At 68.8% G+C, this 55,870-nt stretch carries 58 protein-coding genes and 1 tRNA gene (1 of these 59 cut by a window edge); 16 read left to right on the top strand and 43 right to left on the bottom strand.

The genetic code is table 11. The annotated features are described in order from the left end of the window. The 13 genes from AB0M43_RS14630 to AB0M43_RS14570 all read right to left on the bottom strand — a co-directional run. Window positions 1-1,096, bottom strand: partial view of an HAD domain-containing protein gene (locus AB0M43_RS14630; RefSeq protein WP_363724697.1) — the 5' portion only. It extends 8 nt beyond the left edge of the window; the window shows 1,096 of its 1,104 coding nt (coding positions 1-1,096); it begins with the start codon at window positions 1,094-1,096; its stop codon lies off the left edge, out of view. Between the two features lie 82 nt (window positions 1,097-1,178). After that, a complete protein-coding gene (locus AB0M43_RS14625) occupies window positions 1,179-1,598 on the bottom strand; it encodes a hypothetical protein (RefSeq protein ID WP_363724695.1) in 420 nt (139 codons plus the stop codon). 95 nt (window positions 1,599-1,693) lie between these two features. Next, window positions 1,694-2,245, bottom strand: a complete 552-nt coding sequence (locus tag AB0M43_RS14620; protein ID WP_363724694.1) for a hypothetical protein — start codon at window positions 2,243-2,245, stop codon at window positions 1,694-1,696. 94 nt (window positions 2,246-2,339) lie between these two features. Beyond that, complete coding sequence (locus AB0M43_RS14615; protein WP_363724692.1) at window positions 2,340-4,991, bottom strand: Helicase associated domain protein; 2,652 nt, start codon at window positions 4,989-4,991, stop codon at window positions 2,340-2,342. Window positions 4,992-5,138: 147 nt separating this feature from the next. Beyond that, window positions 5,139-5,747 carry a hypothetical protein gene (locus AB0M43_RS14610; RefSeq protein WP_363724691.1) on the bottom strand — a complete coding sequence of 203 codons (609 nt, stop codon included), beginning with the start codon at window positions 5,745-5,747 and terminating at the stop codon, window positions 5,139-5,141. Between the two features lie 165 nt (window positions 5,748-5,912). After that, on the bottom strand, window positions 5,913-6,290 hold the full coding sequence (locus AB0M43_RS14605) for a hypothetical protein (protein ID WP_363724689.1): 378 nt from the start codon (window positions 6,288-6,290) through the stop codon (window positions 5,913-5,915). Window positions 6,291-6,455: 165 nt separating this feature from the next. Next, on the bottom strand, window positions 6,456-6,944 hold the full coding sequence (locus tag AB0M43_RS14600) for a hypothetical protein (RefSeq protein ID WP_363724687.1): 489 nt from the start codon (window positions 6,942-6,944) through the stop codon (window positions 6,456-6,458). Next, on the bottom strand, window positions 6,944-8,644 hold the full coding sequence (locus AB0M43_RS14595) for a vWA domain-containing protein (RefSeq protein ID WP_363724686.1): 1,701 nt from the start codon (window positions 8,642-8,644) through the stop codon (window positions 6,944-6,946). The genes AB0M43_RS14600 and AB0M43_RS14595 overlap by 1 nt, the downstream gene beginning before the upstream one ends. An 81-nt stretch (window positions 8,645-8,725) precedes the next feature. Continuing rightward, complete coding sequence (locus AB0M43_RS14590) at window positions 8,726-9,304, bottom strand: hypothetical protein (protein WP_363724684.1); 579 nt, start codon at window positions 9,302-9,304, stop codon at window positions 8,726-8,728. A 71-nt stretch (window positions 9,305-9,375) separates the two neighbouring features. Then, on the bottom strand, window positions 9,376-10,473 hold the full coding sequence (locus AB0M43_RS14585; protein WP_363724682.1) for an AAA family ATPase: 1,098 nt from the start codon (window positions 10,471-10,473) through the stop codon (window positions 9,376-9,378). Between the two features lie 259 nt (window positions 10,474-10,732). Beyond that, window positions 10,733-11,956, bottom strand: a complete 1,224-nt coding sequence (locus tag AB0M43_RS14580; protein ID WP_363724680.1) for a hypothetical protein — start codon at window positions 11,954-11,956, stop codon at window positions 10,733-10,735. A 97-nt stretch (window positions 11,957-12,053) separates the two neighbouring features. Continuing rightward, window positions 12,054-12,491 (bottom strand): hypothetical protein, encoded by a 438-nt coding sequence (locus tag AB0M43_RS14575; protein WP_363724678.1) that lies wholly within the window; start codon window positions 12,489-12,491, stop codon window positions 12,054-12,056. Further along, window positions 12,491-12,946 (bottom strand): hypothetical protein, encoded by a 456-nt coding sequence (locus AB0M43_RS14570; RefSeq protein ID WP_363724676.1) that lies wholly within the window; start codon window positions 12,944-12,946, stop codon window positions 12,491-12,493. The genes AB0M43_RS14575 and AB0M43_RS14570 overlap by 1 nt, the downstream gene beginning before the upstream one ends. 336 nt (window positions 12,947-13,282) lie before the next feature. On the opposite strand from AB0M43_RS14570, the gene AB0M43_RS14565 reads away from it, so the two are divergent. Both AB0M43_RS14565 and AB0M43_RS14560 read left to right on the top strand, forming a co-directional pair. Beyond that, window positions 13,283-14,239 (top strand): phospholipase D family protein, encoded by a 957-nt coding sequence (locus AB0M43_RS14565; protein WP_363724675.1) that lies wholly within the window; start codon window positions 13,283-13,285, stop codon window positions 14,237-14,239. Between the two features lie 30 nt (window positions 14,240-14,269). Beyond that, a complete protein-coding gene (locus AB0M43_RS14560) occupies window positions 14,270-14,815 on the top strand; it encodes a hypothetical protein (protein ID WP_363724673.1) in 546 nt (181 codons plus the stop codon). Window positions 14,816-14,880: 65 nt separating this feature from the next. Here AB0M43_RS14560 and AB0M43_RS14555 read toward each other — a convergent pair whose 3' ends face one another. Continuing rightward, the gene (locus AB0M43_RS14555; RefSeq protein ID WP_363724671.1) at window positions 14,881-15,060 is read right to left on the bottom strand and encodes a peptidoglycan DD-metalloendopeptidase family protein; all 180 of its coding nucleotides are present in this window, start codon (window positions 15,058-15,060) and stop codon (window positions 14,881-14,883) included. Window positions 15,061-15,654: 594 nt separating this feature from the next. On the opposite strand from AB0M43_RS14555, the gene AB0M43_RS14550 reads away from it, so the two are divergent. Next, window positions 15,655-15,828, top strand: a complete 174-nt coding sequence (locus AB0M43_RS14550; RefSeq protein ID WP_363724669.1) for a hypothetical protein — start codon at window positions 15,655-15,657, stop codon at window positions 15,826-15,828. Between the two features lie 291 nt (window positions 15,829-16,119). Here the strand turns inward: AB0M43_RS14550 and AB0M43_RS14545 are convergent, their stop codons facing one another. The 17 genes from AB0M43_RS14545 to AB0M43_RS14465 form a co-directional block, all read right to left on the bottom strand. Further along, window positions 16,120-16,818 carry a hypothetical protein gene (locus tag AB0M43_RS14545; RefSeq protein ID WP_363724667.1) on the bottom strand — a complete coding sequence of 233 codons (699 nt, stop codon included), beginning with the start codon at window positions 16,816-16,818 and terminating at the stop codon, window positions 16,120-16,122. 175 nt (window positions 16,819-16,993) lie between these two features. Beyond that, entirely contained in the window at window positions 16,994-17,386 is a 393-nt protein-coding gene (locus AB0M43_RS14540) for a hypothetical protein (RefSeq protein WP_363724665.1), read from the bottom strand. A 58-nt stretch (window positions 17,387-17,444) separates the two neighbouring features. Then, a complete protein-coding gene (locus tag AB0M43_RS14535) occupies window positions 17,445-17,882 on the bottom strand; it encodes a hypothetical protein (protein ID WP_363724663.1) in 438 nt (145 codons plus the stop codon). Between the two features lie 78 nt (window positions 17,883-17,960). After that, entirely contained in the window at window positions 17,961-18,491 is a 531-nt protein-coding gene (locus AB0M43_RS14530) for a hypothetical protein (RefSeq protein ID WP_363724661.1), read from the bottom strand. A gap of 61 nt (window positions 18,492-18,552) precedes the next feature. Continuing rightward, window positions 18,553-19,266 carry a GGDEF domain-containing protein gene (locus AB0M43_RS14525; protein ID WP_363724660.1) on the bottom strand — a complete coding sequence of 238 codons (714 nt, stop codon included), beginning with the start codon at window positions 19,264-19,266 and terminating at the stop codon, window positions 18,553-18,555. 89 nt (window positions 19,267-19,355) lie between these two features. Beyond that, window positions 19,356-20,138 (bottom strand): hypothetical protein, encoded by a 783-nt coding sequence (locus AB0M43_RS14520; RefSeq protein ID WP_363724658.1) that lies wholly within the window; start codon window positions 20,136-20,138, stop codon window positions 19,356-19,358. Between the two features lie 178 nt (window positions 20,139-20,316). Continuing rightward, window positions 20,317-20,736, bottom strand: a complete 420-nt coding sequence (locus AB0M43_RS14515; protein ID WP_363724656.1) for a hypothetical protein — start codon at window positions 20,734-20,736, stop codon at window positions 20,317-20,319. A 438-nt stretch (window positions 20,737-21,174) separates the two neighbouring features. Further along, window positions 21,175-21,573, bottom strand: a complete 399-nt coding sequence (locus AB0M43_RS14510; RefSeq protein ID WP_363724654.1) for a hypothetical protein — start codon at window positions 21,571-21,573, stop codon at window positions 21,175-21,177. Window positions 21,574-21,644: 71 nt separating this feature from the next. Beyond that, entirely contained in the window at window positions 21,645-22,088 is a 444-nt protein-coding gene (locus AB0M43_RS14505; RefSeq protein WP_363724652.1) for a hypothetical protein, read from the bottom strand. A 58-nt stretch (window positions 22,089-22,146) separates the two neighbouring features. After that, entirely contained in the window at window positions 22,147-22,905 is a 759-nt protein-coding gene (locus tag AB0M43_RS14500) for a hypothetical protein (RefSeq protein WP_363724650.1), read from the bottom strand. A 111-nt stretch (window positions 22,906-23,016) separates the two neighbouring features. Then, complete coding sequence (locus AB0M43_RS14495) at window positions 23,017-23,472, bottom strand: hypothetical protein (protein ID WP_363724648.1); 456 nt, start codon at window positions 23,470-23,472, stop codon at window positions 23,017-23,019. Window positions 23,473-23,579: 107 nt separating this feature from the next. Beyond that, window positions 23,580-23,996, bottom strand: coding sequence for a hypothetical protein (locus AB0M43_RS14490; RefSeq protein WP_363724646.1), 417 nt, complete (start codon window positions 23,994-23,996; stop codon window positions 23,580-23,582). Between the two features lie 131 nt (window positions 23,997-24,127). Continuing rightward, on the bottom strand, window positions 24,128-24,781 hold the full coding sequence (locus tag AB0M43_RS14485) for a hypothetical protein (RefSeq protein ID WP_363724644.1): 654 nt from the start codon (window positions 24,779-24,781) through the stop codon (window positions 24,128-24,130). Window positions 24,782-25,307: 526 nt separating this feature from the next. Next, window positions 25,308-25,646 (bottom strand): hypothetical protein, encoded by a 339-nt coding sequence (locus AB0M43_RS14480; protein ID WP_363724642.1) that lies wholly within the window; start codon window positions 25,644-25,646, stop codon window positions 25,308-25,310. 396 nt (window positions 25,647-26,042) lie between these two features. Beyond that, the gene (locus AB0M43_RS14475) at window positions 26,043-26,711 is read right to left on the bottom strand and encodes a hypothetical protein (RefSeq protein ID WP_363724640.1); all 669 of its coding nucleotides are present in this window, start codon (window positions 26,709-26,711) and stop codon (window positions 26,043-26,045) included. Window positions 26,712-27,225: 514 nt separating this feature from the next. Then, complete coding sequence (locus AB0M43_RS14470; protein ID WP_363724638.1) at window positions 27,226-28,095, bottom strand: replication-relaxation family protein; 870 nt, start codon at window positions 28,093-28,095, stop codon at window positions 27,226-27,228. Window positions 28,096-28,153: 58 nt separating this feature from the next. Beyond that, a complete protein-coding gene (locus AB0M43_RS14465) occupies window positions 28,154-29,035 on the bottom strand; it encodes a replication-relaxation family protein (RefSeq protein WP_363724636.1) in 882 nt (293 codons plus the stop codon). 367 nt (window positions 29,036-29,402) lie between these two features. Between AB0M43_RS14465 and AB0M43_RS14460 the strand changes: the two genes are divergently transcribed. Continuing rightward, on the top strand, window positions 29,403-29,834 hold the full coding sequence (locus AB0M43_RS14460; protein ID WP_363724634.1) for a hypothetical protein: 432 nt from the start codon (window positions 29,403-29,405) through the stop codon (window positions 29,832-29,834). A gap of 162 nt (window positions 29,835-29,996) precedes the next feature. On the opposite strand, the gene AB0M43_RS14455 is transcribed toward AB0M43_RS14460, so the two are convergent. From AB0M43_RS14455 to AB0M43_RS14440, 4 genes are read right to left on the bottom strand one after another with little or no spacing between them, the layout of a single operon-like run. After that, a complete protein-coding gene (locus AB0M43_RS14455; protein ID WP_363724632.1) occupies window positions 29,997-32,477 on the bottom strand; it encodes a type IV secretion system DNA-binding domain-containing protein in 2,481 nt (826 codons plus the stop codon). Further along, window positions 32,474-34,264 carry a DUF87 domain-containing protein gene (locus AB0M43_RS14450; protein WP_363725743.1) on the bottom strand — a complete coding sequence of 597 codons (1,791 nt, stop codon included), beginning with the start codon at window positions 34,262-34,264 and terminating at the stop codon, window positions 32,474-32,476. Before AB0M43_RS14450 ends, AB0M43_RS14455 begins: the two co-directional genes overlap by 4 nt. 17 nt (window positions 34,265-34,281) lie before the next feature. Next, on the bottom strand, window positions 34,282-34,506 hold the full coding sequence (locus AB0M43_RS14445) for a hypothetical protein (protein WP_363724630.1): 225 nt from the start codon (window positions 34,504-34,506) through the stop codon (window positions 34,282-34,284). Continuing rightward, entirely contained in the window at window positions 34,503-35,459 is a 957-nt protein-coding gene (locus tag AB0M43_RS14440) for a PrgI family protein (RefSeq protein ID WP_363724628.1), read from the bottom strand. Before AB0M43_RS14440 ends, AB0M43_RS14445 begins: the two co-directional genes overlap by 4 nt. On the opposite strand from AB0M43_RS14440, the gene AB0M43_RS14435 reads away from it, so the two are divergent. Both AB0M43_RS14435 and AB0M43_RS14430 read left to right on the top strand, forming a co-directional pair. Next, window positions 35,417-35,818 carry a DUF5372 family protein gene (locus AB0M43_RS14435; protein WP_363724626.1) on the top strand — a complete coding sequence of 134 codons (402 nt, stop codon included), beginning with the start codon at window positions 35,417-35,419 and terminating at the stop codon, window positions 35,816-35,818. The two genes, AB0M43_RS14440 and AB0M43_RS14435, sit on opposite strands and share 43 nt — an antisense overlap. Further along, on the top strand, window positions 35,815-37,863 hold the full coding sequence (locus AB0M43_RS14430) for a recombinase family protein (RefSeq protein WP_363724624.1): 2,049 nt from the start codon (window positions 35,815-35,817) through the stop codon (window positions 37,861-37,863). The genes AB0M43_RS14435 and AB0M43_RS14430 overlap by 4 nt, the downstream gene beginning before the upstream one ends. A gap of 44 nt (window positions 37,864-37,907) precedes the next feature. On the opposite strand, the gene AB0M43_RS14425 is transcribed toward AB0M43_RS14430, so the two are convergent. The 3 genes from AB0M43_RS14425 to AB0M43_RS14415 all read right to left on the bottom strand — a co-directional run bounded on the left by AB0M43_RS14425 (window position 37,908) and on the right by AB0M43_RS14415 (window position 40,674). Next, complete coding sequence (locus AB0M43_RS14425) at window positions 37,908-38,819, bottom strand: conjugal transfer protein TrbL family protein (RefSeq protein ID WP_363724622.1); 912 nt, start codon at window positions 38,817-38,819, stop codon at window positions 37,908-37,910. Between the two features lie 5 nt (window positions 38,820-38,824). Then, window positions 38,825-39,187, bottom strand: coding sequence for a pilin (locus tag AB0M43_RS14420; protein WP_363724620.1), 363 nt, complete (start codon window positions 39,185-39,187; stop codon window positions 38,825-38,827). A gap of 536 nt (window positions 39,188-39,723) precedes the next feature. Continuing rightward, window positions 39,724-40,674 (bottom strand): hypothetical protein, encoded by a 951-nt coding sequence (locus AB0M43_RS14415; protein WP_363724618.1) that lies wholly within the window; start codon window positions 40,672-40,674, stop codon window positions 39,724-39,726. Between the two features lie 492 nt (window positions 40,675-41,166). Here AB0M43_RS14415 and AB0M43_RS14410 point away from each other — a divergent pair, with 492 nt between their 5' ends. The 9 genes from AB0M43_RS14410 (at window position 41,167) to AB0M43_RS14370 (ending at window position 48,534) form a co-directional block, all read left to right on the top strand. Beyond that, window positions 41,167-41,910, top strand: coding sequence for a hypothetical protein (locus AB0M43_RS14410; protein ID WP_363724616.1), 744 nt, complete (start codon window positions 41,167-41,169; stop codon window positions 41,908-41,910). Beyond that, complete coding sequence (locus AB0M43_RS14405; RefSeq protein WP_363724614.1) at window positions 41,903-42,805, top strand: DNA methyltransferase; 903 nt, start codon at window positions 41,903-41,905, stop codon at window positions 42,803-42,805. Before AB0M43_RS14410 ends, AB0M43_RS14405 begins: the two co-directional genes overlap by 8 nt. After that, complete coding sequence (locus AB0M43_RS14400) at window positions 42,802-43,257, top strand: hypothetical protein (protein ID WP_363724612.1); 456 nt, start codon at window positions 42,802-42,804, stop codon at window positions 43,255-43,257. Before AB0M43_RS14405 ends, AB0M43_RS14400 begins: the two co-directional genes overlap by 4 nt. Before the next feature lie 70 nt (window positions 43,258-43,327). Beyond that, a complete protein-coding gene (locus tag AB0M43_RS14395) occupies window positions 43,328-43,885 on the top strand; it encodes a DNA cytosine methyltransferase (protein WP_363724610.1) in 558 nt (185 codons plus the stop codon). A gap of 31 nt (window positions 43,886-43,916) precedes the next feature. Next, on the top strand, window positions 43,917-44,636 hold the full coding sequence (locus AB0M43_RS14390; protein ID WP_363724608.1) for a hypothetical protein: 720 nt from the start codon (window positions 43,917-43,919) through the stop codon (window positions 44,634-44,636). A gap of 38 nt (window positions 44,637-44,674) precedes the next feature. Then, window positions 44,675-44,884 (top strand): DNA methyltransferase, encoded by a 210-nt coding sequence (locus AB0M43_RS14385; RefSeq protein ID WP_363725741.1) that lies wholly within the window; start codon window positions 44,675-44,677, stop codon window positions 44,882-44,884. Between the two features lie 214 nt (window positions 44,885-45,098). After that, window positions 45,099-45,596: a VUT family protein gene (locus tag AB0M43_RS14380; protein WP_363724606.1), complete on the top strand. Its 498-nt coding sequence runs from the start codon at window positions 45,099-45,101 to the stop codon at window positions 45,594-45,596. A 13-nt stretch (window positions 45,597-45,609) separates the two neighbouring features. Beyond that, complete coding sequence (locus AB0M43_RS14375) at window positions 45,610-46,620, top strand: hypothetical protein (protein WP_363724604.1); 1,011 nt, start codon at window positions 45,610-45,612, stop codon at window positions 46,618-46,620. Window positions 46,621-47,067: 447 nt separating this feature from the next. Beyond that, the gene (locus AB0M43_RS14370; RefSeq protein WP_363724603.1) at window positions 47,068-48,534 is read left to right on the top strand and encodes a tyrosine-type recombinase/integrase; all 1,467 of its coding nucleotides are present in this window, start codon (window positions 47,068-47,070) and stop codon (window positions 48,532-48,534) included. A gap of 167 nt (window positions 48,535-48,701) precedes the next feature. Here AB0M43_RS14370 and AB0M43_RS14365 read toward each other — a convergent pair whose 3' ends face one another. Next, complete coding sequence (locus AB0M43_RS14365; protein WP_363724601.1) at window positions 48,702-51,341, bottom strand: PHP domain-containing protein; 2,640 nt, start codon at window positions 51,339-51,341, stop codon at window positions 48,702-48,704. 739 nt (window positions 51,342-52,080) lie between these two features. On the opposite strand from AB0M43_RS14365, the gene AB0M43_RS14360 reads away from it, so the two are divergent. Beyond that, a complete protein-coding gene (locus AB0M43_RS14360) occupies window positions 52,081-52,518 on the top strand; it encodes a hypothetical protein (RefSeq protein ID WP_363724600.1) in 438 nt (145 codons plus the stop codon). A 79-nt stretch (window positions 52,519-52,597) separates the two neighbouring features. On the opposite strand, the gene AB0M43_RS14355 is transcribed toward AB0M43_RS14360, so the two are convergent. The 4 genes from AB0M43_RS14355 to AB0M43_RS14340 all read right to left on the bottom strand — a co-directional run. Beyond that, window positions 52,598-53,167 (bottom strand): hypothetical protein, encoded by a 570-nt coding sequence (locus tag AB0M43_RS14355; protein WP_363724599.1) that lies wholly within the window; start codon window positions 53,165-53,167, stop codon window positions 52,598-52,600. Window positions 53,168-53,933: 766 nt separating this feature from the next. After that, window positions 53,934-54,005: transfer RNA gene (locus AB0M43_RS14350), tRNA-Lys, on the bottom strand. Window positions 54,006-54,565: 560 nt separating this feature from the next. Further along, on the bottom strand, window positions 54,566-54,889 hold the full coding sequence (locus tag AB0M43_RS14345; RefSeq protein ID WP_363724597.1) for a hypothetical protein: 324 nt from the start codon (window positions 54,887-54,889) through the stop codon (window positions 54,566-54,568). A gap of 561 nt (window positions 54,890-55,450) precedes the next feature. Beyond that, window positions 55,451-55,870 (bottom strand): PPC domain-containing protein (locus AB0M43_RS14340; RefSeq protein ID WP_363724595.1); only part of this gene is annotated, 420 nt, incomplete at its 5' end.

The following is a 55,870-nucleotide window of genomic DNA, read 5'->3' as shown; positions in this document are numbered from 1 at the left end:
CGTCGGCGGTGGTTGTCTGGGCGTGGAGCCAGGCGGTCAGGGCGTCGAGCTGAGCTGTCGTGAGTCCCCGGTGTGCGGTGGTGCGGATCAACAAGGTCGGGCTCGTGGCCGACCGCACGAGTGCCCAGTCGTCCTCCTTTCCGCCGAACTCGTCATCCAGCCAAACCAACGGTCGGTCGGCGGCGTAGGCGCGGATCGGCCCGATTTTCGGCGACCAGCCGAACCGGGGGCTGTTGTCGGAGCCGATGTCGAGGACCGGCATGTCCGGAAGGCCCAGCAGGGGCGCGAGGTACTCGGCCGCCCTGCGGCCCCAGGAGGTGGCCCAGACCAACTCAACCCCGCTGTCGGCGAGCGCGGCCAGCCGTGCCCCGTGCTCGGGGTTGATCCACACCCAGCCGGTGCGGGCGTCCCCGCCGATGTCCGGCATGGTCAGCTCGACCCGCTGGTAGCCAGCCTCCAGCAGCGTCACGTCCTCGCCGGCTGTCGGGCACAGCATCCCGTCGACGTCTATGGCGACCACCACATGGGAGTGGCCCGGCGCAGGGCCAAGTACACGCCGAGGCACGGGCTCGATGTCTGGATCGGGATCGGGGCCAATTGTCCGGCCCGGCACCGGTGCGCCGCCAGTGGACGTGGGGTTCGACGTCGCCCAGGACCCGGGGTCCACGAGCAGGTAGCCGAACAGGCGGCCGATGATGCGCAGCGAGTTGGTGGAGAACCGTTCGAAGAACCCCTGGCAGACCGCCGGCTGGATAGCGCGCGACGCGCGACCTTCGGGGGTGGTCTCGTGGCAGATGACGTAACTTTCGGCCGCCCGTGCCTCGTCGGTGATGTCCTTCAGGCGTCCCTGCGACAGGTGCATCCGGTTGCCGGGATGGTAGATGCACGTGTCGCATTTGCGGGCCAGCAGCCGCGTCTTGCGAGTGACGGGGTCCCCGACGCTGTAGTCGCTGGCGTCGGGTTGGTCTGCCTCGGGGAGCACGGCCTCCATCTTGCCGGTTGGTGCGGCCGGTTGTGCCCAACCTGTCACGGGTTGTTCGGACGGGGCATTGGGTGATGTGAGGCGAGGTTCGGGCTTCGCCGGTGACTGGGACATGAGGTTCTCCTTCTGTGGGGCTGGACCGGCATGGCGAAGGAGGGGCACCCGGTCGGGTGCCCCTCCTTCGCCGTCGTGTGGGCTATGAGGGCGTGGCTGTGCCTTCGCTCCAGGGCTTGACCTGGTAGGTGCAGGCTATGGACTCCACGGCCCCACCCGGGTCGGGGTTCAGCGCTCCGTACAGGGTCACGATCTGGGTGACCGCCGGGACTCGGGCGTTGAACGTAATGCGGGGCCCGCACGACTCGTGGGCCCCGCCAGGGATGATGGTCGCCGTTGCCATGCAGGAGCGCCGGTCGAAGACGACGTCGAAGGTGGTGGTTTCGCCTTCGCTGGCCGGGATCTCATCGCACCGGAATATGGCGATCCCGTCCTCGGTCGGGACGATCGGTTCGAAGCCCAGGTCGAGCAGCTCGCGTTCCAGGCGCCTGAAGGCTCCCTCGTCGATGATGAGCGAGCTGGTTGGCGCGGCCGGTTCGGTGCCGCAGGGGGTGATGGTCACTGTGGTCCCTTCAGTTGCGGGCGGACGTGTACCGACCTGGCCGGTGCCCGCCGGTGTCTGTGCGACGGCATGGCACCTCCACTCCTCAGCGGTGATCAAGTCGTCGGCGGGCCGACGTCGTTCGGGCCGGTGGCGGGGTCGACGTGGTTGCGGATCAAGGCCCCGAGCAGGTCGGCTTCGGCCGTTGTGAGGTCCCACGGCAGGTCCATCCGGATGTCCAGGCCGCGGCGGAGCGGCGTTACCACGGTCCGAATCCGGTCGTCGGGCATGGCCAACGGACGTCGGACTGCTGCGGTCCTGCCGCCGATCGACAGCAGATACCAGTGGGGGTCGCCGCTCATCCACGCGCCGTGGGCGCGCATCGCCAGCCGGATGCGGGTGGCGTAGGTACTGCCGGAGCGAAACGTCTTGCCCTGCCCGCGTACGGCGGCCGTGAAACTGGCGATGAGCGCGTCGACGTCGAGGTCAGCGACAAGGGTGGCGATGGGGATCGGTACGACGGTGTGGACACGCCGCCAGGCGCCGGCGATCTGGTTGACAGTCTCGACGCTCAGGCCGCAGGTGCGGCCAGAGTCACGCATGTGGTCCAGGATCGGTGTCAAAGAGGCGATGGTGGCATCGCGGGCAGGTTCGGGAAGGTTGGTCATGGTGGGTTGGCTCCTGAACGGTCGTGGATCGTGAGGGTGCGGGTTGCTCGGCCGCGAGCTGATGGGTAGTTCAGTTGCGTGGCTCGGTCTTGGTTCAGTTGTGCTGGGTGGCGGCGGGGTCTGGAACGGCGAGGGACCCTGGCCGGTGGCGTACGGCTCTGAGGGTCCAGTCGATGCCGAGTGCATCGAGGGCTGCAACGTGTTCCTGGCTGAGCTGTCCTTGGGCGTAGGCGCGGCGTTGCCTGTACAGCCAGGTGAACAGGGTGATGCCGTCGACGCGTTCGTCGCTGGATGGTCGTAGGTGCCCGTGGATGGTGTGGAACTGGCCTGCGGCGGCGAGCCCACGAGCCCACAGGATTCTGCGGGTGTTGGCGGCAGCGTCGCCAGCACGGTTGATCTCTGTGGTCAGAATTTCGACCGTGAGGGCCTGGCCGGGGAGTTTGCGCCGCCACCATTTGATCCACTGCCCCAGCGGGCAGTCGTCGGCCGCCAGGTGGTTTCCTCGTACGTCGAGGTTGCCGTGCTCGCGGTAGTAGTCGGCGGCGTGTTCGAGCATGTGTACGGCCCTGTCGTGCCTCGGTTTCCAGCTGATTCCGAGCTGTTCTAGGTCCGCGATCTGCTGATCGCTGAGCCTGCCAGCTTCACGCAGGGTTCGTTGGGCGGTGATGAAGGCGCCGAGCCGGAATCCGTCTGCTGTCTCGTGCTTCTGGGGGATGCGCAGGTGTCCGTGTTCGGCAAGGAACGCGGCGCATTCGGCGAGCCCGCGTTCCCAGTTGGCCTCATAGGGCCACCACTCGACTCCCAGTTCCGTCAAGCGGGCCGCGCGGTCCGGGTCCAATCGGCCGAGCCGGTGCTTTCGCCGCTGGCTGTGAAGCCACGAACCGGCGGGGAAGCCGTCGTGGGTGCTTCGGTACTCGACCGGGATACGGACGTGCCCGTTCTGGTCGTGGAACGTCCGCGCGTGGGCGAAGCCTTCCTCCCAGCGCAGGTCCCTCACCCGCCAGCACATCCCGAGGTTTTCCAAGAGCTTCACGCGCTGGGGGTGCACGAGGTTCTTGTTGTAGCGGGTGCGCTGCCCGGCCAGCCACTTGCCGAGCGCGAACCCGGACGCGTTGATGTGAGTGACGGGGACGAGCAAGTCGCCGTGGGCACCGTGGTGGGCAGCGGCGTGCCCGTACCCCTCCCACCAGTCGTGGGTGGTGGCGGTGATGAGCAGCGGACGGATGTGGTCGAGGTAGGCGTCCCTGTCGTAGGAGTCGGGGAGCCGGAACTGGATCTGCTCGGGTATCTCGACAACGCCGCCGGTGGCCAAGCGCGAGCGGGCGCTGTCGAGCATCGCGCCGAACAGATCATCGTGGCTGCGCAGCCCACGCACAACGTTCCACACGGTCGCCCAGCCGGCGTCCTGCGCCGAGGAATCTGCTGCGGCGGGATCATCTGCGACGAGGACCGGCACGAGGACCGTGGCGGTCGATGGCCCTGCCGGGCCGCGTCGTAGTGCCCGGCCGATGGCCTGCACCGTGTCGGTCGCCGACGACTTGGGTGCGGTGAACAGCACGGTGTCGATGGCGGGAATGTCGATGCCCTCCGATAGGCACCTCGCGTTGGACAGCACCGCCCAGCCGCCGCCGGGCGGCTCGGCGAGGCGACGCAGGAGGAAGTCGCGGCGCGCGGCGCTGTCCGCGCCCTCGACGTGGGCGACGAAGAGGGGGAGGTCGGGTCGGTGGGTGTCGAGCAGGGCGAGGGTCGGCTCCAGGGTGGCGGCGAACTGCCGGGACAGCGCGCGGCGGGGGTGGTAGGCGATGATGCGGCGCAGGTCGTACTCGGCGGCGGCCCGCCCCAGCGCTGCGGCGATGACCGCCTGGTGCAGGCTCAAACCAGCGTCGCCGGACGCGGCGATCGCGCTCTTCAACAGCGTGAGCGCTTCGGTGCGGGTGACCGCTACGACGAGGAGACGGTAGTCGTCGATCCAGCCGTCGGCGATGCCTTCGGCGAAGGAGTACCGGTAGGCGACCGGGCCAAACATCGCCTCGTCGTGCATGGAAAGCCGGTGCTCGCCTGTGATGAAGTACTGCGGAGTCGCGGTCAGGTAGAGCCGGCGTTCGGCGGGGAGGCCTCGGTCGTCGTGGACGCGCGCGAGGTGCTTTCCCGGGTCGCCTGCGGCGTGGTGGGCCTCGTCGATGATGAGGAGATCCGCGCGGACGTCGGCGGCCGTGAGGGCTTGTCCGACGACGAGGGCGGAGGCGTGGGTGGTGCCGATCAATCGCAGCCCGCGAGAATGGTCGCCCAACCACTTCGCGATCTGCGTGGGGTCGGTGGTGACGGTGTAGGGCAGTTCCGCAGCGCGGGCCGCCGCGTCGGTGACCGTGTCGTCGCTACACGCGGCCAGGACCGCGCCGGGGCTGGTCGAGGCCCATGCCCGCAGGGTTTGGGCCAGCAGGCCCAGCGATGGGCAGGCGACGACAACGACCGCGTCCTGCGGGCAGGAACGCAGCGCCGCGGCGAGTGCGACCTGGGTCTTTCCGGTGCCGCAGGCCGCGTGGACCTGGGCCCGTCCGCCGGAGCCGATCAGATCGGTGATAGCCCCGATGGCCGGGATCTGCCAACCGCGCGGCTCCAGCGGCTGGTTGAGCGGCGACCCCGCGCCGCCGGACGGAGTGGGCGTGGTTTCGTGTCGGGTGTGGCGGCTATCGGCGGGTCCGGGCGGACCTTTTCGGGACGAGCGGCTGTGCGGTTGTATCGTCATGGGCTTCTCCTGTGAAGGAAGACGGCGAAGCCGCTCCGGCGCTAAGCGCTGAAGCGACTTCGCCGCAGGGGTGGGTGGCTTGAGCTGCCACGTACTGGTTGATTGGTCAGCGCATGAGGGCGCTAGATGGGGAAACCCGAGGCCAGGTCAGGCGCGGTGCACCCAGACGGCCGTGGCCGCCTCGGCGGCGATGATGGCCAGTGCCCCGGCGGCGGCGTCCACGCCGCTGACGGCCGGGGTCAGGTAACGGCGCGTCAACAGCGGGGTCCGCACGGTCCGTCCGGTGGCGGTGACGACGGTGCACATCGCCTGCCAGTCGGTCAGCGGCAGCAGGTCGATGCGTTGGGCACCGTCAGGCAGCAGGGGTGGCGCGTCGGATACGGGTTGCTGGGCTGCGTTCAGGAGTTGGCCGAGGCTTTCCCAGAAGGCGGGGTCAGTGCGGTGGAACTCGGTCACCGAGACGTCCGGAGCCGCCTCCTGAGCGGCTTCGGTGAGAAGCCAGTCGTGCCAGTCCGGGAGCTCGGTGGCGTCCCCGGCCGACTCGTCGGGCGCGGCGAGCGGTTCTCCGGGCTGGTGGGTCGGGTCGGTCCACCACTGGCGCAACTCGGTGACGGCGCCGGTGAGGATCTCGTGGATCGCTTCCAGATCGCCAGAGGCGACGGCGTGCGCTCCGATGCGCAGCGTGAACGTGTCGCCGCCGGTGGGGATGATGCTGACGGGTGGGGCCGTGTTACTGGTGTGGGCGTGGTCTGTCATGTGAGTGGATCGCCTTCTGCTTGGGGAAGCGGGCGCCGTCAAACGGCGCCCGGCTGGGCACTGCAGGACGGGCTTAGGTGCTCGGCTGGGTGTGGCGGGCGGTGGCGATGTCGTCGGGCCGCCACCGGCCGGTGAACACGACCGCCTGCCCGACTTCAGAGCGGATCACTGAGGGGTGTTGTCGAACGCGGCGTCAGCGGCGATGACGCCGTCGAGGGCCTGGTTGAGTCCGGTGGCGATCAGCGCCATCGCCTGCCGCAGCAGCCGGACCGTTCGCGGGTCGGCGTCGGACAGGAGGACCTGGTCGGCGAGTGACCGCTCCAGGTCGGTGTAGGTGTTGTGCCAGGTGGTCAAATGGGCGATCTCGTAGGCGAGGAGTCGTTTCAGCGACTGCTCATCCGGCAGAGTCGCCGCCGGCTGGTGTTGCAGGTGCGCGCGCAGTTGTGCGGTGGCGGCGGTGACGTCGCAGGCCAGGTCGTCCAGCGGCCGGCGCAGGAGCTGGCCGGCTGCCCCGGTGGGCCGCGGCAGAGTGGGTTGGGACATGTCGTGTTCCTCCAGATGGTGGTACGCATGGATCGGGATGCATGAACGCTCGACTTCGGCCGGTGTGGCAAGGCGCGGCCGGTGCGTGCAACGGCGGTCTCCGCGTGGAAGCCGGCCGAGGTCTTCGCCCCGGCCGGTGGCGTACACGGGGCTCGCCGGGGTTCGCTAGTTCTGCTCGTATCCGGAGGCGAGGCTGCGCAGGACCTCGAGTCGGATCCGCAGGTCGCGCAGGGTGTGGCCGTCGGCGGTGCGCCACGCGGCCCAGCCGTCGGTCGGGCCGACGGAGCGGGTGACGTGCCTTGCCGCCGCGCCCGGTGTCGAGCAGGCGGCGCCGTTGACGAAGATGCGCCCGTCGGAGCGCACGATGGCGGTGTGCGTCTCAGCACGCCTGCGCCGGTGCCAGGTCAGCTCCTGCCCTGGGCTGAGCATGCCGGCGTCTAATAGCGGTTTGAGGGAGGTGCCTTCCCTCCAGCGGATGCGCTGGCCGACGGGCATGGCCTCATCCGGCGAGGCCGGCGGGAGGCCCAGTAGCTCGCGCAGGGTCGCATCGACCGTGATTCCGGCGGTGGTGCGTCGCTGTTCGAGGTTGTCGTAGACCGCCTGGGTCACCGTGACCGTCTGCACGGCGAAGCCGAGCCGGCGGGCGGCGCTCATCAGCGGTTGGCCAGTGCGGCGACGGCGGCGCGGGTGATGACCTCGCCGGCTTGGCTGGCGTCAGCCAGTAGGGCGACCTGGGTGCCTGTCATCGGGGTGGAGTTCTCCGGTCCGATCCACAGCAGGCCGCAGCCTGCTTGGGCGAGCAGGTCCAGTTCGCGCTGCCCCTCGATGTCCTCGCGTTGGTAGAACTCCCCGTCGGTGATCATCACGAGGAGACGTGCGGCGTTGCCGGCTTCGGTCAGGCCGAGTGCGTGGTCGAGTGCGCGGACTGTGAGGGTGAAGTCCCGGGTGCTGCTCTCGCCGACCAGCTCACGGACCTCGGTTCCTCGGTTGTGGCCCGGGCGGGTGAGTGCTCGTGCCTGGGAGCCGAAGGTGGTGGAGGCGGACTGGCCGCCAGGGAGGCGGCCGACGGCCTGGCCGATGACCCAGGCGATGGACGCGGCTGGTCCGAAGAACGGGTCCATGCTGGGCGAGACGTCGATGGTGATCCCGACGAGCAGCGGAGGCTGCGGATCGACCTGTCGGGAGGTGGACTTCCACGGCTCGGCGGTGGGCATCTGTCCGAGGCTGCGCTGCACGTACTCGGCCATCGCCGCCCGCGGCACCAGACGACCCGGCGGCAGCGCCGAGGTCTTGTGGTTGACGGTCGGTTCGCGGTGCGCTGCCTTGCGTAGCGCTCGGGTTAGGCGGTTGGCGTCGATGAGTTCCTGCTCCGTCGGCGGGCGTGCCGGTCCACGCTGCCCCGGAGGCAGTTTCGCGCCATGTTTACCGAACACCTTGTCCGCGGCGGCCTTCCTGCCCTGCTTTTGCGAGAGCTGCTCGGCGCGTTCGTCGGCGCGTCTCTGCGCCTCGGCCAGTGCCGCCCGCGCGTCGGCGATCATGGCCGCCACCTCGGCGCTGATCACGGCGAGTACACCGGCCACGGCGTCGGCGAGCACGGCCGCGCCGTCGGCTGGGATCGGGAAGGGAATCTCGGTGTGCAGGCCCAGTACGCGGCACCAGCGCCGTCCCCATTCGCGCATCGCCCGGTCGTCGCCATCCGCGGTACGCAGGGCTCGTCGCCAGATCTGTTCGAGCCTGCCGAGTTGGCGCCGACCGATCACCTTCGTGATCGCGGCACGGACCGGGGCGACCTCGTGGGCGGTGAGGATCCCGACGTCGGAGCGGGCCAGCAGCAGCGCGGCGGCGGTGGCAGCTCCAACGCGGCTATCGGGCGCCCTGAGGTCCGCGAGGTCCAGTTGCAAGGATGACGCGCGCAGCCATTTGCGGTCAGAGGGCGTGGTCGCGATCCGGCGTCCTTCGATGCGGGCTTCGTCCAGCAGGGTCGACATTTCGGCGGCGACCTGCTCGAGCGGGTTGGGTGTCCAGCGGGTGTGTTCGGCGTGGGCGATCTCGTGCACGAGCAGGCCCCAGCCGACCGGGTACAGGTCGCGGCTGGCCACGTCGGTGGGGTCGACGCGGGTCGGGTCGACGCTGACGAAGTCGGCGTCGACTTCGATGACCCCGTCGTCGAGGGTGATGCAGGCGGGCGCGCCACCGCCGACGCCGGGGGTGACCAGGACGGTGAGGTCGTCGCGGCCGGTGATGGCCTGGACCTGGGTGGTCCAGGCGGCCGATATCGCCGCCCAGGCGGGCGCGACCGGCGGGTGGTTCCTCGCGGGCCCAGCGGGGCTGATCGTGGTGGTGTGTTGATTCACGGTCTGCTTCTCCAAGACGGAAAGTGCCCCGCCGGCGGACCGGCGGGGCGAGATCGAAATGGGGGGAGGTTCGGGGCCGGGCTATTGGGGGGCGCAGGCGGCCAGCAGGTTGCGGAGTGCTGCGACGATGAGGCTGTCGAGGGCCTGCTGTGGTGGTTCGGCGTTGACCGTGCTGACGGGTTCGGTGCCGCGTGCGCGGGTGACGTCGTGGATGCGGCCGTCAACGTCGAGGGCGGTGACGATCCGTAGCTCGTGGGACGCGAGAGCGGGCATGGCGCGCAGGTCGCCGTAGGCGTAGCCCTCGATACGGCCACTGGCCCAGAACTCGCCCATGAATGCCACCGCGATCACCCTGTGCCCTGCTGGGCGGGCCCACTCTGCGAACCATTCCGGCGCCGTCGCCCCAGCCAGGTGCTGGGCGATGCCACCGAGGACGACCGAGGAGGGAAGGTTCTGTCCCGGGCGCAGCGGGTCCGGCGTGCTCCAGTGCCCGCTGGGGATGGGCAGCGTCTGGACGAGGATGCGCCGGTCGTTGGCGTCGGACGGGGTCAGCAGGCCGAGGATGGTGGGGTCGATGTCCCATCCGGCCTTGTGTTCGGTGAGGGCTTCCACCTCGCCGAGGATCTCGGTGACGGCGGCGACGGATTCGGGGTGCAGCACGTGGGGTCTCCTTGGTGGGGATGGACGCCGCGGATGGGCGACGCGGTACGTGGTGTGGCGGTGGCCGCCGGTCACAGTTGTTTGCCGAGCGTCAGCGGGGTCGGATCGATGTTCGGGAGGTGCTTCTTGAATGCCTTGGTGACCTCGTCGCGGTCTTCCTCGGGTGCCGCGCCGATCAGGTTCGCCACCGCGATGTCCAGGCCGAGGGCCTTCTCGACGGCCTTGGCGCCGAGGAGCTCGCGGAGCTGGGGCGCCCAGCCGATCTCCCCGGCGACGACCTTGGCCCACAACTCCCGGGAGGCGGCGACCAACCCGCGGTGGACCTGGAGTTGGCGGGCGGCCAGGTCGTAGTCGGTGGTGACCTCCAGCTGCACCGTGAACCTCGAGGCCAGGGCTTCGGACAAGACGGCTCCGTGAACGCCGGGGTTGTGCCCGCCGACGCAGAAGAACCCCGGCTCGGCGCGCACGATGCGTCCGCCGTTGCCCTTGATCGCGATCTGGCGGCGGCCGTCCATCGCCGGGTACACCGCCGCCAACACCTTCGGGCTGACGAGGGTGGCGTCGTCGAGGAAGAACACTCCGCCGGTCTCCATCGCCTGGGTGAGCGGGCCGTCGATGAAGTCGTAGGCGCCAGCCGCCCCGCCCGGCACGTAGTCACCCACGAGGTCACCGACGGTGGTGTCGCTATCGCCTGCGATCGTGTACAGGTCGTTGCCGTAGGCGGCCTCGATCAGGCTGGTCTTACCGGTACCGGGCGGCCCGTACAGCAACACGGGGATGACGGCCTGGCGCAGCTGACGCAGCACGTCGACGTCACGGCGTCCGGCCAGGTCACGCGGGTAGTACGCCGTGCCGTTGGGTCGAAGCACCGGCCCGGAGGAGGACACGACCTGGTACGGATTGGGCGTCGGTGCCTGAGCTGGGGTCCCGGTGGGGTTGAACTGGTATTTGCCGGCGACGGTGGTGGCGCGGCCTAGGCGGACCAGCCGGTTGAGGGCGTTGCGGATGGCGGCCTGTGAGCGGCCCTTGAGCTCGGCGAAGATCTCAAACGGTGACCACTGCTTGTCCGGCTGGGAAGCGATGACGTTCTCGATCTGGGCACGTAGCTGTCCGGCCCCGAGCTTGGGCAAGCCGGTGGCCGTGTAGGCGGGATTGGCGGGGCTCGTCATCGCCGACCACCGATCGAGGTGGCCACCGGTACGGCGAGTGGAATTCGGGGGCGCGGTGTGCGCATGAGATGTGCCTCCTGGGCGCGAAAGCGCCCCGGCCGGTGACGGTCCGGGGCGGAGAAGGGCGCCTCGCGGACACGGTCCGGCCCGCCTCACGCGGGCCGGATGGCTGCCCGCGAGGCGGTTGTCAGTGCTGGTGGTTCAAGGTCGTACCGATCAGGTGGCTTCTACCGGTCGCTGTTCGGGATCGGGGTCTCGGCTATGCGGGACCGATGACGAGGCGACATTGGGTGGCCACCGCGTCGTGGAAACGGCTTTCGAAGCCAACGACGAGTGCGTCGAGCAGCCGGTCGCGTTGAAACGCGCTCAACTCGTCCCAAGGGCGCGGATACACCAGGCCGAACTGGACCCGCTCCTCGTAGATCTCGACGAGGGTGCCGTTACTCCGGGTGGTGTCGTCGGTGTCGATCGGGATCGGTGGAAGCGCGTCGAGCACAGCCGGATCGCCATCGTCGATGCCGGTCAGGATCCTGCGCGCAGCGGCGACGCAGTCGCCGCTGGCCCGGCTGCCGATAGTGTCTTGCGCCCACCATTCGGCGACGTTGTCGGCCGCGTCGTGCCCAACCTGAGCCATGACCTGCAGTCCGGCGTGAAAGGCCATCAGATCCTCGAGCAGTTCCTTCAGGCCCTGGCAGGCGTCGGCTACCTGGAACGCGGACACCAGAACGGCCGGCGGCGCCGCTAGGTTGGGTCCGCTGAGCGGCCGAGGCAGGATCGCGGTGCCCGAGCCGTGGTCGACGGAGGCCAGGACACGGATCAGGTGTCCGCCACCGGGCAGCCAGACGGTGCCGCTCTCGCGGGTCTCGGCGTGGATGACCGCGGTGCGGCCCTCGCCGAGGACCGCCAGAGCGAGATGGAGCAGGTGGGGCGGAAATCCTGCGAGTGCGGGGATGTGCCGGACTATTTGGTCCTCTGCCGCCCATTGACGGAGCGGTCCGCAGGTTTGCATGGAAGGGAGGTTGGCTTGTGCCGCCGGAGTTGCGAGGTCGGCGAGTGGGATGCAGGCGTAGCCCTGCCATTCGAAGTGCCAGACGGCCTCATAGGCACTCACCTCTCCTCTTCTGGTGTCCAGCAGGTACAGCCAGGTGCCGTGGGCGACTTCGTGACCGGCAAGCTTCTTCCATCCGTCGCCCAGGTTCTGTTGCACCGGCGCGGAAAGTTGGTCGTCGGTGACCCCGACGCCTCCAACCGCGTGCTCAGCGGTGGTGGTGGTGTCCGGGTCGAGGTTGTTCCAGTTGTCGGCGAGCAGCCGTGCGGTCAGCGCCTCGGTGTCGCGGGCGAAGGTCTGCTCCCAGATGACTGCCAAATGAGCCAGAACGCTGTCGGGGTGACCGCTGTGGCGCAACCATGAGGCGCTAAAGGCCTCGCCGTCTGAGCCGAGTCTTCCGATCAGTGCGAGCCGGCCGATGGGGCCTGTCTGCATGTGTTTCCTCTCCAGGGCAAGCGAAAGCGCCCGGCCGGAAGGCGCGGGCGCGAAGCGTGTGGTTGGCGGTCGGCGTTGGTGCGCGCCGGGGCGGGCGCTACAGGCCGTCGGGCAGCGGGGCCGTGGCCGCGGTGATCGTCGAGCCGGTCATGGTGACGCACAGGGCGTCGTGACCGTGGCGGACCGCCGTGGCAAGTTGTGCGATCACCGAGCGTCCGGTCGAGCCGTCGTTGACAACCAGGTCGCCGTAGACCTCGTATCCGGGCAGCAGGTAGCGGCTCATGTCGGCGCGCTCAGCTGGGGGCAGGAGCGCTTCGGCGTGTGAGACGCCGTGGGGGTTGGCCTGGGCGTCGTCAGGGGCGGTGGTGATCAGGTACACCGCGCCGCCCTGACGGATCAGGTGCAGCACACACAGGCGCGCCTCGCCGGAGCGGTCGGCTTCGGCGAGGGACTGCCTGGCCAGCGGCAGCACCTTGGACAGCGGGAACCAGAAGGTCCCCGACGGTGTCGGGGCGGTCTCTTCGTGTGGCTGCATCACTTCTCCTTGACGACCATGAAAGTGTTCCGTGGCGGTGGTGGTCCGGGCCAGGTTCCCGGGTTCTGGCTGACGAACGCGACGGCGGGTTCGGGGCCGGAGGTGTCGATGGTCATCTCGTGGCAGTCGCGGTTGAGCGCGATGTACACCTGCGCGCTCAGCGGGATCGAATCCGCGCTGCTGATCCCGTTGATCACCATCGGGAACTCGGCGTTGAGCGGCAGGAGCAGGTCGGGCAGGTCCCCGGCCGTTTCGATGTCGTCGAGGGGCCTGGCGATACACGGCTGCCAGTGCCGGTTGTCGCGACCGCTCGACAGCAGCACGCCGGGGGCTGTGCGGCGCAGGATGAACGCCGGCCCGTCGACCGGCCCGTGGCGGTCGAAGTGGCGGGGGGACGTCATCGCGTGGTCGCAGACGTCCATCACGGGGCCGAGCCCGAATCCGTAGACGCTCACTGCCAGAACCAGGTCTCGACGGCGCCTTGACCGGTAGGCCGAGGTTGACATTTCATACAACACTCCTTTTTTCAAGTTTACGGATTCTTTCGGAAGGTTATGAGTCTTTGTGGCTGATATGGGCTTCGGCGCGACGGGCGGCTTCGACCAGTTCGAATTCAGGGAGCAGTCCCGGCTCCGTGCGGTGGAGCGCCACAGTTCGGCTGCCGCAGCCGCGCGCTGAGGCGCCGGCTTGTCTGCGAGTCCATCCCGCCGATGTCGCTTCTTGACGACTTCATGGAACGGGCAGAACGGGGCACGGCGACGAGCCCCGTTCGTCGATGTCAGACTCTGTTCATGAGTCGACTCATCGCCGACAACGTGTGGGACGGTCTTGACGAGTACCTGCGGTCGGGCCGGCCAGTGCGAGCGGCGATTGCCTATGTTGGCGGTGCCGCGTACGACCTGCTTTCACTGAATGCCGGCGACTTGATCATCGTTGACGGTTCGGATCGGGTTGTCTCTTCCGGCAGCGTGGATCCCGTGGTCATCGCGAAGTGGCTTGATTCAGGTGTCGAGGTGCGGTCCCTGGAAGGGCTGCACGCGAAGGTGCTTCTCATCGAGTCTGAGCCCCCGGTTGTCGCAGTTGGCTCAGCAAACGCGTCGCAGAACTCCCGTGACCACCTGCTCGAGGCCGTGGTGGTGACGGAGGACCAAGGCCTGTGCGAGCAGGTTCGCGAACAGTTGGACGTATGGTGGACGCGAAGCGATCTGATTGACGCCGAGTGGCTGTCGCACGCGCGAAAGATCTACAGGCCTCCGGCTCCAGGCCCGGTCAAGCGCCGGCCCTCTGCCAGCCCCAAGGAGGCTCGGCCGCTGTGGCTCGGAATGAGCCTTCCCGCCGACGTCGCCTTGAGCCCGTCGGGGAGAGTCGCTCGAGAACACCTGGTAGCCCGGCACGGCGACGGTTCAGTTCACCCCTGGCAGATGATGGAAGGAGACGACCGCATCGTGCTGAAGGGCCATGAGGTGGTCCTGTTCGACATCAAGGCCGACCAGAACCAACCGCACGGCAACAGGGAAGCTTGGCCTCCAGCGACGGTCGCACGCGTTGTCGAAGGTTCGGAAGGCGCAGGGCCGGTCGCCTTGCTCGTCTCTATGGATGACGGCCAAGAGCGGCTCAAAGTGACGTTTCGAACTCTGTGTCGGGCACTCGACGAAATCGGCGTGGCAGTGAACTGGGAAGAGCCATATCTGCCAGAGTCGGCTGCCGCGGCCACGATACGAGCTCTATGGTCGACGGCGAGCAAGTGAAACCCACTGAACTGTGCAATGCTCGCCTGCGTGATCGACACCCCGGACGACGGCTGGTCGTTCGCAACAGCGCGGGAACCGGCCCGGTTCGGCGCCTGTGGCGTCAATGGCGTTCCCGGCGTCGACCACGGGACAGACGTGCGGGGAACGCTGTGCGGCATACCGGAACGGCACACCACCGCCTTCCTCCATCAGTTCGACCCCGAAGCCCTGCACTCGTGTCGGCGGTGCCGGCAGAAGGCTGAGGACGCACCTTCGCAACCGTGCACCCAGGAGCGCCTTCACGACCGCCTGCTGCATGCAACCCAGAGCGTGGTGCGCGACGAGCTACTCACCGCCCTCCGCCAGGGCGCGACGGTTCACCTGTGGATCCACGGCCCTTCGGCAAACCTGGCGAAGTTCTACGCGAAACTCGAAACACTGACCGATGGCGCAGGGCCAGCTGCGGAAGTCTTCGCCTCCACCGCGACAGTCGCCTTGGCCAACGTCGAAGACAACCTCTGGCGGTTCCTCGTCGTCTTACCGGAAGACGGCGCTGCTCCAGTAGTCGCACGTGGACCACGCGACCCTCACTGATCGAAACGACACCAAACTGACCCAATCGCGCAGAGCCGACGGACCTAGTGGGAACTGCAGACGAGTCATGGCCTCAACGGGGCTCCGTGGGCCGCCATCCAGGCGCTGGGCTCGGTCGGGTGGCCGGCGACGTGCACCTCGTAGTGCAGGTGGGGTCCGGAGCTGTTGCCACTGCTGCCGGTGACGCCGATGATCTGACCGGCGGTGACCCGGTGGCCGACGGAGACGGCCGGGCGGGTGAGCATGTGGCAGTACCGGGTCGCGATGCCCGCGCGCCGTGGTCGATGTCGACGTAGTAGCCGCACCCGGAGACCCAGACGCCGCCGTCGGTGTCGCAGCTGTACGGCCGCCCGTCAACGTGGGCGTTGCATTCGGCGACCACGACCATGCCGGCCGCCGCGGCCCGGATCGGGGTGCCCTTCGGCGAGCCCAGGTCGACGCCGTCGTGGGTGGGCCGCTCAGCGGTGTGGAACCCGGAGGTGATCTCGTCGTTGACCGGTGCGACCCAACCCTGCGGTCCGACGGCGCCCCCGCACGCGCCGAGTGCGCCGCTGAGACCGGTCAGGGCGGTGACCAGCTCGGCCGCCGCCGCCTCGTGCTGGGCGTACGCCTCCGGGAACGCGCTGATCTGGACCTTCTGCGCCGCGACCGTCAGCGGCAGGCTCTGCCAGTCGGGAACCTTGAGAAGCCTCTCGTAGAACTTGGTGCTCGCGTAGACCGGGTCCAAGATCTGCGCCGGGGTACCCCAGCCTGACGATGGCCGCTGTTGGAACAGGCCGAGGGAATCGTGATCGTTGGCGTCGCCGAGGTGACCGAGGTTGCGGAGCCGGGACTCCTGCATGCTCGTCGCCAGGGCGATCACCCAACCCCGGGTCGGCACCTGCACGCGGATGCCGACGGAGATGATGGTCGCGGCGTTGGTCACCTGCTCGCTGCTCCACGGCTCGATCGCCGGCAACGCTCCGGAGGGCCCCGCAGTCGGGGTCGCGCCAGCCGTCGGGGTCGCCGTCTGAGACGGGCTGCTGTTGGGGCTGTTCGGGCCAGGCGCGCAGAGCCCGGCGCCCATGCCGCCGGTGAGCGCGCCAGCCAGCCCGGCGCAGACCACGATCAGGGCGAGGACGCAGGTGGCAATGGCCGCCAGCAATTTGCCGGTCATGACGTCCACCGGCTCGAGTCGGTGCGGGAGAGGGCAGGGACAGGAACGGGGGCGGCGGGGGGCTGTGTGCGCATGGGGTGCTCCGGGTCGTTGAACGCGCGAGCGCCCGCGATCCGAGGTGTTCGGGTCGCGGGGGCTCGTCGCGGGGTCAGTGCTTCAGGCGTTGGCGTGTCGTGTCGTGTACTAGGCGGTGCGCGTTGTCGAGCAGCCTCTGCAGCTGTGCGAGGAGGACTCGGGCGGGGCCTAGTTGGTGGGAGGTAGTACGCAGCGCGTCGGAGATCGCCTGCTGGTCGGGGTCGAGACTGAGGTGGCTGCGCAGCGCGAGGGCGGCGCGCAGGCTCCCGAGGATGCGGTTGTGGTGGTGGGCGGACACGGTGAGCACCGCCAGCAGGCTGGCGATCTCAACGGGGTGGGCCTGGTCGATGTCGAGGCGGGCCAGGAGCACGAGCTGGTCGCGCAGCGCCGATCCGGCAGGAATGATGTGCGAGCCGTCCACCGGCTCCGGGGCCGGTGGTGGCGGGTCGATGACGCTGTCGACCAGCAGCGTGCAGGCATCGGCCAGCTCCTCGGCGGGCCAGACCATCACCGGCGGACCGTCGGGTTCGAGCTGGACCAGCGACAGCTGGTCGTTGTAGCGGGTGTGGGGGCGCAGCAGGGTCGGCCGCTGTTCGAGGCGCCATACCAGGTTGCCGTCGGCGATGACCGGCATCGTCGGCAGGCCGAATTTCAGGGCCAGGGTGCGCAGCACGACGCGAAGTACTGGAAGCGGCCAGGCGGCCAGGGCCGGGTTGCGGCGTGCGAACTCGGGCTCGTCGACGATCTCGTGGATGTCGAGCGGGGACGTCATTTGTTCTCCAGGAGGTTGTGCGTTAGGGATGTGGGTATGGCGAAGGCCGCGCCGTCACGGGCGCGGTCGTCACGTTCGGGAATCCGCCGAGCGCTGCGGGCTGCGTGCCGGGCGCGGGCGGTGAAAGTGCTGGCCCTCACCGTGGCGGTCGGGTCCCCACGGTGAAGGTTCGGGGTTAGGGGTTTTCGGTGTCGACGCCGCCAGGCTCGGCGTCTTCGGGATGCCGCTCGTTCCAGCGCACGTCGAGTTCGTGCACGTCGGCTGCGTTGCGCAGCGCGTTCTCGATGAGGGAGGAGGCCACTTCGTCTGCGGACTCCGCGTCCTCGGCCCGCACCTCTAGGGTGATCGGTACGGTGACCACCACCTTCCACAGGTGGTTGAGGGGTTGCATGTCGAAGCACTCGAGCATCCCGTTGGCCAGGTCCAGCTCCAACGCCTCGGCGTCGACGGCACGGGCGAACTGCTGGCGGATCTCCTTCCTGAGCTGGGCGAGAGTGTGCTGGGCGGCGCAGGTCTGGGCGTGATCACCGGCGCAGGCAACTGGGCCCTGTGACTGGTGTTGGTTCACGAACTGTCCTCTCGGTGTGCGGGGGCGCGGCACGGCCGCGCGCCCGGGGTCGGGGTGTTTAGGCGCGGTCGTTGACGAGGTGGTCGGTGGCGTCGGCGCGGCTGATGACGGGCAGGGCGCGGCGGGGGTAGCCGCGGCGGGCGGTCCCTCCGCCGAACAGGGCGATCGCGTACAGGCCCGCGGGGGTCATGTCGGTGACGATCCACAGCTTGTGTGTGGGTTCGCCGCCGGTGCCGGCTGGGAAGTAGACGATGGCGCCGCGAGGCAGCGGGCTGTTGTCCGGGAACGTCGCGGCGATCCGGTCGTAGTCGTCGCCGTCGTACTTCTCGAGGACGTCGTCGCTGACCTTGTAGAAGGTGCCGGCGGTGTCGTAGATACCGACCGGCTTCCTGCCCTTGGTGATGACCTCGACCCGGTACACGGTGGGCGTGGTGGTCCTGCCGACCTGGGCTTTGTCGATGACGAGGTCGTCGTACTGGGCGATGTAGTCCGACATGGTGTTTCTCCGCACGTGATAGAGGAGCGGGGCCGGGCGGTCGCCGGCCCCGCGAGACATGTGAATCGGGTGGGGTCTCTACGGCCAGAGCGGGCCGAGGTCGAACAACTCCGCGAGCTGCTCGTGACCGACGAAGTGGTCGTAGCCGGGCTCGGGGCGTTCGGTGATGACGAGTTCGCCGTGCCGCAGGGCACGTTCGGCGGTGCGGATTTGGTAGACCTTGCCGTCGATGTCGACGGCGTCGGCGCTGAAGAACCCCAGATGCCTGCCGCTTCCTTCGGTGTCGACGGCGATGTCGGTGTTCAGCAGCGACGAGGCGATCACCGTCGCGTTCTTCGGGATTCCGGGCGGCGGACCCGCCGCCCGAAGTTCGCGGCGGGCCTCGGTGAGCACGCCGGCGACGCGCTGGGGGTGGTTTGCCCACCGCTTGCTGGCGATGGGGACCTGGCGGCCCCGGATCTCCTTGCGCCAGTCGCCTTCCGGCGTGTTCGGCAGGTCCCACTGGAGTAGGAGGTGCAGGGACGGCGGCTGCTGGATGCCGAAGTCGATCGCCTTGCGGTGCAGTTGGATCAGCGTGTTGCCGATCGCCGTTGTGGTCATCTCGTGCACGGGTTCTCCTTCACGGAATTTGGTGCTGAGGGCGGGTTCGCGGCGGATGCCGCACCCGAGGTCAGGGCTCATGGCGGGCGTCGCGGTCGCGCAGGGCGGGACGTTCCAGAACCGGCTCGGTAGTCGGCGGGGCCAGGTGTACGGTCGCGCCGGAGTTCTTGGCGGCGATCATCGCCAGATCCGCGCGCCGCATCAGGTGCCGCAGTGTGTCGCCTGGGCGGGCCACGGCCACGCCGAATGACGCGGAGATGGGGACCTGGTCGCCGGCGAGGTCGAAGCGCCGCCCGGCCAGGGCGTTCCAGGCGGCTCGCGCGGCGGTGAGCGCGACGCCGTCGGCGTCGTCGGTACGGATCCACACCGGGCCGGTCTGGGTGTCGATCAGAGACATTCGTTTGATGTGGGCGTTGACGAGCAGCGCGAACTCGTCGCCGCCGAGGCGGGCGACGGTCATGATCGGCGGCCCCACGGCAGCTAGCCGTTGGGCGACCTGGACGAGAAGTGCGTCTCCGGTGTCGTGGCCGAGCTCCTTGTTGATGAGCCCGAACCCGTCGAGGTCGCAAACGATCACCGAAGCCGTCTGGCCGTCGACCTGGGACTGCGCGAACGCCTCGGCCAGGCCACGCCGGTTGGGCACGCCCGTGAGCGGGTCATGGGTGGCGTCGTGTCGGACGGCGCGCAGCCGGCTCCGGAGGCGGTAGAGGTAGGGGGTGGTCAGGGCGAAGGTGGTGGTGGCGCCGAGGGCGGCGCTACCGAGGGCGGTGAGTAGCTGAGACACTGAGTTGCTCCATGTTGGTTGGGAGTGCCGCAGCGGGCGCGGAGGCCGGGAAAACTTCTCGCGCCCGCTGCGGGTTGACGGCCTGCTGTTCAGGCGGCCTTGTAGGTGGCGGGCTTGTCGACGGTGCGCAGGGCTTCGCCGCTGCCGCAGAACTTGTTCAGGGCGTTGACCACCGCCCCGCTGCTGACGTGCCCGTGGTCACCGGCAGCCGCGAACTCCTTCGCGATGAGCCGGGCGACCTCGATGACCTTGAGTTCGCTTTCGGGGTTGGCGCGCAGGACCCGCAGCGCCGCGTCGCGCACCGCGCCCGGTGGGCGGCGGAGCGCCTTGTCTGCGGTGTTCCGCTTCGGCTCGACCGCCTGGTCGGGCACCTCACCGTTGTCGCTCTCGGGCTTTGGCTCCGGCTCGATGGGCACGGTGAGTGCGTCGGGGTCCTCCGGGGCTGTCGGCTCGGCAGGCCCATCGGGCTTGTCCTTCGGTGACGCGGCTTCGGCGGGTTCGACCTGGTCGGTGTCCGGTTCGGTCGCGTCCGCGTCGGGTGCGATGTCGGAGCCTGGTTGTGCGGCTTCGGCGGGGTCGGCGTCGCCCGCGTTGGTGTCCTGCTCTTGTTCGGGCGCGACGTCAGGTTCGGCGCGCTGGCGCCCGTCGAGCTCTGGGCTAGTGGTGTCGAGGAGCGCGAAGGTGTTGGGTGCCTTGCCGACGCCCTTGATCCGGACGATCTCGCCGTTGTCAGCCCACTTGCGCAGCTTGGCGGAGGTGGTGGAATACGGGACCCCCGCCAGATCCGACAGCGTCACGGCGTCGATCGGGCCGCGCTCGCCGAGGAGCTGGATCAGCTTGGCGTGGACGGGGTTGGGTGGCGCTTCGGTCATGGGTGATACCTCCTGGTTGTGGGTGGTGGTGAGTGACGCTTCGCTTCGCCCGCCAAAGCAAGTCGGCGAGCAGCGCGAGCCCCGCAGCCGGGCGGCTGCGAGGCGTGGCGCTCACGGTCGGGGAACGCGAGACAGCCCGCCGGCCGAGTGGCCGGCGGGCTGCGGGCTCGCGGTGGGGTCAGGTGATGATCTGCTGGCAGTCGGTCGCATCGACGATTCGCCAGGGCCAGCCCAGGTCAATGCAGTACGTGCCGTCGGGGGCAGGTTCGATACGCCGGGCAGGCAGGTCACCGCCGGCGTCGCGGACCAGGACCTTCCCGTCGAGCCACAGCCGCTGGCATTCGTCGTCGACCGCCTGCTCCAGGTCCGCCCCGGCCAGTCCGCGGGCGGCGTGGAAGGCCCGGTTCGCGTCGCGTTGGCGGTCCTGTTCGGCGCACATCTCCCGCACTACCGTGAGGGAGGTGTCGAAGTCCGGCCATTTCCAGCCGCCGACGAGCACCCCGGTGTAGCCCACCCGGTAGCGGCACGGGCCGCTGTCGGCCTCGAGCCACTCCCCGGAGAAGACCGCCGTGGCGCCGAGCTCCAGAGGGCCGGTCATCTCGTCGCGCCGATCGCGAAGAGTCGGTCAGCGTCAGCGCATTCTGTACGTGGTGTCATGGAAGTCCTTTCAGGACGCGCAGGTACTCACAGACCTGTTGGCGCCGGGGTCGAGGAGCCGGTGTCGAGGCTGGCGATCAGCCAGCAGGTGTGCCTGTCGGTTCACGACCAGAAGCCCGAGCAGCTGAAGTGGCAGTCCTCGCCCGGCGCGGCGCCGCAGTCCTCGCAACTCCGGGCGAGCGCGACCGGGCAGTCGAAGGTGTGTGGCTCACCAGCCGGTGAGGAGCAGCACGGCGGCGGGCAGCTCGTGCCCGCTGTCGTGATCGGCCCGAGCGCGGCCCAGACTGCGGCGGCGATGAAGCGGCGACGGCTTATCACCGCGACCAGCCCGGCGGACAGGCTTCAGCGTTCGCGTGGAGCACAGCGTTCCCGGCGGCTCTCACCGGGCAACCGCGCCGGTCGACGCCGGATTCGCGGGCTCACTGATCAGGATCGCGTCGCTGTACCGGTACAACGTGTCGCAGGCCTTGGTGAACGTCGCGGTCCGGTCTTCGGCGAGTTTCTCGGCGGCGCCGAGGGCTGTGGTGGCCTCGTAGAGCATGGTGGCCTCGCTGGTGATTTCGCCGATTCCCATGCCCCTGATCAGGTCGTGGGTGGCGGCGACGGCTTCGCGTGCCCACTCGGCGCGTTGCTGGGCTGCGGCGAGGGCGTAGGCGGCGTCGAGGAAGGCCATCACCTGTTTGGCGTCGCAGGCGGTGGCGACGGCGCGTTGTTCGAGGTCGAGTTCGTAGCCGGCGTCGCGGCACAACCGAGCCAGCAGGGTGTTGTGCAAGGTCACGGGTGTCTCCCGGGAACGGGGACGGGCCCGCCCGCGAAGGGACGGGCCCGTCGCGGTGAATTGGTGTGGTGTTAGGGAGTCGGGCGGGTCTGGCGTGCTGCGGCCTCGGCGAGCTGGTGCCAGTCCTGTCGGGCCACGTAGTTGACGGCCGGGATGATCAGCTCGTCGGGGCAGCCGGGTCCGAAGCTGACCCGCCAGCGGCAGATCTCCGACGGCACGCCCGTGTCCGGGTGGGTCGGGTACAGGCACACGTCGAGGTCGTCGTCTTCGTCGGCGAGCCGGATCCACACCCCGGCACGGGTGGAGTACCGCTCGTTGTAGTCGTTGATGTGCTCGACGAAGCCGGCCCGTTGCAGGGCCATGCGAAGCCGGCCGCGGATGCCGTTGACGCCGATCAGCGGATCGAGCGGCTCGACCTCGCTGGGATAGTCGGGGCTGATCTTCATGGGTATGTCGATCTCCTTGGCTGTGAACAACAGGAGCTCGTCGACCGGGCGGTCGACGGGCGAAAGCATGGGCCTAGGTGCAGCGGCGGGTAGGGCTGCTGCACCTAGGCGTCGTGGTGTCGGTGGTTCACTCGTCCAGCGCGGGGTACCAGCGCCACTGGTAGGTGCCGAGGGAGTAGAGGCCGTCGGCGTCGCGGTGGACCCGGTCGATGGTGCGAGTGACGGTGCCGTGCGCGCCCGGGTAGTCGTAGTCGATGCTCGCCGCCCCGCTGGTCAGGCGAACGCTGAAGCGGGTTTCCCCGGCCCGGTGGACGGCCGCGATGTCTGCGGCGATGCGGGCCACGGTGTCCTGGGCGAACCGGGCCAGGACGCTGCCGTTCCAGGTGTAGCCATCGGCAATCAGCGCCGGATACGCCACGCGAGTCTCGTCCGCCGTGACCATGGCGGGGATCCACAGGGCATGTGGTGGGGCGATGTCGTCGCGGTGCGGGTGCGCGGAGATGCTGATCCACGGCCTGGCCTCCAAGGCCGTGACTGCCAGCCAGTGGCGGGAGCCGATGCTGTCGCGGATCTGCAGGATGAACTTGCGCCGCTTGTCGAAGTGCTTGTTCAGCGCCAACGCCCCGTCGCGGGGAATCGTGTCGGCGCCGCCACGTTCGCCGGTGGGCGTGTGGGTCCACATGCGGGCCGTGGCGTGATGCGCCCGGCCGTCGGGCAGGTGCCAGCCGGGCAGGCCGCTGGAGGTGAGGATGTGCCCACCGGATGTGTGTTCCCACAACAGCGCGGGTTCGGTCTGTTCTCGGATGAGCCTGTGCTCGGGGGCGTTCATGGCGTGTTCGGCGAGCGCGGCGACGTCTCGCAGACGCCACCAGGTGGTCGTGGGCAACGGTTCTCCTTCATGACGGTGCCCGCTGTCGTGCGGGCACGACGAACGGCCGCGCCGGGAATCCGGCGCGGCTCGACAGCAGAGAAGGTTCAAAGGGGCTGCTTGCCCTACTCAGGCGGCGGCGGACCTCAGCGGGCGCCCGGCAGCGGGCGACAGCCGGAGGCGAGCGAAGAGCCGGAGCGGCCGGTGCCTGCCGAAATAGCGGTCGCTCCAGCCCCACCGGGAGGACTCGTCCTCTGGCATGTGAGGTGCCCAGAAGCCCGACTCGACCACTGGAGGTGCGGGAGGGACGGAAGCGCGTCCGACCGCCACGACGGGCACGATGACCGTCACTGGCTCGGTAGCGGGGGCTGCTGCGGCGGGCTCGGCGGCGAGGTGCTGGGCGCGCCGTGCGGCGCGCGCCGCGCCGCACGGGTAGTACTCGTGGCGGCACAGCGGGCTGACGCACCGGTCCGGGTGGTGCAGGTCGGGCTGGTGCGTGGCCAGAACGGGTGCGGCCAGGCGGGCCAGCAGGGCCCGGTCCGCGCTGTCTGGTGCGTGCGGGCCGGGCGTCGTGGTCGGTGGCATGGCGTGTCCTTCGGTGAGGTGAACGCGTGGCCCGTCTGCCCTGGTGGCGTGTCCGCTGGTCGGCGGGGTGGCGGGCTGGTCGATCAGCGCTCCACTTCGCCGGAATCTCAAGTCGTCACCTCCCCGGTCGGTCCGTGCGACGTGGAGCGCACGGCGCGTGCGACGGCGTAGGCGAGCACGGCGACGGGGTGGTGCGCGCTGGCCACAGCGGCGAAGGCCGGCTGGTCATCGACGGTGGCGGCGAAGGCGGGCAGCCGGCGCGGGATGTCGTCGACAGCGGTGATCACGACGTCGTGGCTGCGGACGTGGAACCCGAAGTACGCGGTGGGGTAGTCCACGAGGCTGGGGTGGGCGAAGTACTGCCAGAACAGGCCCGACGGGGTGCTGGCCGTCAGGATGGCGACGAGTGCGGCGATGTCGCGGCACCAGATGGCTTCACGGCGCTCGCCCGCCTGCGGGGTGTCGGCGACCTCATGGGCCGGGTGTCCGGTGGGGCGTGGGGGAGGTTTGGTCAGCTGACGCACGGCTGCTCCTCGGGGAGAAGACGGCGGCTGACCCGCTCGGAGCCAGCCGCCGTGACGGAAGGCCTACCTGCGGAGAAGGGAGGGGGATGTGCCGGAGAACCTGTCGGGCGAGGCTGTGGGGCCCGGTGTGTTCAGGCGCGGGTGGGCGGGGGGACGTCGCTGGCGACGCTGTCGCAGGCCTCCGGGTGCACCGGCATCCAGTTCCAGCCGAGGAGGGTCAGGTCGTAGAGGCCGTCAGGGTCGGGCCTGATGTGGGCACGGCTCGTCGGGTCGCCGCTTCCGGCGCGGTCGTCCCAGACGAGGACGTCGCCGTGCAGGTCCAGGCGGCAGAAGTGCAAGTCGACGGCGGCTTCGACCTTGTGGGAGCAGGTCGCCTTGCGGGTGAGGTGGTCCCGCAGCGCTCCTCGCCTCCCGGCGTGGTGGGAGACGACCGCCTCGAGGACGAGTCGCGTGGTGCGAAACGCCGGCCACCCGTCGATCAGGCTGGTGATCTGGCCGAGGTACCCGACGCGGACCCGGTCCAGGGAGTGGCGGTCCTGGTAGAGCTGCCAGTCACCGGCGAAGACGAGCCACATTCCGATGTCGGCCTGCTGGCCGTAGGAAGCTACTTCCTCGGTGTAGCCGACGTTTCCGTCGGTGTCGCGGTGGTAGATGCCGGGCTGCGTCGCGACAGAGTCCTGTTCCTGAGGAACAGTCGGGTCTTGCGCCGTCGTCTGGGGCTCAGTGGTCGGTGGACGTTGCCGGGAGGTCAACGTCCAGAAGTCGATGCCGTGTCGTCGTGCCATGCTTGGGGCTTCCTCTCTCGAAATCGCCTAAATGGCCAGGCGGCGGATGAAAGACCGCACCACTGCCTGCGGTGAGGCCAGTCCGGTCCCGGATGGCGCGGTGGTGCAGGTCCGGGCTGCGGTGGACGCGGGCAGGTCGCGTCCGGCCGATCAAGGTGAGGTCTGTTGTTCCGTGCGGCTCTGCGCCGCTAGGACGGTTCGGGCGGTGCGGTCTTGTGCTCGAGGTGCTCAGAGGCCTTACCGAGGTCCGGAGCCCAGTGGGGTGTGGTCGCCCCTGTGGCCGGGGGCGTGTAGGCAGCCGGGCTCGGAGCAGGTAACGGCCAGGGTGTGACCGCAGCTTTTCCTGGTGTCGTATTCGATCGACGCCCCGAGTACGTCGATACCCTCTGCGGCCAGCGCCGCCAGCGCGATTCTCAGGGCCTTCGCGGTGCGCGTGGGGTCAAGCGGGCCGACGAATAGGAGTGCGGCGGTGTAGGAACGTCCGATGTCGCGTTGCAACTGTTCTTCCTTTCGACGTGGCCGGGTATCAGTTACGCGAGCGCCGGGTGGAGTTGGCGCCCGAAGGGGCGACGCCGAGGATGGTGGCGGCGCGCTGCAGGAGTTGCGCGGCGATGTCATCGAGTAGGGCGTCGGAAAGGTTGGAGGACACGTGTGACGGCAGCGAGTCGTGCCAGCGGGACGGTTCGCTGCTGGCCAGGTCCGTCCACGTCAACTCCGGGGTCAGGACCTCGACGATCGCGTGGGACTGGGCCGGGTAGAAGTCTCGGTAGACGCGGGTGCGCACGGTGTGCTCGGCGAGCTTGTCGACGCGGGTGAGTTTGTAGCCCTGGGTGGTCGTCTCGAACTGCCGGTCGAGCAGAGTCATCGTGGGAAACTCCTTTTGCGGAACGGGAAAAACCCGCAGGCCGGTCGGCCGCGGGCGGGTACGGGACGTTGTCTGGCGGCGAGTGATCGACGAGGCATGATGCGCCGCAAGACGAAGAGGGAAAGAGAGGCCCGTGCGTGGGCTAGTCGTGATGGTTGCCCCTGCTCGGGGCGGCAGGCGACGCAGCGCGGACTGCCGGTTCGAATGGGCTATGGAAGTCAGCGCCGGCTGGCTGCGGTGTGCAGCCGACGGAAAGCACGTTCACCTTGTATCGATGCATATGAGAACTGTGTGGAGTTCTTTTGAAGACAGGGCATCCAACCGAGTGGTTCCCTCTTTGGCTTCCTCCGCATGCTGTCCAGCCGGGCTTTGTGGGCCTGACCGGACAGCGATGCGCTAGGTGGTGATCGCGACGATCCGCTGGCGGCGGTCGAGGCTCTCGAGGTGGGCGTGGGCTTCTCCGAGATAGGCGATGTGCTTTGCCATCTCGGGTCCGTCCGCGGCGAGCCGGGTGCCGTCGGCAGTGATCAGCGCCTCACCGCACACCGCGCGCAGGGCGCAGTAGGTGGCGTAGGCGTGACTGCCGGCCTGGAAGGCTTCCAGGTCCGCGGTCGCGAACACCGGGCCGAAGCCCGCGTTGTGCGCGGCCATGGCCAGGACCCGGGGCTGGGCCTGGTACTCGGCCTTGACCCGCTTCAGCGGGTTCTTGGCCGGATCGGCAGTGTGTTTGCCGAGCCACACATGCCACGGGGTGGCGTGCTTGGTGCCCTTGGTGACCTCCAGCCACTGGTGGTGGCGGATGCTGGCCGACATCGCGACAGCGTGACGCATGCCGGCGAGGTCGAGGTATCGCAGCTGGCCGCCGGCCGCGACCTTCTGCTTGCCGCAGCGACGCGGGTCAACCAGATGGTGGCGTTGCCAGGGGCTCGCCTTCGTCCAGAACTGCGGCACGAAAGTGCCGGAGATGCCGAGGTATCGCGAGAGCGTGGTGGCCGAGGCCAGGACAGCGGCGGGTACCTCGTCGGGGACGACCACGACCAAGGTCGCGGGATTGCTGGTGGTCATAGTTCTCCTTCGGTTGGGTCTGCGACGCAGACATGGGAGTCCCACCGGGAACGTGGGGCGCCCGGAATTAGGGATGGGGATTCGCGGCAAGGGCCGCGGGAGGGTGGTCCACCGAGAACATGGACCGGGTGTTGCAGGTTGGTGGGTGCGACCTTCGGGAGGTCACCGCGCGGCGCGGGCCGACCGGCCTTTCGGCGGGTGGGCTGACGTGCAGCTGGTGCGGTGAGTCCGTGGGTGGGACCTACCAGGGGTAGTACGGGTGGAAACTCTTGAGGTCCCTTGACGCTAGGGGATGCCTCTCACAGTGCCGCTGCCCGCGAACCGGACCTCAAAGGGCCTGTGACCTGCGCTGTTAGAGCAGCGGGCGGTCGCGGAGCGATCCAGCCGTGAGAGGAGAAACGGTCCGGCGGTGCTCTCACAGCGCGCGTTCTGACTGTGAGAGCACCGAGGTGCTAGAGCGCCTCCCGCTCACGTCAACGCTGCCGACATGGGCGCTGACCTGCACTGTGAGAGATCACCAGCCGTGCGTGGCGCGGCAGCTGGGCGTCCCACGGCTGCGCCGGCCGGGATGGCTGGGCAGCTCGTGCAGCGCGTAGGGCCCGCTGCGCTCGGAGGCCAACCGCCAGACGCTGCCGGCCGGACCTTCCCCCTGTACGCCGACGGCCACGGGGATGTCCTCGCCGTAGCCGATGGCGGCGAGCAGCAGGCGGGCGCGTCGCTGATCGGGAACCCACAGCAGGACCGAGTAGCGTGGCCCGGCGCAGGCCAGCCTCCGGTAGGCGTCCAGCCGGTCGAGGACCTCGCGGGGGCTGGCCTCGCCGGTGTCGTACTGCAGGAAGAACCCGACAGTGCGTGCCCCGACCCGCCAGAGGCCGTGTCCGTCGGGACGCACGTCGGTGTCGTTGAAGAACGCGGCGGTGCGCCGCGGCGACCACCACCGCAACAGCTCGGCGTCGGGCATCGCGTGCGAGGCTTTGGTCAGCGCGGCGAAGAACCCGTTGGCGGCCAGCACGCCCGGCAGGCGCGGGCTGGCCGCCAGGCGGGCCACACGCTCGACGCGACGGGCGGGTGCGGGCGTCGGGGGGTCGTCGAGGCTCATGACGGCCTGTGGCCGCAGCTGCTCCCCGACCGGGCCCAGGGAGCAGATCAGCTCGGTGCGGGATCCGTTGGCACGGGCGGTCGCGTATCGGGTGAGCAGGTCGAGCTGTTCGAGGGTCCGCAGGCGGCGGCGCGCAGCGCCGAGGCTTCCGAACAGCAGGTCGGCGACCTGGCTGGTGGTCAGAACCTGGTGGTCGTCGAGCAGGTTGAGGAGTGCCCGGTCGCGGGGCGTGAGCCGCCGCAGGGTGCTCAGCAGTTTGGGCAGGGTCGTGGTGTCGTGGGTCATTGAGGAACTCCGGAATGAGGAAGCCGACAGCGCCCTGGGTGAGGGTGCCGGCGAGGGGTCAGGCGTTGGGGTCGAAGCGGTTGGGGTTGGTGGCGCCGATCGGACCGTGGTCGGAGGGCAGTTCGTGCAGCGCGAGCGGCGCTCGGCCCGAGCCGGGTAGGTGCCAGATCGGGTCCGCGGGGTTCGGGTGGTGCGCGGCGACGGCGATCGGAATCCGCGTGTAGTCGGCGAGCTTGACCAGCAGTCGGTCACGGCGGCCGATACTGGGCACCCACAGCAGGACCGGGTAGACCGGCCCGGTGCGGGCGGCGGCCTCATAGCCCGGCAGCTTGTCGAGGAGCTGCTGGTGTTTCTCCGAGCCAGTGTCGTGCTCGAGCCAGAACCCGACCGAGCGTCCGTGGGCCCGCCACACGCCGTGCCCGTCCGGGCGGATCCGGGCGCCGGACGCTCCGTAGGCGTCGGTGGCGTGCTGCTCGGACCACCAGCGGGCCAACGACCGGCTGCCGGCGGAGGCGCGTGCGTCGGCGAGGAGGCGGGTGAAGAAGTCGTTGGCTCCGAGAGTGTGTTCCCGTCGCTGGCTGCGAAGAAGGTTGTTGACGCGCTCGCGATGGCTGCGGGCAGTGTCGTGCCGGCGACTGTCGGGGCCGAAGACGGACGGGCGTCGCACTGCTGCGCCGTTGAGGCCCAGGAAGTAGATGTACTCCTCGGGCCCCGCAGCCCTGAGGTTGAACCGGAACCGGTCCAGGATCTCCAGCCGGGTCAGGATCGTCAGCCGCCTGCGAGCGATCCTCGGGTGGTCGAAGAACGCCCGAGTGATCTGGGACGTGGTCAGGATCTGATGCTCGGCGAGCCGGCTGAGAATGGCGATGTCTCGGTGGGTGAGGTGCTCGGTGAAGGAGTGAGGGCGGGGCCCAGGTTGGCGGGGAAATCGACGGGACATGTGGATGACTCCATGCGGAAGGGTCCCTCCCTTGGAGGGAGTCGGAGTGGATACGTCACCGGACGGCACGATTCGGCGCCTCTGTCACCGGGCACGTGCTGCGGATTGTCCGATCGGACCGCACGCAGAGGGTCCTTCGGCCAGTAGTCGGCCGCGGACCCCCCTACGGACCACCTCACGGACCCCCCTAGGGACCGGCCGTCCTGAGTGGCTGTCTGCGAACCTCAGGTGCGGCTGGTGGTTGATCCGAGGCCCAGATCAGTGCCCACGGGCGCAACTCGCATGCGGATGCCGGCGTTGGCGACATGGGTGTTGTGCGGCTCGAAGCCCGATGGCGAGCTGCGGCACAGCTTCCTATCATCAGCGCATGACCGATACGGGGGCTGTCGATGTCGAGCCGAGTCCCGAGCAGCGCCGCGGACGAGCACGGCCACGAATAGTCGTACTGATCGCGATCCTCGCGATATTGCTCGTCCTCGCGACTCTCGGGATCGAGCGGCTGATAAATGCGCCCATCGATGACCGAGCATTCCAAGCGGCCAGGGAGCAGTGCCGAGCCAGCATCACGCGTACGCTTGCGCGACACAAGATCGAGATCGGCCCGGAGGCGTACAGCGACCGGGTGATCGTTGGCACGGACGAGGATGGGCGGGACTCGGCGTACGTCTCGGGCCAAGTGACCGTCGGACCAGAGGGCCAGGCAGGAAACTGGCGCAACTACACCTGCGAGTTGGACAAGTATTACGACTCGCAGAATGAATGGGGCCAAATGGGCGCGACGGTTCACGGCCTGAAGTGAGCCTGCGTCACCTCAGTGGACTGCCTCTGGCCCCTGTCTGTGGGTCGTTCAGCTCCTGGGCTGATGGGGCAGGCGGTTACCGCCGGTTCTGCGGCCTGGGTCTGTGATGCCTTGACCAGCCGAAGCGAAGGTAAGGGGCGGGTTTTGAGGGCGCAACCTGGCCTAGTTCACCGTTTCGGCGTCGTCGGCCTCCGACCTGCCCTTGGCCGCCTCGGCGAGCAAACGGTCGGCCTCGCGGGTGGCGGCTGCGGCGACCTGGCGGATGTGGGCGGTCGCGCCGACAGGTTCCTTCGGTGGGAGCGTTTTGATCGTGAACGCCGGCTCTTGGCGGCCGTCGACCACCAGCCGGGCCACGGCGGTGTAGGCGTCGAGGTGCGCCAGGTCGTGGTTGTCGAGTTCCGGCTCGACGTGCTGCGCGAGGGTCTTGGCGTCCTCCGGGGCCACCGTGAAGTAGATCTTGTTGCGGGCGTTGGCGGAGACCGCCGACAGCAGCTCGGACGGGAACTGTGCGAGGTCCTGGTGCGCCAGCACCAGCGACAGCCGGTACTTGCGGGCCTCGGCGAGCATGTCGCCGATGCCTCCGGCGAGGGTGAGGAAGTTCTGGGCCTCGTCGAGATAGACGCTGCAGTCACGGCGCTGATCCGGCGGGACGTCAGCGCGCGCCGTGGCAGCCTGCCACACCTTCGCCAGGATCAGTGACCCCAGCAGCCGGGATGTGTCCAACCCGAGCGTGCCCTTGGGGAGTCGGGCGATGAGCACGCCGCCGTCGAGGACGTCGGCCATGGAGAACGACGACTGTGCGCTCGATGTGGTGGCCTTGACGAAGTCGCGCAGCAGGAATGATCGCAACCGGGCCAGGACCGGGCCGATGATCTGGGCCCGCAGGCTGTCGGGCATCCCGTCGTACCACTCCCAGAAGCCGCCGAGACCGGCGTCGTCGTTGAGGGAAGCGGTGAACGGGGCACGGAACGTCTGCTTGTTCAACAGCGGTGGGATCAGCTGCAACGTGGCGTTGGGGTGCTTCAGCAGCGTCAGGCACGCCACCCGCATCACGTCGTCCATGCGGGGTCCCCACCCCTTGGCGAAGATGGCTCCGAAGATCGAAACGATGTTGTCGACGGTCAGATCGTCATCGCCGTCACCCTCCGCCGTGAGGACCGTTTGCAGCGGGTTGAGGCGCGGCGGGTCCGGTTGCAGCGGGTCGAAGAGGATGACCTTGTGTGCCAGTTCGGCGGGGATGCGGTCAAGGACGTCGAGGGACAGGTCGCCGTGCGGGTCGATGAGGACGGTGCCGCGACCGGCCTTGATGTCGTCGACGATCATGTTCGCCAGCAGAGTCGTCTTGCCGGAACCGGTCGTTCCGACCATGTGCACGTGGTAGCGGGCATCGGCCGGAGCGAGTGACACCGCACGGCCGTCGATCTCGGATTTGCCGAGGGTCTTGCCCCTGCCGCCGCCCAGCACCGAGATCGGGGCTGGAGCGGACTTCGCGCGCGCCCGGTTGAGGCCGGCCACCGCGATGTCAGACGGCAGCCCGGCCAGGGCCGCCAGTTCCGGAGTGCTGGTCAAGAACCCGGCGCCCAGCCGGCGGGCCGCGAGCGTCGCGGCTGGGGAGTACATGCGTGCTCGGCGGCCGAGGCTGTTGCGGGCGGTGTAGACGCCGAACGCCGAGGCGATGCCGTCGCTGATCCCTCGCAACCGGCCGCGGGCCGCAGGTTTGGTCTGGCGCGGGTCGGCGGCGACGCCGTAGCGCACCGCGGTTTCCCACAGCGGGACGGCCGTGACCTTGTCCATGATGGCCTTCACGTCCCGCTGGGCGAACGGGTCCGGGCGCGCCTTGACGGCCGCGCCCGCCGATGGCGTCTTACCGGGCAGGAACAACTCCATGATCCACAACAAGGGGGCGGCGGGATTGAGGTGCGGCACAGCGGTCTTGCCCGCGCGGAGCCGGCCGGCGGCCCGCCCCGCCCGGCGGATACGGCGGGGCCGGGCGGGGCGGGCGAGGATCTGGACGGCGGCGTGCTCGCCGTCGTGCAGGCCCGTGCCGGCGGCGAACACCGCGCGCAGCGGGTCGATGTCGTGTCCGCTGGCCAGCGGTAGCCATTCGGCGGCCGTGGGCAGCAGGTGCCCACCGGCGGCGGCCGGGGCGGCCGGCAGCGGGTCGGCGGGTTGATCGCTGGTGGTGCACGACGCGCTCGGCCATGCGCCGCGTACGGCCCGTTCGACGATGCCGGGCGGGATGGTGCCGGGCACCCAGATGGAGATGGTCAGCTGCCGTCCGGCCCAGGCGTACTGCCACACCAGGTGCGGTGTGCCGTAGAGCAGCCGCTTCCAGCGCGACGGGGTCAGAATGCCGGCGAGGTTGGCCCACAACGCGCGGGCTACGGCCAGGTCCACGTCCGGGGGTGTGGCGATGGTGACCTGTGTGGCCCCGGCGGCGTGGTGGCGGTGCCGTTGGGTGGCGATCAGGTTCCGGGCTGCGACGATCGCGAACAGTGCCGCGATGGCGATTGCCGCGAGCCAGGGGCGGTCGATGACCCAGCGGGTGGTGTCTTCGAGGTGGGAGTACAGCCGTGCCCCCGGTTCGGGAGCCGGGGGCACGGGCGTCGGAGTGGGATCGGGTGGTCGGGCGAGGGGTGTCATAGGAGGTCTTCTTCGTCGAGGAGGTCGGCGGGGTTGGTGGTCGCGAGGCGGTGTTCGGCCGGGGAGGCGACGCACTCGAATCGGGTGCGGTGCGAGCCGGACAGCAGTAGTCCCTGGCCCCGTGGGGCCGCGAGGAGCAGTCGCTTCTCCCCTGTGGTGAGGCCGAAGGCTTCGCCGATGGCGTCGATGGCCTGTGGGGCCTGGCGCAGCAGGATCTGTGTGGCGGCGTTGGCGACGACGGCTTGTCCGAGGTCGGAGCCGAGGACGTCTGCGGCGTCCTGGGTGATGACGCACAGTCCGGCGCCGCGTTTGCGGGAGGCTTTGGCCATCCGGTACAGGAACGTGGCGCCGGCTTCCTGGCGCATGAGCAGCCACGCCTCGTCGACCACGACCAGGCGGCGGACGGAGGGCTGTCTGGCGGCTGTGCCGGTGCGGGGTTGGTCGACGGTCCGCCAGATGTGGTCGAGCGCGAGGAGAGTGCCGACGCCGCGGATCTCATCGGGCAGGTGCCGCAGGGACCACACGACGAGGTGTCCGTCGGGGCGGTGGGTGGTCTGCCCGTCGAACAGGTCCTTGAACGAGCCGATGACCCACGGCGCGAGCCGTGCCGCCAGTGCTGAGGCCGCCGGATCGGTGTCGGCGTCGAGGGCCTCGGTCAGGTCGGCGAGCAGCGGTGCCTGGCGGTGATGGGTGGTCGGGTCCGTGGTGATGCCGGCCTGGCGGTACACCTGCAGGATCGCCCGGTCGAGGGCGGCGCGTTCGGCCGGCGGTGGCTGCGTGCCGAGCAGCACCGCGATCAGGGTGTGCAGGAACAGGCCCCGGCGCGTGAGTACGTCCGGGCGGGTGTCGCCCGCGGGCAGGTCGAACGGGTTGATGCGCACTCCGGCCGCGCCGAGGCGCACGACGGTGCCGCCGACCGCGCCGGCCAGGCGCAGGTACTCGTCTTCGGGGTCGATGACCGCGACCTGCACCCGCGCGTACAAGGACCGCAGGATCTCGGTCTTCACGAAGTACGACTTGCCGGCTCCACTGCGGGCGAGCACGACGGAGTTGTGGTTCTCAGCAGCCCACCGGTCCCACCAGATCACGCCCTGGGAGTCCGGGTTGATGCCGTAGAGCACCCCGCCGGTCTGTGCGGGTTCTCCCGGCAGCGGGGCGGGGAGGTCCGGGCCGGCCAGGGGGAAGCTCGCGGCGAGGGCGGCGGTGTCCAGGGTTCGGGTCATGCCGAGGCTGTCGGCTGCCAGGGGCAGGGTGGTCGTCCAGCCCTGCAGTTGGCGCCAGGTGGCCGGCTGCAGCTCGAGGAGGGTGGAGGCGGCGGCGGCTTTGACCTGGGCGCAGGCGGCGAGGAGTTCGGGTTCGGATTTGGCGTGCACGGTCAGATAGAGGCCGACCTTGAACAGCTTGGCCTCGCCGCGGGCCAGCCTTCCGGCGAGGTCGCCGGCGTCGTCGGCTGCGGCCTCGACGTAGGGGTCGGCGAGTTTGCCGGCCTGGTTGTCCGCCCGGCGGGACGATTCCAGCTTCGCCCGTTGGGTCTTGAGCCGCGATGCCGCGACCGGCACCGGCACGGGGTCGATGTGCAGGGACAGGTCCAGGCGGCCGGGCCAGGCCAGGAGCGGCTCGAGCCACGCGGCGCCGACCTCGGCCGGGTAGCCGGTGACGATGAGCGTGGCGGCGTAGCCGTCGCCGAGGCGCAGCCACCGGGGCCCGACCTCCACGGACGCCGGGGCGACGGCGGAGGCCAGGTCCGCTCTGTCGCCTGCGGCCGTGGAAGGTCGCCGCCGCAGCACCCGGTCCAGGACGGAGGTCACCGCCGGTCCCGCAGACGAGGCTGGCCGGTCCGGTCGTCCCGCGATCGGGCGGGGGATTCGGTGACGTACCGCAGCGCGGGTGTGCCGGCGGGGCGGGTGTAGGTCTCCCCTGCCAGGGCTTCGTCACGGCTGGCGGGGTTGCGTCCGCCCGGGGCGCGGGACATCAGGTCGCCGAAGTCGGCGTGGTCGGCGGGACGGGTGAGGGTGCGGTAGGTGTTCATGGGAGGTTCTGCTTTCCGGAAGAGGTGATGGTCTGGCCGGGCGCGGCCAGGCCGCCGTGGCGCGGCGGCCGGTAGGGGTCCGCGGCTGCGGCCAGGGCTGCGGTGGCACCGGCGCCGTCGAGGACCCGGGTGGTGACGCCGAGGGCTGAAAGGGCCCGGGCGGTGTCGTCGGCGCGGCGGCGGGCGGCGTGCTCGCCGGTGTCGGCGCCGAGGGTCCGGCAGGTGATGAGGACCTGCCTGCGGAGCGGATCGCGGTGCGCGGCCAGCTCGGCGAGGAACTCCGCGTGGTCGGCGCAGGCGGTCGCCAGTGCCGGGTGGGGCAGGTCGTCGGCGCCGTCGGCGAGGACGGCGGCGTGGCTGGCCAGGTCCACCGGCTGCGCGGACACGGTGATCTGCACCGGCGCGTTGAGGGAGTTGAGCCAGCGGCCGAAGGCGTCGACGGAGGCGTGCTGCTCGCCCTGGCTGCGCAGTCCCAGGTTCAGGCTGGTCGCCGCGACGATCCCGGAGGTGGTGCCGCCGAGGTGGATCTGGCCGTCGCGGTCGATGGCCTCGGCGGGCAGCTTCAGCGGCGCGGGCAGCGCGATCTTGGTGTCTCCACGGTCCACCCAGTCGGGGACGTCGGCGGTGTGACCGGCTCCGGCGGAGGCCAGTGCCCGCGGTGTGCGGGAGTGGCGCAGGCCGCCGAGCAGCCACACGTCGAGAGGCAGGCCGTCGCGGCGGCCGACGGCGAGGCCGAAGGTGACGCCGCCGATTACGATGGCGGCGGCCAGCAGGACGGGCATCGGTGCGACGGTGTGCAGGGCCTGCCAGCCGACGTAGATGATGGTTCCGGCCACGGCCAGGATCGCCATCTGCCGAAACGTCAGCCCGTAGAGGATCTTGTCGGGGGCGTCGATGTCGGCGGGAATCCGTGCTCTATAGGGCCCGTCAGTCCCGTCGTTATTCGGACTCATTGGTAATCACTCATCCGTTTCATCCATTGAACGGTCAGCGCCTTGCGGTACTGATCACGGTGCAGAAGCGCACCGGTCTGGTTTTCGTGTGTGAGGTCGAGGGGAGGCGGCGGGTCACGGTGCGCCAGGAGTGGACCGATCGAGGTGCGCCGGCGGTGCCGGAGCGGCTTGCTGCCGATGGGCTGGCTGCGGCCAGGGCGTTGGTCGACGCGCTCGCGACCGGCGAGGCAGTGGTGCATGACGTGGCTCCTGAGGGAGTTTGTGAGGCGGAGGCGCGTGGTCAGCTGGAACAGCCGGCAGGCGGTGATGGTGGTGGCGAACATGCTGGAATCGCTGCTGCGCGGGGCGGCGGGCGGTGAACCCGACCTCGAAGATCACGTCGTCGCACCTTTCTCGGCTGGCGATCGTGTATCTGCGGCAGTCGACGATGGCGCAGGTGCGGGAGAACCCGGAGTCGACGCTGCGCCAGTACGGGCTGGCGTCGACGGCGGCCGAGTTGGGTTGGCCGTCCGAGCAGATCGTGGTGATCGACGCCGACCTGGGTGTGTCCGGCCGGTTCGGTTCAGAACGCGACGGGTTCCGCGAGATTGTGTCCCGGATCTGTCTGGGCGAGGTCGGCGCGGTGTTCGGCCTGGAGGTGTCGCGGTTCGGCCGATCGAACGCCGACTTGACCCGGTTGATGGAGCTGGCCCGGTTGACCGACACGGTGCTTGTCGACGCCGATGGCGTCTACGACCTGGGCAACGTCAACGACCGAATCCTGCTCGGCCTCAAGGGCCAGATGAGCGAGGTCGAGCTGCACTTTCTGATGGGCCGGCTGCATGGCGCGAAGCTGGCCGCGGCCCACCGGGGTGAGTTGCGCGGGCCGTTGTCGGTCGGGTTCGTCTATGACGACGAGGGCTTCGTTGTGAAGGATCCCGACCAGCAGGTGGCGGGAGCTGTGGCGGATCTGTTCGCGGAGTTCGCCCGCACCGGTTCGGCGCTCGGCGTGATGAAGGCGTTCGCCGACGCCGGCCGGCAGTTCCCCCAGCGGGCCTGGGGCGGAGTCTGGGCGGGGAAGCTCAAGTGGGGCCGCCTGACCCATGCCCGGGTGTTGCAGGCGTTGAAGAACCCGGCATACGCCGGCGCGTACACCTTCGGCCGGTCCAGTGACGTGCGCCGGGTCCAACCCGATGGGACGGTGCGCAGCTCGCGGCGTAAACGCGCCCGTGAGGACTGGACCGTGACGATCCAGGACCACCACGAGGGCTACATCTGCTGGCAGGAGTACCTCGACATCGAGGCCAAGCTCGCCGCCAACAACACCAGGAAGGGCGCCCGCCCGGTCCGCGAGGGCACCGCCCTGTGTCAGGGCATCATCATGTGCGGCGCGTGCGGAGGACGCATCGGCACCCGCTACGACCGAGCCGACAGCAAGGTCACCTACTCCTGCCAGATCAAGGACGCCCAACGCACCCAGAAGTGCCGCACCGTCGCAGCGACCACCGTCGACGACGCGGTCAGTGACCTGTTCCTGGCCACGATCACGCCCGAACAGATCGCCGCAGCGATCGCCGTCGCCGACGAGGTCACCGACCGTCACGCCAGCACTCACCGTGCCGCCGAACTCGCGGTCGACCGGGCCCGCTACGAGGCCGACCGCGCCGAGCGGTCCTTCGTCAACGTCGAGCCCGAGAACCGGCTCGTCGCCAGAACTCTGGAGACCCGGTGGGAGGCCAAACTCGCCGAGCTGGTCGAAGCCGAAGCGGCCCTGGCGACCGCGAAGGCCGCCAAGCCGCCCCTGCCCGAACGTGGCGCCCTGCAGGCCCTCGCCGCAGATCTGCCGCAGCTGTGGGACAGCCCGACGACCAGCCACCGCGACCGAAAACGCCTGCTACGCACCCAGATCGCCGACGTCACCCTCCTACCGGAGACCGACCGTGAACAGGTCCGCATCGGCGTGCGCTGGCACACCGGCGCCACGGACGAGATCACCGTCGCCCGGCGAGGCCCGGGACGCACACCGGTCGCGGTCGTGAACATGGTCCGCGAACTCGGCGCGACACTCACCAGCCGACAACTCGCCGAGCAACTCAACGCCGCAGGACTCGTTACAGGAAAGGGAAAGTCCTTCACCGCCACCAACGTCGCCCAGGTCCGCGACGCCTACAAGATCTGGGCCCCACGCACCCTCGCCATCGCCGACGGCGAGATCAGCGTCCGACACGCAGCCGAGCTCCTGGGCATCCCAGCCGACGCCGTCTACAACTGGCTCAGGCTCGGGCAGGTGCCCGCCCGCCAAGGCCCCTCCGGCCGCTGGTGCATCCCCTGGGACAACCACACGCAGCAGATTTACCGGGACAAGGTCGCCAACTCGTTCAGGCTCAAACCAACCCAACAACCACACGCCGGAGAGGCAGTATGAAGCGCCCGTCGGGACCTTTGCCCGGACAGGGGTGTCGTCGCGGTTCATGGCCTTACCGCCCGCAGGATTCTTCCGGCGCCGGGCACGAGCCGGGTGACCTGATCGACGGTCGCGATCCTGACGAGGGTGACGATCGGGTTGGACCTGGCGCCTGCGGCCTGGCCGGCGAACTTGGCGACCATGCCGGGGATGCGCACGGTCATCCATAAGACGACCATGACGATGAACAGCTGGAGGATGTCGCCGCCGGGAAGTCCGTAGGCGGCGAGCATGTTGGAGGGGTCCTCGAGCATCCACTGCCCGGTGGTCAGGCATAGCCCTTGCAGGACGGGGATGGCCAGGCAGGCGGTGAACTGCCGCCACCACAGCCGCGCGAGCCCGTCGGTTGCCGGGAGCGCGTGGCAGGCCATGGCCAGCGGCGCGAGGATCGCCATGACCAGCAGGCCCGCGAACCGCATGATCATCTGGAAGGTCGTCGCCGCCAGGAGGATGACGATGACGCAGGCGATGAGGACGGCCAGCAGCGCGGTGGTTGGGTCCTTGGACGCGGCGACGATGTGCGAGCGCATCGCGTCGGTCGCGCCCTTGTTGAGCGGCGTGCTCGTCAGCGCGGCGGTGAGTGCGTTGGCGACCTCGATGGCCTTGGCGATGAGCACCTGGGAGAAGTGCGCGCCGATGAACCCGACGACGAGCCGGGGGGCGAGGTCTTTGATCTGGTAGCGGGAGCGTTCCGAGCCGCCGGAGACCATGGTCAGTGTTCCGGCGGCGAGGAACGCGAGGACGAAGATGGAGTCGACGACCCACACGGAGTGGGTTGTCAGTCCGATCACCTGGGGCAGGGTGGTGACGTCCGGGCTGATCAGAAGGCTGCCGGTGATCAGCCCGATCAGCCCGTCGAATGCGCCGAGCATCATCGTGGTGAGCCAGTCGAGGATGCCGTTCATGAGCCAGCCCATGACGATCAGCTCACGAAACCCTTGACGATCTGCAGGAACACAGGCGCCAGAAGCGCGACCGCGAACCCGACCAGCGCGTTGCGGAACGCGCCCTTGGCGCGCTCGACCTGGCCGGGGTCGCCGCCGGCGGTGGCCCACAGGACGCCGCCGTAGATCAGGAACAGGGTGACGACGGCGCCGAGGATGCCGAGCACCCAGGTCTGGATGTTGGAGATGACGGTGGGCAGGTCCTTGGCCGCCAGGTACACCGTCGAGGGGTCGTCGGCGGACGCGACGGCGGGAATGGCGACGGCCACCGCAGTGGCGGTGGCCGTCAGGAGGGCGGTACGGAGGATGGCCCGGCGGAGCCGGGAGGAGACAGGGAACATGGGGTGTCCTTCACGCCCCGCCGGTCGGCGGGGCTGGCGCGTGCGGTCTGGGGACCGCCGCGCGGGACGGGAAGCGTCGTCGAGGGGGACCCGGGCGCGAAGCCGGTCCTCCCGTTCTCAGGTGGTGTGTGATGTGGTGTCAGCGCATCGTGTGCGGCAAAACGACCGGGGTGCTCGACGAGAGCGGCCCGCCCCGTGGTGCGGCGGGCGGACCGCCACGGCCGTGTTCGTCGTGGTTGATCCGCACCAGAACAAGCGGGCCGCGTGAGAGCTGGCGAACGCACCGCTGCTCTCTCAACCTCTCTCGGCGGTGCGGCGCGGTGCTCTCTCACCGGTGACCGAGGCTGTGAGAGCGGTCCCGAACCGGTCGCTGCGTGCTCTCACAGTGCGCGGTCGCGCTGTGAGAGGGGCAGCCTGCATGCGGCCGGCTGGTCCGAGTTCGGCCAGCGGCAGCCTGGCAATACGGCGGAGTGCCGCGACGAAGAAGTGCCCCGGTCGGCGCGGATCGCGCCGACCGGGGCCGGGGTGGTGCGGGGTCAGGCGGCCAGCGCCCACATCGGGCCGGGCGCGGCGACCCGGCGGCGTCTGGCAGGTGCGGTGCCGGCAGCCGCGCGGCCGGCGCGCCTTTTTGGGGCCTGGCCTTGGGCGCGGGCGGCGACGGAGACGGCGAGTTCGCTGGTGAGGAGGCCGTCTTCGATCGCGGCGGCGATGCGGGTGTCGGCGCGGGCGAGGCGCATGCGCAGCGCGTCGAAGTTCTCGGCGCGTTCGGCGGCCAGCAGCGCCAGGGTCTTGCCGGCCAGCCTGGAGTCGATCCACACGTCCACGTCGTCGTGGTCGACGATGCCGAGCGCTGCGGCGCGGTGCACGAGCAGGTCGGTGTGCCCGAACGGCTCGCGCGGCGCGCAGGAGGCGGGCTTGGACCCGTCAGACGTTTGAGTGATCTCCGGGACGGGGATCTCGACGTCCTCACCCAGGCGAAACGCTCGTCCGGCGCGCCAGGCCGCCCAGCACAACTTCACGAACAGTGCCGGGCGCTCGACCTCCAGATCCCGGCTGGTGAGTGCGGAGAGGAAGCCGACGAGGATCTCGTTGGCGATGTCGGCCGGCTCGCCGCGGTAGCCGTCGGCGTAGTACCGGGCGCTTCGCACGAGCGCGGGCATCGCCAGGCCCACGGCGCCGGTGGTCCAGCCCTGCTCGCCGGCCCGGGCGCGGACGGTGACCTCGCGCCAGACGATGTCGCGCGCCAGGTACGCCTTGGGGTGCTCGAGCAGCCAGTCGCGAAGCTCGGCCAGTGACCGGGTGCCGCGTGGGAGGACACCGAGGTCGAGGCGTCGTCGGGTGGTCAGGGTGTCGCAGTCGAGGGTGAGGACCGGGCGCGGTGCGATGGTCAGGTGCCCGAAGACGCGCTCGGCGATGCGAAGGTGCGACTCGGAGATCCTTCTCCAGCTGGGCGCGACGGAGGACTGGGACTGGGCGGTACTGGTCACGGCGAACTCCTGAAAAGAGGCGGCGGCACCGCTGACCGGGTGCCGGTTCGCGGTCCAGAGGAGCAGCTGGCTCTCTCAGCGCTCTAACAGTGCAGGTCAGGGGCGGATTAAGCCCGTGCTGGGCCGGAGCAGGGGGCCTGGGTCTAGATTCTCCCCTTTGAAGATCAACATGGGCTTGACCTGCACTGTTAGAGCTTCCAGCCTCACAGCCCACACAGGGTGAGACCTTGAGGCACATAGGCCGACGGTGCCCGCTGGCCCGTCAGCGCGGCTCTCACGCCCTCTTCCAGCGCTCTCACGTGAGAGAGCATTTCCCGCATTTCGGGTGAACGGGCCGTTCCCTGGCCGACCGGGGACTGTGAGAGCAGCCGGGCGGAGGCCGAGAGAGGTCGAGCGAGGCTGAGAGAGCGGAGGTGCGTTCGCCACCTCTCACGAAGCCCGCTTGTTCTTTCGTCAGCACATCACGGCGTGCGGCTCGAAGCCGACACACCTATGAACGCACCCCATCCCCCCGGCGCGCAGCCCACGAGCGCCGACCTGCTCGACGTCGTGCCCGGTGTCCCGCAGGTCCCGCTCACCGTCTGGCGCACCCCACGCACCCACACGGACCCCGCCGACTCGCACATCCCGGCGCACCTGGCCACCCGGCTCGTCAAGGCCTACTCGGCTCCGGGCGATCAGGTCATAGACCTCACCGACGGCATCGTCCTGGCGGCGCCGGCGGCCACCGGCGGTCGGGCACACCACGCCGCCCGGTTCACCGACACCACCTACCTGTCCATCTCCCCCCACGCCACAGCGATGATCGGCGCGGCCCAGAGCAGTGCCGTCGGCACCGGTCGCGCCGCGCTGATGGTCGCGGCCTGGCCACTGGCCGCCGACCCCGTCGCCGGCGAGCTGCGCCGGGCGTGGCTGCTCGCCTCGGCGAGCAAGCTCCTGCGACCGGGTGGCTGCCTGGTGCTGATCGCAGCGACCGCCCCCGGTGCCGTCCCGGTGCCCGAGGACTTCACGCCGGTCGTCGCCGCCGCCAGCGGCGCCCGCCTCGGCTACCTCCAGCACATCGTCGCCGTCTCCGCACCCGCAGTCGGCGACGAGTTCGTCTACGTCACCGACGACCCGCCGCCCGGCCCGGTGCCGCGGCAACACGACCCGAACGACATGCCGTTTCAGCCGGTGCACGCCTCCGTGCACGCGGACCTGTTCGTCTTCACACGCGTCGGAGACGACCATGTCTGAGCCGACCAAGACCTACGGCTCCGACGAGCGGGCACCGCTGTCGGTGTGGGCGACCGCCCAGCGCACCGGCCCCGCCCAGCGCAAGGGCCGCTACGTGCCCGAGTCCGTCGCCCACCCGGCACGGATGCTTCCCGACATCGCCGCGCACGCGATCAGCGCCTACACGTCTGCGGGCGACATCGTGCTCGACCCGATGTGCGGGATCGGCACCACCCTCGTGGAGGCCATGCACCTCGGACGCGACGCGATCGGGGTGGAGTACGAGGCGCAGTGGGCCGCCATCGCCGACCTCAACGTCCGCCACACCCAGCAGTCTGGCGCCACAGGCCGGGGCATGGTGGCGCGCGGCGACGGCACCCAGCTCACCGGCATTCTGCCCCGGCATCTGCACGGTCAGGTGTCCCTGGTGGTGACCTCGCCGCCGTACGGGCCGACCGTGCACGGACACGTCCGGCCCGGCAAGGACGGCATCACCAAGTCGGTGGCCACCTACGGCGACCGCGACGCCGACCGCGGCAACCTCGCGCATGCCAGCCAGGGTGAGCTGATCGACAAGTTCACCCACATCTTGGGCGGCTGCCGGGTGCTGCTCAAGCCCGGCGGGATCGTGGTCGTCACTGCGCGGCCGTTCCGCAAGCGCGGGCTGCTGGTCGACCTTCCGAGCGCGGTGTTCGCCGCCGGTATCGAGGCCGGGTTCGCCCCGCTCGAACGGTGTGTGACCCTACTCGGCGGCGTCCGTGACGGCCAGATCATCGCGCGACCGAGCTTCTTCCAGCTCCAGTCCGTGCGCAAAGCGCGCTCGGCGGGGATCCCTCTGCACCTGATCGTGCACGAGGACGTCCTCTGCCTGGTGAAGCCGCTCGACGACACAACCGGCGACGAGGTGACCCGATGACGGCCCCCACATCGCGACGGATCGTGCGCGTGACGCACCGCCAGGTGCGTGACTTCGCCACCACCTGCGACCGAGCCCCGGCCCGGCTGGGCCGCCGACGGTTCCACCTGGGCGTGCTCGGAATCGACCGTGAGCTGCTCGCGGTCGCCGTGTGCGGAGTCCCGGCCGACCCGGAGTTCGACGACGGCGTCACTTTGCAGGCCAGCGTCATCGGTGAAGCGAGCCTTCGTGCCCGGACGCTGCTGCTGGTCGCCGTGTGGGAATGGGCCCGCCAGCTCGGCTACCGCCGGTTCGTGGTCAACGGCGACGAGCACGACCTCCCGGGCGACGGCCTGGTCGTCCTCGTGGAGTTCGCCGCCCGACGCGGTGGACGGCGGTGGCGACGCGGCACCGACGGCGAACGCCTGGCCGGCAGGCTCCGGCCGCCGCCGATGGCCAGGACCTGCCTGTGACCACGCCGCAGGTTGCGCCCGCGATCCGGGTTTTGAGTCTGGGCGCCGGGGTCCAGAGCGGTGAGGTGGCGTGAACGGTGGCCACACTTCCGCGCCGGGACCCCGCGTCGGGTCGCTTTGCTCCGGCTTCGGCGGGCTCGACCTCGCGGTCGAAGTCGTCCTCGGAGGCCGGCTCGCCTGGTACGCCGAGACCGACCCAGCAGCGAGCCGGGTCATGGCCGAGCACTGGCCCGGCGTCGTCAACCACGGCGACATCCGGGCCCTCGACTGGACGCGGCTCGAGAACGTCGACGTCGTCACGGCCGGGTTCCCGTGCCAGGACATCTCTAATGCCGGACGACGTGCCGGCATCACCGGGCCCAGTTCCAGCCTGTGGAGCGTCATCGCCGACGGCGTTCGCGTCCTTCGACCGCCGCTCGTCTTCGTGGAAAACGTCGCCGCACTCCGCAGGAGGGGCCTCGACGTCGTCCTCGCCGACCTGGCCGCGCTCGGGTACGACACGAGCTGGCTCAGCCTACGAGCATCCGACCTCGGCGCCGCCCACCGCCGCGATCGGATGTTCCTGCTCGCCACCCAGCCAGGGCGACCCGCTGGTGACGCTGCCGACGCCGTGCGCCCGCGACGGTAAAGGCCCGGGCCACCAACGGACCCTGCCCAACGTGCTCGAAGGCAGCCTGCTGCCGACGCCCCGGGCCCGTGACGGCAAGGGCGCTGACCACAACCCGAGAGGAGGAAATCTCGAACACGTACTCGCACTGGCGCTGCTGCCGACCCCGCGGGCCAGCGACACCGGCACCGCCGGACGCGCCGCCGGGTCCGGCTTCCGCCCGCCACTGTCACAGGTCGTGCTCCCCCTCGCCTTGCTGCCGACCCCGACGGCGGTCGCCTACGGCACCAATCAGTCGCCCTCCCCTGGAGCGGCGATCCGACCGAGCCTCAACGTTTTGGTCGGAGACCTTCTGCCGACCCCTCGGGCTACGGACGGAACGAAAGGGTGCCCGGGTCAGCGCGGCTCGTCGGGGGATCTGACCCTGCCGTCGGCGGCCGTGCGCATCCGACCGGGCCCTACCTGGCACTTCGAGGAGGGCCTCGCTGTCGGCGGACTCGAACGGTGGGGCGCCTACGCCCCGGCGGTCGCACGCTGGGCACAGCTCGTGGGCCGCCCCGCGCCGGAACCGACCCAGCCCGGCACCCACGGCAAACCCGTCCTCGCCCCACCCCTGGTCGAGTGGATGATGGGATTGCCGGCCGGCTGGGTCACCGGCCTGGACCTGCCGCGCACCGTCGCGTTGCGGATCCTCGGCAACGGGGTCGTCCCCCAGCAGGCAGTCGCCGCCTTACACATCCTGCTGTGCCGACACCAAGGGTTGCGGCCGTGACCTCCAGCAACGTGTGGCCGCAGCCGACTCGGCCTTAGCTGCCGCGTACGTCGCCGCCGGCCTGGGCGACCTGCCGTTGCGGGCCATCCGCTGCCTGCCGCCCTGACGGCCTGGTCCTCGACCCGTTCGGCGGAGCAGGGATCACGGGAGTAGCCGCGCTGCGCCTCGGCCGCCGTTGCTCCGGGACCGACATCGATCCCGGCTGCCACCAGCAGGTACTCACCCGCCTGTCTCCACACCTGGCCTGACCGGCCTCCCACCGGCGCTCCGCCGGCCCGCCAACGCGCGGGCCGGCGGAGCGCCGTTTTCCGTTCGTCACTCTCGAAGGACTCCGATGTGATTCCAGAACTCCTCCCCCACCAACCCCCGACCGACTTGTCCACAGAGTTATCCACAGGCTTCGCCGGGCGGGGCGGCGACTACATGGCCCCGCCTCGCCGGCCGCGCCGACGGTTCGTCACGGTGGCAGTCGCCCTGTTCATCGCCTCCGCCGTCGCCGCGAACACGCTGACCTCCCTGTTCGGGCTCGTGCCCGCCGGGTTCGGCCTGGTGTGCACGGCCGGGACCTGGGCCGCCGGCCTGGTGCTGCTGCTGCGCGACTGGGTCGACGACCTTGCCGGCCGCCGCGCGGTCCTCGGCTGCGTCGCGGCCGGCGCGATCGCCTCGGCGATGACCGCCGGCCCCAGACTCGCGGTCGCCTCCGCAGCGGCGTTCGCCGTCTCCGAACTGGCGGACTGGGCGGTCTACCAGCCGCTGCGCCGACGCGGCTGGGCGAAGGCCGTGCTGGCCTCCGGCGTCCTCGGCACGCTGGTAGACACCGCCGTGTTCCTCACCGTCGCCGGGCTCGCGGTGCTGCCGGCGCTGCCCGGTCAGATGCTGGCCAAGACCACCGCCACCCTCGCAGTCGTCATCGCGGTCGTGATCGCCCGTGCTGTACTACGCCACCGCCAGCGGACCTAGAGTCCGCGCGGCCATGGCCGCCGGCCGGCTGGGCATGATCTGCACCCCAGCTGGCGGCGGATCACCGCGCCCCGGAGTCCGCTGGTGCGCCGACAACGCGGTGTTCGTCGACGGCTACCCCGGCGACGCGAAGTACCTGGCCTGGCTGCGGCGCCTCGCCCAGCGCGCCGACCCGAACCTGGCGGCGTTCGCCACCGCCCCCGACGTCGTGTGCCGGGCCGCGGAGACGCTCGCGCGGTCCGAGCCGATGCTCGACCCGATCCGCGCCGCCGGCTACCCGGTGGCACTGGTCGCCCAGGACGGTCTCGAAGACCTCGACGTTCCGTGGACCGGAATCGACGCCCTGTTCCTCGGAGGCAGCACCGACTGGAAGCTCGGTCCCGCCGCCGCCCACCTGGCCGCCGAAGCACGTAGCCGAGGCCTGTGGGTGCACATGGGCCGCGTCAACTCCCACCGCCGCCTGGCCCACGCCGACCACATCGGCTGCCACTCCGCCGACGGCACCTACCTGCGGTTCGGCCCCGACCTAAACCTCCCCAACCTCCTGCACTGGCTCGACCAACTCGAGCCCGAGCAGCATGTCGACCCGCCCCCGGAGTCCAAAATGCCCACCCGCCCCACACCATCCACACCCACCGCCCACCAGAAGGTCGCCGCGTTCGCCGCCGCCGTCGTCGAACGCTCCACCCGCGGCTACGACCTACAACCCGCCGACTGGGCGTCGGCCGCCGAGCCCACCGACATCCCCGACCTCGACGACATCCTCACCGCCGCACCCCGCATCGCCGCCCACCCCGGAACCTCCCGGGTCGGACGGACGTTCCGGGGCGTCCCGCTGGTCGTCGTCCTGTCCGGGCCCGGCTTCACGATCGCGTTTCGACCCCAACCATCCGGCGCAGCGCCGATCCTGCTCGGCACCGACACCGACGGGCCCGTATGCCTGAACCCCGGCCAACGCGCCGACGACATCGCCGCAGCCCAGCAGGCCGTCCTGCGCGTCCTGAGCATCCCCGCTTCCCGCTGACACTTCCGTCTCGGCTCGGCCTCGCCGTCCCTCGGCCTGGCCGGGCCCTTCCCATGAACCAGGAACCCCTCCCATGCCCCGACGCTCCGCCACCTCGCGCCCCGCCGACACCAGCGGGGCTTCTTCGTCTTCTGCCCCGTGGACCCCCGAACGCATCCGCGACCTCGGCGCCGTGTGCTCGCTGCCCACCGCCGCACAGATCCTGCAGATCTCCGTGTCCCTGGCCTACCAGCTCGCCGAGCGTGGGACCTTCCCCGTCCCCGTCATCCAAGTCGGCACCCGATACCGCGTCCCGATACCGCCACTCCTCGCGGCACTCGGCCTGACCGCCAGCGCGCAGGACCCCGATTCGGTCGCCGACTTGATCATTCGGCGAAGTGCTGCGTCCATGCCAGTCGACAAATCCGCTGGTCCCGACACCGGGGCCACGACGCTGGGAGGCGACGAATGACCGCCGAAGGATCGCTGTACAAACGCTGCGGCTGCAAGGACCGCGCCGGCAAACGACTCGGAACCCGTTGCCCGGACCTGAAACGCGCCAACGGGACCTGGAGCGCGCACCACGGCAAGTGGGGCTACCAGATCGAACTCCCACTGCTCGGCGGTAAACGCCGCCCACCGCTCCAGCGCAGCGGATTCGCGCTCCGTGAGGACGCCGCCGACCAGCTCAGCCGCATCAAGACGCTCCTCGGGCTCGCCAACGGCGAGCCCGAGGTCGCCGCCCAGATCGCCGACATGCTCAAGAACGCCTCGGCGGGCATCCCGCTGCCCGAACGCGATGAGGTCGCCCGGCGGGTGAAGGCCGGAGTTTCGCCTACCTCAGCGGTCCTCACGGGCGACTACTTGAACTCCTGGCTGATCAGCCGCAAGATCGACGCCAACACCAAGGTCGCCTACGGCGGGCACATCCGCAACCACATCAACCCGAACATCAGCCACGTGCCCCTCGACAAGCTGCGGGTCACCCACCTCGAGACGATGTTCGCCGCGATCGAAGAACGCAACGCCGAGATCCTCGCCGCACGCGAAAGCCCCGACCCTATGGTCCGGGCCAGCGTGCGCGGGAAGAAGCCCACCGGACCGAACACCATGATCCGGATCAAGGCGACGCTCCGCAAAGCCCTCAACGACGCCATCCGCAAACACCGCCTGATCGAGTTCAACCCGGCATCCCACGTCGAGATCGAACCCGCCGTCGCCGCCAAACCCCGCATCTGGACGGCGGCAGCCGTCAAGCGCTGGAAGGCCACCGGCGAGAAGCCCAGCCCGGTGATGGTGTGGACCCCGGAGCAGGCCGGCGAATTCCTCGACTACGCCGAGCAGCACGACATCCTGTTCTACCCGATGTACGCGCTCATCCTGAGGCGCGGACTCCGGCGCGGCGAGGTCACCGGACTCCAAGACCACCAGGTCGACCTCGACACGGCACAGATGACCATCTCCCACCAGCTCACCACCCACGGCTACACGGCCGTCTACAAGAAGGTCAAAACCCAGGCCGGAGACCGCTACCTCAGCCTCGACATCGACTCCGTCGCAGACATGCGCGCCTACAAAGCACGGCGGGCGCGCTGGCGGCTGGTCAGCGGCGAGGCGTGGGCGGACTCCGAGTACTTCTTCGTCAAACCTGACGGCGAGCCGTGGCACCCCGAACTCGTGTCGGAACGGTTCGACAAACTCGTCATCGCCTGCGGACTGCCACCCATCCGACTGCACGACGCCCGCCACTGCGCGGCGACGTTCATGCACGCCGCCGGCGCGGACATGAAGACGATCTCAGTGACCCTCGGACACTCCACCATCCAGATCACCGCCGACATCTACACATCCCTGCTACTCGAAGTCGACCAGACGGTCGCCGAAGCCTCTGCGGCCCTCCTCGCCCGCAACCGCAACCCCCGACGCGAGGCATAGGGCCACTGCTATCGGGACATCCCGGTCCTGCGAACCAAGCGGGACTGCCAGACCAGGCCCCACGACTGCTTCGAGGTGGCATACCTGCCAACGTGACGGCCGGTCGACTACCCAGGTCAGGGCATCCGCGACAGATGGGTGCCCTGACCTGCCGTGCAGCGCTCGAACTAGTTGACGGACCCGGCGAGCTTTGTCGTTCGGCGTTTGAACGGTGCCGGTCCACCCTCCAGGTGATAGAGAGTGAGGGCATTGAGATCATGACGCTCTAGCGAACCACTTGCCTCGATGTGTCCATGCGTAGCGTCAGAGTTGAGGGTGATGATCATCTCCGCGTCAGCCGACACCACCAGGCCCGGGCTGCGAGTCGCGAAGATGTACTGCCTACCGCCGCGCAGCTCGCGCAACTTGTCCACCAGATGCTCTTCGATCCAGGGTGCATGAAGCGCGTCCTCGGGCTGATCGATGATCAGGGGCTGACCACCATCGGCCATCGCGAGGATCAGGATCGCCGTGCACTTCTGCCCGTGCGCCAGACGCTCGATAGGCACGTACTCTCGTGACCTGTCCTTCCGGAACTCGATCGACAGAGCATCGGGCAAGTCGATCGCTTGCAGGGCCAGGAAGGCGGTTTCAAGATTGTGATCGCTTATCCAGTCGAAAAGCTTCTCCACGTGCTTGATGTCCACTCCCGTCGCCTTACTCACACCAGCCGGATCTGACTCCAAATACGAACCGACCATTCTCAGTGGAGATGAAGCGCCACACAACGTGTGCAGGAAGTCGGTGCGCAGATGCGATCCTTTCGCCAGTTCGGTGAGCCTGTTTTTGTACGCCTCATCGTCGACTTCCTTTTCCAACTTCATCCGCACGACGTTCGCAGTAAGCTTGTTCAGGTCTTTGATCCGTCGCTCGCGAAGAGCGCTCCGCTTGCGTCGAATGATGACGAGCTCGCCGAGTAGTCGGTCCCTTACGTCTAGGAGACGAGTCAGTGTCGGCACGACCTGGGTTAGCTGACGCTCCACATCGTCGTCGAGCTTAGCCTTGGTCGCTTGGAGCTCCCCGAGGCGCTTGCGCAGCGCGGGCAGGCCCTTGCCATCGGTGTCAATCTTCTGAAGGTCGGCGAGGAACTGGCGATCAAACTGGGCGCTGCGGTTCTTCCACTCGACAGAGATGGCCGCCAGTTCATCCCGAGCTACGTCATACGCAGTTTCGAATAGACCGTTCGCGGTTGCCGCCTGGCTACGAAGCGCCTCGTACGCACTCGATGCCCGGGTGTACAAGTCCTTGTTGGACTCGTTGTCGACGGGGTGACTGAAGGAGCCCACGACCGTCTTTACCGGCGTCGTTTTCAGGTCATTGGTGTTGCCGAGGTTGCTGAACCGAGTCTTCTCGCGAGCCCATTTCTGCTGAGCTTTGATCATATCCGTGTCGAAGAAGGTCGCCAGTTCGTCAAGCTTGCTGGTGATTTCCGGCAGTACTTTGAGTCCTTCTTCGATCGCTTTGTTCGCCGACCGGAGTCGGATGACTTCCGCCGCGTTGTCGGCGAGCTCACCGATCAGCGTCGTCTCTGCAGAAGTCAGCTCGACAAGATCCAGTGCATCGTCGACAAGAGCCATCCGCCCCACGGGCGCACGGGCGTATTCGATCACCTCGCCTTGCGAAAATGCCCGAATAGGAATCAGCCCATCTTCTAGGTCGCTCGCGCCGTCAGCGCCAACCACCTCCGCAGCGGGTGATGAGTTTCCAGAGTAGACACGGCGAACGGTGTAAGTCGCCGCACCGCGGCGGATAGACAGTTCAACGGTCGCATTGTCACCGAGCGCGTACTTCAAGCGCGAGTCAACGTCTCGTCTGACCTGGGCAAAGGCCGAGACATCCGCTTGCTGGTTGAGGGCGAATCGGATGAGTTCGATCGCGAGCGATTTTCCGGCACCGGTTCCTCCGACCAGACAGTTCAGATCTGAAGAGAACTCGAAGGTCTGTCCGTGGAGAAAGCCTCCGGTGACGGTTACGGTGTGGATGAACATCTGGGGCGAGTCGCTCGGCTGCTCAAGCCGCACGCGGAGGGAGGGGTCCTCGAACGCGTGGCGCAGGCCTTGCAGGTCGGGCCGCGATGCCTTGATCCAGGTACGCCGATTGCCGATGCCCGCGAGAATGTGCGAACTCTGGCCAGGCAGTGTGACGTCGGACCCGCGGACACACGCGAGGTCTCGCCCCTTCTTGAGGGACCTCTGGATCTTGCCTTGGGTGTCCAAGTCGACGATTTCGACGGCAGCCAGCGCAAGGTCGAGCAACGTTTCGCTTCGATGGGCGCTGACGGGGATCTTCAGTAGCCCCTTTTCCCGGTCGACGTGGGCGGCGATGGCGATCCCACCGTGGCTGCTGATGATCCTCGCGGCATGGAGGATTCCTCCTGCCGTACAGACGTTCAGGTCGCCGTGGTCAATGCGTCGCACGCCAAGGTCAATGAGGACATCGGCGAGTTGGGAAGAAGGAGTTCCCTCTTCCCAAATTCCCAGCACGTGTCCCTGATTGGTGCTGATCTCCATGCCCGGCAGCACGACTAAGCCTCGACCGGCGGCGGCGAGGGCGACCCGATCACACCAGTCCGCCGTATTGTGGTCGGTGATCGCAATCGCGTGCAGGCCTGCGTCAATCGCGGCCTGGACGACTTCTTCGGGAGTGCTCGCTCCATACCGCTGCACCTGGACGTCGCGGGACGCGGGTGTATGGACATGAAGGTCGACAGCCCAGAAGGACGCGGGACCGTGGTGATTCGTGCGGTCCGGCTTGGCGGCAGATGCCATGTACGTGATCTCTCAATGTGTGTGGGTGGTCACACGGAGAACACAACATCGACAACCCTGCGCTACTGGGCGGTAACGGGAAGTTGAGCTTGGAATTCGATCCCGTCTCGCATAGTCTTCGGGCTGACTTGTCCGGGGTGAGCGCCAACTCTCCCGGACTGCGGTGTTCCCCGTGAAGGCCACAGGTCAACGTGTATGACGGCGCGGATGAGCCTTAGCTCATCCGCGCCGTCGGCGTCTGAGCCCTGAGGCCACTGGCCCGACGAGGACCTTAGACCCTTGAAGTGACCGTGCGCAACTACACTCTTGTTGACAACCAATCAGCAGATAGATCAAACTTGCTGTAGAGACAGAATTTCAGCTCGCGTGCAGAACTTGTGTCTCTCCCGCAATTTTTGCCAGTTCGCTCAGGGGTACGATCATGGATGGCTCTACAGACAGTGACAGGGCCGATGCGGCGGACGCCGACGGGCGCTCGCGCCGAGCCAGAGGCATCGATACGTGGTCGGGAAGCCTCACACGGCAGATAGGCCATGAATTACGACACTGGCGTCGCCAACGGAAGCTAACGACACAGAAGCTCTCCGACGCTACGGAGGCCCTCGGGCAACGTGTGCCGCCTTCAGTACTGACCAACCTGGAACATGAGCGCCGTGACTACATAAGTGTCGCTGAACTCTTACTCATCGCCGCTGCCCTGAATATTCCCCCGGTTCTCCTGATCGCTCCGGTGGGCCGCGTGGAGATGGTCGAGCCCCTGCCGGAGACCGAAATATCACCATGGCGCACTCGAGGCTGGTTCATGGGAGCTATTCCGCCAGTATTCGAGGGCTTCGGGCTAGAACAGTGGAATGACGCCACGACTGCGATTAAGCTTTACGACACCCATCGCCTACTGGTACGTAGCTACCAGGAAGCCGTCCATCGCCTTAAAGAACTCGATGACGACCGGATGGACATATACCCGGACCGACAGTGGCCAGAGGCCACGTTGGACCGAAGGAGGCACTTCCGTAGCGCCGTTCTTGGGCAACTCGCCACGTTTCTCGAGCAACTTCGGACGCATCGTCGCGCGATCGCCGAAATGGGCCTTACTCTGCCCGCCCTTGCCGCCGAGGTGGAAGCCGACTTAAACAATCAGCACTATCACCCAGGTCCTTACACAGACGGTCGATAGAATGCAACTGGTGGTGTCGCCTGTATTGGCAGTGCGGTGTGGACGGTGGGTGCCGGGGCCGCCGCGCAGGTCATCGGGTCTAGCTGTTGGTCGCACCGAAGGCGGAGTACAACAGGGCCGCAAGCAAGAAGTGTCCGTAACACACGACTGTCAGGGCTGCTGCCGAAACGCCGGCCAGGCAACCCGCGCCCTCGGCGTACTGTGAGTTCGGTGCGAGCCTGGCAGAGAAGCGCTCATCGAGTGCAATGTAAGAGAATACGCCGATGGCGATCGGGCCCAGAAAGGCGAGAGCCAGGCAGAGCAGAGACGCGACAATCTTGATGAGCGCCGCAAAGCCCGAGTCCTCGTCTGTCATAGTCAGCCAGGTGGTGAGAAAGAAGGAGTCGGCCATCACCATCAGCACCACGATGGAGATGTTCATCGACAACGCGCCTCCAGCGTCGCGTTCCCTTACCGCCGCTGCTGGTTGATATGCGCTCTGGTGCGCCATCGGGTTTGCGGCAGCGGATCGGGAAGCCGGCGTGGGGGGTGGCTGTGCTGTGGCGAAGTTGGTCACCCACGACTCGATGACCACCCCTAGTCCGTAGGCGAGAAAGCTCGCCGGTGCCAGCATCGAATTCTTGAACAAAAAGAACAGGTACAGCGCCAAGCCCGCCACGATGAGCCTGATCCAAAATCGGGGTGAACCCATACGGCGAGCGTATGGACGAACGACGAAGATCGATACCAGCTGTCGGGTTGGACGCGAATAGCCGGAAGGTCATCGCACATAGCCACCCGGCTCCACACGGTGACGGAGGGGCCGATCGACACCGAAGCGCTTTCGCCACCTACCCTCGAGTGGACACCGCTTTGCCTCTGCGGCTACGCCTGCGTCACGTGGAGTCGCCGGCCGCCGGCAGGTCCAGGCCCGGCCTGGCTATTGACCGCAGCAAAATGCAAGCAGCCCGAACCCCCGGCCTGATGCCGGAGGCCGTGTTGGGATCAGCCAACAGGGTAGGCGATACACCGCATCACATCCCACCCGGAGGCCCATGTGTCTCACGGTCGACGCCTGGCTCGATACGAAGACGTCGTCGGACTTGCGACCAAAGCTAGCGGGATGAAAGCGTCCCCGACCGACGGCCATGTCACCAATCGCGGCGACCTCGACCATGTCGCGAAGATCCACTCCGCCATCGCCACGGACGCCATCAGTTCGGCTACCAGGCTCGCGACCCCGTGTTGCGCGCTCAATCGCCCGCGCTTCTCACCGCCGGTACCAGAACAAGCTGCCACCGATGCACCGAGGGACTAGCAAGAAGGGCTCCAGGCTCGAACCGACCCCTCGAATGCGGGAGGCGAATCGGAGGAAACGGCGTAACAAATATAGATGACCATCTTCCGATGTTCGTCTATATTGCCTGCTCAGAGGGTGGGCCGCCAGGGGGTCGAACCCTGAACCCACGGATTAAAAGTCCGTTGCTCTGCCATTGAGCTAGCGGCCCCTCACGTACTCTGACCTGCGATTATACGGGTCAGCGCGGTGACTCTATACCACAAAGGACGCCTGTGGTACCTCCGAATCACCTCGCCTGTCCAGGTTCAGGTTGTCACCCCGAACCTCACGGGTCAGCGTTCACGCCATCAGATCATAGCCGTAGCCGCATAGTCGCCGTCGAAGGCTGTCGCCGCCTCCGCCACGAGGACCTAGCGGCTTAGATACTGAGCGCAGCGCTGGGGCGGCAAGTGCCGCATTAATGTCAAATTGGCCTCTTTTACGGAGTGTTAGACAACCCACGCCATGGGGCGGGCGTCGCGTCGCGAACCTTGTTCACCTGGCCAGCTGGACCTCGACCCCACCCGCCCAGGTCGACGGGGTCGTAGTGAGCCCCCCACTCGCCCTGCAGTGGGCATGGGCGCTGAGGACTAGCAGGCAGACGGAGGCGGTCAGGCACCAGAGGGCGAGGTAGACGTGCAGGGCGAGACGGTCGCAGTCCGGGCCGTGCGCACTGGAGAGCCGCAGCAGAATGTTCTACCCCATTGTCGCCGAGTTCACGAGGGGTGATCAGGCCGGAATCAGCGCGTCTACTACGTGCAGTGACCATCGGCCGGCGGTGTTAGCCGAGATCTGGTATTCGGTGCCAGGGCACAAGATCAGATTGGAGCCGCCGTGGTCGGGTATCGCCGTTGCCGGAGAGTCGATTCGTACTAGCCTGTAGGCGCGGTGCGGGTGAAACCATGCGGCACCGGCCACCTCCCAATCCCTTCCCTCGTGGCGTAGGCGATAGGTCTCCCCTCGGGTCATCCAGTAGACGTAGGATCCGCCGCAGAGCAGGCGCAGGCTAGCGATCCGGTAGCGTTCCCCGTAGCAGAATGTATCGATGATCATGGCTTGGTCCTCGGGTCGGGGCTTCCCGAACAGTGTCACCCGCATCCCGTCCGTGTGGGCATATCAACGGGCATAGCCCGAGGCGATGGATCGTGCGATCCGGCATCTGCGGGCTATGCACTCGCCGGCACAGGCGGTGCGTACCGCAGCTGGCTGGCTCGGGATTTCACGTCGCAGTCAATCGCGGGCCCTTGCCTCATCGAACACCTGATTGAGGGAGAGCGGTTGCTGAACCGTAGGCACTGCGTTCACGGCCCGCCCCGCAGGGCGGTTCGGGCTCGTCAGCGACGTTCATGAGAACTTGGCTCGAGGATGCCCGATCTGCTCTTGTCCCCGTTTGGGGCGCTCGATGCTGTCGGGGATGGGCCGGAGGGCCCACACCCGTCGCCTGCCGCTGTTTGTCCCCTCAGTGCGGCGGGTTCTTGGTGTGGGCCCTCGTTGCGGGCGCTTGGACCGGGGAGCCGGTGGAGCCTTCGCGCCCGCTGTCGGCGTGCCCCTGTGATTGCCGGTGGGCGGCCCGACAGGGCGTCCCAGGTCGACGGGTGGGGCTTAGCGGATCTTCTAGTACTCGGTCTTGACGGTGACTCCCGCGCAGGTGGTCGTGGCGTACAGGCTGATGTAGTTGTAGCCGGCTACCGGGTTGGTGATGGTGAGGGTCTCGGCGTTGCCGGTACCGGTGGAGCGGCTGGTGTAGCTGCTGGTGGTGGCCCAGGTGCTGGGGCTGTAGTACAGGTCGCAGTTGCCGGTTCCGCCGGTGGTGGTGATGCGCAGCTGGGTGACGCCGGCGGGCAGGTAGATGTAGAGGTAGTCGTAGTTGCCGGCGGTCGCCGACCGGTTGCTGCGTTGGCAGTTCTTGCCGAGGGTGCGCACGTCGCTGCCGGTGCACTCCGGGACGGTGCCTCCGCCGGTGGCGACGGCGACCGTCTGGGTGGTGGTGCCGGTGGCGCCCTTGTTGTCGGTGACGGTGAGCCGCACGGTGTA

This window comes from Longispora sp. NPDC051575 (genome assembly GCF_040681875.1).
Taxonomy (GTDB): Bacteria; Actinomycetota; Actinomycetes; order Mycobacteriales; family Micromonosporaceae; genus Longispora.
Note: the sequence above shows the minus strand (reverse complement) of the source record. Positions and strands in the feature narration are given on the sequence as shown.

Coding starts and splice junctions, on each gene's coding strand:
- AB0M43_RS14365 (WP_363724601.1), bottom strand. CDS start 51,341: ATGGCATCTGCCGCCAAGCCGGACCGCACGAATCACCACGGTCCCGCG.
- AB0M43_RS14440 (WP_363724628.1), bottom strand. CDS start 35,459: ATGAGTCCGAATAACGACGGGACTGACGGGCCCTATAGAGCACGGATT.
- AB0M43_RS14480 (WP_363724642.1), bottom strand. CDS start 25,646: ATGACTCTGCTCGACCGGCAGTTCGAGACGACCACCCAGGGCTACAAA.
- AB0M43_RS14425 (WP_363724622.1), bottom strand. CDS start 38,819: ATGGGCTGGCTCATGAACGGCATCCTCGACTGGCTCACCACGATGATG.
- AB0M43_RS14410 (WP_363724616.1), top strand. CDS start 41,167: ATGAACGCACCCCATCCCCCCGGCGCGCAGCCCACGAGCGCCGACCTG.
- AB0M43_RS14555 (WP_363724671.1), bottom strand. CDS start 15,060: ATGCTCACCCGCCCGGCCGTCTCCGTCGGCCACCGGGTCACCGCCGGT.
- AB0M43_RS14445 (WP_363724630.1), bottom strand. CDS start 34,506: ATGAACACCTACCGCACCCTCACCCGTCCCGCCGACCACGCCGACTTC.
- AB0M43_RS14575 (WP_363724678.1), bottom strand. CDS start 12,491: ATGCAGCCACACGAAGAGACCGCCCCGACACCGTCGGGGACCTTCTGG.
- AB0M43_RS14600 (WP_363724687.1), bottom strand. CDS start 6,944: ATGAGCGCCGCCCGCCGGCTCGGCTTCGCCGTGCAGACGGTCACGGTG.
- AB0M43_RS14565 (WP_363724675.1), top strand. CDS start 13,283: ATGAGTCGACTCATCGCCGACAACGTGTGGGACGGTCTTGACGAGTAC.
- AB0M43_RS14505 (WP_363724652.1), bottom strand. CDS start 22,088: ATGCTTTCGCCCGTCGACCGCCCGGTCGACGAGCTCCTGTTGTTCACA.
- AB0M43_RS14400 (WP_363724612.1), top strand. CDS start 42,802: ATGACGGCCCCCACATCGCGACGGATCGTGCGCGTGACGCACCGCCAG.
- AB0M43_RS14485 (WP_363724644.1), bottom strand. CDS start 24,781: ATGGCACGACGACACGGCATCGACTTCTGGACGTTGACCTCCCGGCAA.
- AB0M43_RS14460 (WP_363724634.1), top strand. CDS start 29,403: ATGACCGATACGGGGGCTGTCGATGTCGAGCCGAGTCCCGAGCAGCGC.
- AB0M43_RS14545 (WP_363724667.1), bottom strand. CDS start 16,818: ATGACGTCCCCGCTCGACATCCACGAGATCGTCGACGAGCCCGAGTTC.
- AB0M43_RS14605 (WP_363724689.1), bottom strand. CDS start 6,290: ATGTCCCAACCCACTCTGCCGCGGCCCACCGGGGCAGCCGGCCAGCTC.
- AB0M43_RS14375 (WP_363724604.1), top strand. CDS start 45,610: ATGGCCGCCGGCCGGCTGGGCATGATCTGCACCCCAGCTGGCGGCGGA.
- AB0M43_RS14405 (WP_363724614.1), top strand. CDS start 41,903: ATGTCTGAGCCGACCAAGACCTACGGCTCCGACGAGCGGGCACCGCTG.
- AB0M43_RS14495 (WP_363724648.1), bottom strand. CDS start 23,472: ATGCCACCGACCACGACGCCCGGCCCGCACGCACCAGACAGCGCGGAC.
- AB0M43_RS14515 (WP_363724656.1), bottom strand. CDS start 20,736: ATGACCGGCCCTCTGGAGCTCGGCGCCACGGCGGTCTTCTCCGGGGAG.
- AB0M43_RS14550 (WP_363724669.1), top strand. CDS start 15,655: ATGCTCGTCGCCAGGGCGATCACCCAACCCCGGGTCGGCACCTGCACG.
- AB0M43_RS14585 (WP_363724682.1), bottom strand. CDS start 10,473: ATGACGAGCCCCGCCAATCCCGCCTACACGGCCACCGGCTTGCCCAAG.
- AB0M43_RS14475 (WP_363724640.1), bottom strand. CDS start 26,711: ATGACCACCAGCAATCCCGCGACCTTGGTCGTGGTCGTCCCCGACGAG.
- AB0M43_RS14370 (WP_363724603.1), top strand. CDS start 47,068: ATGACCGCCGAAGGATCGCTGTACAAACGCTGCGGCTGCAAGGACCGC.
- AB0M43_RS14455 (WP_363724632.1), bottom strand. CDS start 32,477: ATGACACCCCTCGCCCGACCACCCGATCCCACTCCGACGCCCGTGCCC.
- AB0M43_RS14465 (WP_363724636.1), bottom strand. CDS start 29,035: ATGTCCCGTCGATTTCCCCGCCAACCTGGGCCCCGCCCTCACTCCTTC.
- AB0M43_RS14420 (WP_363724620.1), bottom strand. CDS start 39,187: ATGTTCCCTGTCTCCTCCCGGCTCCGCCGGGCCATCCTCCGTACCGCC.
- AB0M43_RS14610 (WP_363724691.1), bottom strand. CDS start 5,747: ATGACAGACCACGCCCACACCAGTAACACGGCCCCACCCGTCAGCATC.
- AB0M43_RS14470 (WP_363724638.1), bottom strand. CDS start 28,095: ATGACCCACGACACCACGACCCTGCCCAAACTGCTGAGCACCCTGCGG.
- AB0M43_RS14615 (WP_363724692.1), bottom strand. CDS start 4,991: ATGACGATACAACCGCACAGCCGCTCGTCCCGAAAAGGTCCGCCCGGA.
- AB0M43_RS14580 (WP_363724680.1), bottom strand. CDS start 11,956: ATGCAGACAGGCCCCATCGGCCGGCTCGCACTGATCGGAAGACTCGGC.
- AB0M43_RS14345 (WP_363724597.1), bottom strand. CDS start 54,889: ATGATCATCGATACATTCTGCTACGGGGAACGCTACCGGATCGCTAGC.
- AB0M43_RS14520 (WP_363724658.1), bottom strand. CDS start 20,138: ATGACCGAAGCGCCACCCAACCCCGTCCACGCCAAGCTGATCCAGCTC.
- AB0M43_RS14620 (WP_363724694.1), bottom strand. CDS start 2,245: ATGACCAACCTTCCCGAACCTGCCCGCGATGCCACCATCGCCTCTTTG.
- AB0M43_RS14535 (WP_363724663.1), bottom strand. CDS start 17,882: ATGTCGGACTACATCGCCCAGTACGACGACCTCGTCATCGACAAAGCC.